Genomic DNA, 55899 nt, shown 5'->3' with positions numbered 1-55899 from the left:
ACCCACCGCGCCACGGGGTGCTGACCAGCTCCCCCACCCCGCGCCGAGCGCGCCGGTCCCGCGGCGGCCGTGGCACGGCGAGCCGGCGGGCGATCTCCCGGGCACGGGCTCGGGTCAGCTGGTCGGCCGCGTCCTCGGTGCTCAGGTCCGACAGCGGGATCAGGCTGGCGGCCTCCTCGGTGGTCCCCGGCGCGGTACCGCCCGCCCGGGACGGACCGGTCCGGCTCCGCCGACGGTCGCCGGAGGAGAGCGCCAGCCCCTGCCCGCCGCGCGACGGCTCGAAGAGCGACGGCTGCTCGGTCAACTGCTTGGGCCGGCGGCGCAGCGGCCGCATCCCCCGGGGCTGCCCGCCTCCGGGACGGTCCCGCCGGGTGACCGGCGAGTCGGCCTCGACGGCTCTTCAACCGGGGGCGGCGGCCGCCGGCTGCAGCAGGAAGTGGTCGGCCCAGATCTCGTGCAGGACCGCCTCGGGGCTGGCCTCCACGGTGTCGTCGAGGAACACCCGCCCGGACAGCGCCACCAGGACGGCGTCCAGGACGACCGCGGTGTACTCCTCCGGCAGCCCGCGCGGCGGATCGACCGCCGGCTCGTCGGGCAGCGGCACCCCACGCAGCGCGGCCAGCTGGGCGGCGACCAACGCGGTGTCGATGGCGCCGCGCACGCTGCTGCCCTGCCGGACGTCGTCCCGGCCCCGGGTCGCCCGGGTCAGCGCCACCGCGTCGGCGACCAGGCGGGGTGACTCGATCCCGGTGCGCCTGCCGACGATCCCCCGCTCGGCCTCGGCGTCCTGGTAGTCGATCGCCAGCCGGCACAGCCGGTCGTGCACGGACGTGGACAGCCGGGTGGTGCCCACGTTGTCGTACGGGTTCATCGAGGCGATCACCCGGAAGCTGGGCAACGCCTCGAGCACCCCGACCCGGGGCACCGCGATCCGCCGTTCGGCCATCGCGGTGAGCAGGGTGTTCAGCGTGTCCTCGGGGGCGCGGTTGAACTCCTCCACGTAGAGGAAACCGCCGGCGCGCATCGCGTCGACCAGCGGGCCGGGGACGAAGTTGTCCGGGGAGTAGTCCTCCCGCAGCACCCGGGCCGGGTCGTGGTGCCCGACCAGCCGGGTGGGCGTCAGGTCGGCGTTGCCCTCGACGAAGAACAGCGGGATGCCCCACTCCGCCGTGATCGCGCGCAGCAGGGTGGACTTCGACGTCCCCGGCGGTCCCTCCAGCAGCACGTCCCGGCCGGCGGCCACCGTGGCCAAGAGCAGGTCCAGCTCGCGGTCGCGGCCGACCAGGTGCCGGGCGACCCGCTCGCGGACCTCGCGGACCGACGCGCCGTCGTCGCCGGTCACCCGGCTGCCGGTCACCACGGATTCCTCGCTGATGTGGACCTCCCTCCCTGCCGGCGTCCGGCACCGGGACCGCGTCGGCCCGGCGCCGGGGCCCGGCAGCGGCTACGTGGTCGTGCAGCCCTCCACCCGGCCGGTCACTTGCCGACCGATCCGGCGTCGACCGGCAGCTGGACACCCGTGATGTAGCGGGCGTCGTCGCTGACCAGGAAGAGGATCGCGTTGCTGATGTCCACCGGCTCGACCCACTCGACCGGCAGCGCGTTCATCGTCCTGAACGACTCGGCGGCCTCCTCGCGGGTCACTTCGGTCTTGGGCTTGTCCGGCCGGAACAGCCCGTAGGTCTCCGGGTTGTGGATCATGTCGGTGTCCACCGAGGTCGGGTGCACCGAGTTGACCCGGATCATGTCCGGCGCCAGCTCGTTGGCGAGGGTCTTCATCATCCCGACGACCCCGTGCTTGGCGGCCACGTAGTGGGCCAGGTTGGCCAGGCCCTTGATGCCGGCGGTGGAGCTGGTCAGGACGATCGCCCCACCCCGCCCGGCGGCCCGGATGTGCGGCACCGCGGCCCGGACGGTCTTGAAGACCCCGGTCAGGTTGACCCCGATCATCTCGTCCCACATCTCGTCGGTCAGCTCCTCGACCGGCGCGAAGCTGGCGATGCCAGCGTTGGCCAGCACGATGTCCAGCCGACCCAGCTGGGCGACGCCGTCGTCGACGGCGGCCCGCATCGCCGCAGTGTCGCGGACGTCGGCCCGGCTGGCGATGATCCGGCGGTCCAGCGCCTCGACCATCCGGACCGTCTCGTCCAGGTCCGCCTGGGTGGCCTGCGGGTAGCCGACCGTGGCCATGTCCTGCAGGTGGTCGACGGCGATGACGTCGGCGCCCTCCTGCGCCAGCCGGACGGCGTGGCTGCGGCCCTGACCGCGCGCCGCACCCGTGATGAAGGCGACCTTCCCCTCGAGCTTTCCCATCGTCCATCTCCTCAGACGTCGTCGTCAGTGGATCCGGTCTCTCGCCGCGAACGGCGGGGGATCGATCCCCGGCCCCGTGCTCGGGGCCGAGCTCGTGGTGCCCGGGGACCGGGCGGCGGTCAGCCCAGCTGCAGGCCGGCGAGCGGGGACTCGTCGCAGATCTTGGCGGGCGGTGCGGGCGTGGGCCGGGCCGGGACGCCCGGCATGCCCAGCAGGGTGGGCTGGCCGCGGACCGGGCCGGTGTGCGAGTGGTCGATGTGGCTCTTCGGCGTGACCAGCTCCAGGTCGCGGGCGGCCAGGGCGGTCTCCCCGTAGCCCTGCACGCACTCCGGGTCGGGGCCGTCCAGCGGGAGCCCGGTGAAGAACTTCGCGGCCATGCAGCCGCCTCGGCAGGCGTCGAAGTGGGCGCACTTGGTGCACGCCCCGCCGGTCTGCGGGCTGCGCAGGTCGGCGAACAGCTCCGAGTGCTGCCACACCCGCTGGAAGCCGCCGGGGGAGCGCACGTTGCCGGCGAGGAACTGCTCGTGGATGGCGAACGGGCAGGCGTAGACGTCGCCCACCGGGTCGATCAGGCACACCACCCGCCCCGCGCCGCACAGGTTGAGCCCGGGCAGGGCCTCCCCGAACGCGGAGAGGTGGAAGAACGAGTCGCCGGTCAGCACGCCCTCGCCGTTGGCCAGCAGCCAGGAGTACAGCTCCCGCTGCTGGGCCTGGGTGGGGTGCAGCTGCTCCCACACGTCCGCGCCGCGACCGGACGGGCGGAAGCGGGTGATCCGCAGCTGCGCACCGTAGGAGTCGGTCAGCGCCTTGAAGTCATCGAGCTGGGAGACGTTCTCCCGGGTGACGACGACGGAGACCTTGAAGTCCTTCATGCCGGCCTCGGCCAGGTTCTCCAGCGCCTTCCTGGCGGTGGCGAACGAGCCGGTGCCGCGGACCCGGTCGTTGACCTCGGCGGTGGCGCCGTCCAGGGAGATCTGCACGTCCACGTAGTCGGTCCGGGCCAGCTGCGCGGCGCGGGCCTTGTCCAGCTTCACGCCGTTGGTGGAGAACTTGACCCCGACGTCGTGGCCGATCGCGTAGTCCAGCAGGTGCCAGAAGTCCGGCCGGACGGTGGGCTCACCGCCGCCGACGTTGACGTAGAAGACCTGCATCCGCTGCAGCTCGTCGATCACCGCCTCGGCCTCGGTCGTGGACAGCTCCCGGGGGTCGCGGCGCCCGGAGGAGGACAGGCAGTGCACGCACGCCAGGTTGCAGGCGTAGGTCAGCTCCCAGGTCAGGCAGATCGGGGCGTCCAGGCCGTACTCGAACTGGTCGACCAGCCGGCCACCGACGGGCCGGTCACGGGAGGGCAGGACGGCGGTCACGCGGGCTCCTCGGGGCGGCGTTCGATCATCTGCGACCGGGCCAGGTCGGCCAGCGCCTTGACGTAGGTGGGCCGCTGGGACTCCGGCACCTCGCAGGCGAGGAGGGCGGCCGTGGCGGTGGGGTGGTCGGCGAGGGTCTCCACCACGCGGACCAGCGTCTTCGACTTCAGGAAGGAGAGCTTCCGGGTGCCGAAGTGGTAGACCAGCGCCCCGAACGGCTCCGGCCGCAGCGCCACCGAACGGGCCCGCTGCCATGGCAGTGCCGGGTCGAAGGCGGCAGGGTGGGACGCGGCAGGGTGAGACGCAGCAGGGTCGGGCCCGGCGGGGCCGGCCACCGCTGCGGCCGGAGCGGTCGAGGTCATGACGGCGTCGGGGTCGGTGAGCGCGGGGCTCAGTAGACGCCGCACATGCCGTCGATGGAGACCTCCTCCACGAGGGACTCCTCGACGAGGGCCTCCTCGGCTGCCGCGGGGGTCTCGACGGTGAGCTCGTCCTGCGTCGTCTCGGGCACGGTGCCTCCGGGGTGAGCTGGGTCACGGATCTGACCCGGCCGACCGTAGGTGACACCCAGTGCCACCGGCAAGGGGCACGGACGACGAGCGCGCCGACCGCCGACCACCCCGCCGCCGAGGGGCAGGATGGGCGCCGTGACCGAGACGGTGGTCGCGGCCGACGCCCGCGAGGAGACCCGCGCCCGGATCGAGCAGGCCGCCCTCGACCTGTTCACCGCCCAGGGGTTCGAGGCGGTGACCATCGACGAGGTGGCCGATGCCGCCGGGATCAGCCGGCGCACCTTCTTCCGCTACTTCGGCACCAAGGCCGACGCGGTCTGGGGCCAGTTCGACGGTCACGTCGTCCGGCTGGAGGCGATGCTCGCCGCCACCGCCGGCGACCAGCCGGTGCTGGCCTCGATCTGTGCGGCCTACGTCGAGGTGAACGACTACGCCGCGGCCGACCTGCCGACGCTGCGCCAGCGGATGCGGCTGATCCTGACCGAGCCGGCGCTGCTCGCGCACTCCCAGGTGCGCTACGGGGACGTCGACCGGGTCGTCGCCGCGCACGTGGCGCGGCGGACCGGGGTGGCGCCGGACGCGCTGGTGCCCCGACTGGTCGCGACGAGCACCCGGGCCGCCGCGACGACGGCCTTCGAGCTGTGGCTGGCCGACGGCCGGATCACCCTCGGCGCCGCGCTGCACCAGGCCTTCGACGAGCTGGCCGCCGGCTTCCCGTCCCTGCGCGTACCGGACTGACCGGAGCAGCCGGGGGCGTGGCCTGCCACGCCCCCGGCCCTGCTCAGACGGTCGCCGGCTTCACCGTCACGCCGCGCAGCACCTCGGACGGGCGCTGCTGCTCCCCGGCGTAGGAGCTGATGACGACGAGCGCCCCGGTGATCGCCGGCACGACCCACTGCAGCTGGTCCAGCCGCTCCTGCGCGGCCGCGATCTCGCCGCGGGCCCGCTTGGAGGGCTTGGTGGCGCGCCGGGACGGCGTGGCGCCGCCCTGGTTGACGACCTGACCGAGCAGCCGGCTGTACGCGGTGACGCCCAGCGCGGCCGCGGTGAGGGCGGTCTTGGCCGCCGACATGGCCTTCACGCCCTGCTGCTGGCCGACCCGCTGCTTGTTCGCCTGCAGCTGGCCGATGCTGCCGATCAGGTGCGCGCCGATGGCGGCGGCGTTGACCGGCGTCCACCGGTTCCAGCCGGCGTTGGCGACGGCACCGGTGGCGCGGGCGCTGCCCGCCTCGGCGGAGGCGGGGTTGAGCGCGACGGCGTTGGCGAGCGTGCCGCCGAACCAGGCGGCCAGGCCGACGTCGTGCAGGGAACGGGACAGGGTGTTGCGGGCCATCGCGGGCTCCTCGGGTCAGTGGTGTGGACGTGCACGGCGACCGAGGAGGTCAGCGGCCTCGATCTGCGTCGTCCCCCGCTACCCGCGCAGCCACGGATGCACCCGTCCATCCGCCCACGGGTCTGCGAGCTGCCCGATCGGGCAGGTCGCCCTGCCCGGGTGGGCGGACCTGCCCCACCGGACGGTCGGTTGACCGGGCGGGAACGCCATCCGGGGCAGGCGCCGGTCCTACCGTCCCGGCACAGCCCCAGCCGCAGGCAGGAAGGACGACGCCATGCAGGTCGAAGAACTCCTCAAGCCGTTCCCGATCAAGGAGTTCCACCCGTTCCCGCGCGCCATGATGGGGCCCGGGGCGCACGAGATGATCGGCCCCGAGGCGCTCAAGCTGGGGTTCAGGAAGACCCTGATCATGACCTCGGGCCTGCGCGGGACCGACATCGTGCACAAGATCGCCGAGTCGATGAAGTACCACGGCCTCGAGGTGGTGGTCTACGACAAGGTGGAGTCCAACCCCAAGGACTACAACGTCATGGACGCCGTGGGGATGTACCAGGAGAACGCCTGCGACAGCTTCGTCTCCATCGGGGGCGGCTCCAGCCACGACGCCTGCAAGGGCGCCCGCATCTCGGTGGCCCACGACGGCCGCAGCGTCAACGAGTTCGAGGGCTTCAACCAGTCGGAGAACCCGAAGAACCCGCCGCACATCGCCGTCTCCACCACCGCCGGCACCGGGTCGGAGACCTCCTGGGCCTACGTCATCACCGACACCACCACCGACCCGGAGAACCCGCACAAGTACGTGGCCTTCGACGACCACTGCCTGGCCACGCTGGCGATCGACGACCCGGTGCTCTACTTCGACTGCCCGGTCGACTACACCGCGCAGTGCGGGTTCGACGTCCTCGCCCACGCCAGCGAGCCCTACGTCTCCCGGCTGGACTTCCCACCCTCGCTGGGCAACGCGCTCTACGCGGTGAAGATGACCGCCGAGCACCTGCGCCAGGCGGTCTGGAACGGCCAGGACCTCGCCGGCCGGCAGGGGATGATGTACGCCCAGTACATCGCCGCGCAGGCCTTCAACTCCGGCGGTCTGGGGATCATCCACTCGATCAGCCACGCGGTGTCGGCCTTCTACGACACCCACCACGGCCTGAACAACGCCATCGCGCTGCCGCGGGTGTGGGCGTTCAACATGCCGACCCAGTACAAGCGGTTCGCCGACATGGCCGCCGCGATGGGCGTGGACACCCACGGGATGACCGACGTCCAGGCCGCCGACGCCGCCCTGGCCGCGGCCATCCGGCTGCTGCGCGACGTCGGCATCCCGGAGAAGTTCACCGACGTCACCCAGGACAGCTACTCCAAGAACCGGCTGGGCCAGGGGCCGACGCCGTTCTACCAGGGCGCCTCGGTGATCACCGGCGACGACAAGGACGTCGACCGGATCACCCACCACGTGCTCGGCGACGCCTGCACCCCGGGCAACCCCAAGGAGTGCACCTTCGAGACGGTGCGCCCGGTGGTCGAGCACTGCATGAACGGCGACCTGGACGACCTGCTCGGCTGAGCCTCCCCCGGGGGCGGGGCAGCCCGCCCCGCCCCCGGTCCGCCCGCCCCGCCCAGTCCCAGGGAGCACCGCGTCCGATGACCGCGACCGACGTCCAGCCCACCCCTGCCCCGTTCGACAGCCCCGACGACGTCGCCGCCGCCTTCGCCGCGCACGGCTACGTCACCGACCGGCGGCTGGCCACCACCACCTTCGTGATGTGCCGGCTGGCCAAGCCGCTGCTGCTGGAGGGCCCGGCCGGGGTGGGCAAGACCGAGCTGGCCAAGACCCTCGCCGCGGCCACCGGCCGGCGGCTGCTCCGGCTGCAGTGCTACGAGGGGCAGGACGAGACCAAGGCGCTGTACGAGTGGGACTACGGCAAGCAGCTGCTCTACACCCAGATCCTGCGGGACAAGGCGGCGGAGCTGCTGGCCGAGACGACGACGATGGCCGAGGCGGTCGACCGGGTCGCCAGCGCCGACAGCGCCTTCTTCAACGAGCGCTTCCTGGCCGCCCGCCCGCTGCTGGAGGCGGTGCGCTCACCGGAGCCGGTGGTGCTGCTCATCGACGAGGTCGACCGGGCCGACGAGGCGCTGGAGGCGGTGCTGCTGGAGATGCTCGCCGAGTACCAGGTGTCGGTGCCGGAGATCGGCACGTTCGTCGCGCAGGACCCGCCGTACGTCGTCCTCACCTCGAACAACACCCGCGACCTGTCGGCGGCCCTGAAGCGGCGCTGCCTGCACCTGTTCCTGGAGTACCCCGACGCCGAGCGCGAGCTGGAGATCCTGCGCTCCAAGGACACCGGTCTGGACGACGCCGCCGCGCAACGACTGGTGCAGATCGTCCGCGGCCTGCGCGGCCTGGACCTGCGCAAGGCACCGAGCATCTCCGAGACCATCGACTGGGCCCGCACCCTCGCGGTGCTGGGCGTCAGCGAGCTGGACGCCGGGGTGCTCGCCGACACCGTCTCGGTGGTGGCCAAGTACGAGCGGGACGTGCAGCGCTCCCGCGAGGCCCTCCCCCGCCTGCTGGACCCCAACGCCACCGTGCCCGCCCACCCGCACGACCACGGCCCGCACAGCCACGGCCCGCACGACCACGCCGGCCACTCCCACTCCCACGACCCCGCCCCCCACCAGAACGGCCGTTCTGGTGGTGGCGAGGACGACGGGAAGCGGGTGCGCGCGGCCAAGGACCGGCCCGGCCGGCACGACGACTCCTACGGCGCCCGCGGCGGCCCGGCGGACGCACCGGCGACGCCGCGGGAGGTGCGCAGCGGCCAGGGCTCCCGGTCGTTCTCCGGCACCCGCGGCGGCAGCGCCCGGCGCCGTCCGGTCTGAGATGGAGGGGGCGCTGCACCGCTTCGTCCGGCTGCTCCGGCTGCGGGGCATGCGGATCTCCACCGCGGAGGCGCTGGACGCCTTCGCGGCGGCCACCGCCGTCGGGCTGCGCGACCGGGCCGCGCTGGAGGCCGCCCTGGGGGCGGCACTGCTCAAGGACCGGCGGGACGCCGAGGTCTTCGCCGACACCTTCGCCCGGTTCTTCACCCTCCGGCCGGTGCTGCCGGCCGAGGAGGAGCACGGCCACAGCCACGACGACCTGGCCGACACCGGGGAGCTGACCCGGATGAGCTGGTCGCCGGACCCGGACGCCGAGGTGGCCGAGGGGCACAGCCACGGCAAGCCGGTGGACATCAAGGAGTTCTTCCGGCCGGAGGACCTGGCCACCCAGTACAACCTGCACCAGGAGGCGAACCGGATCGACCTGGCGTCGCTGACCGAGCAGATCGTGCTCTCCTCCGACAGCGGTGGCGGGGACGCCACCGAGGCGCAGAAGGTCCAGCTGGAGGTCGAGCGGCTGCACGACCCGGGCCTGCCCGGCGAGCTGGTGCGCGGCGGCGGCACCCCGCTGGACGCCCAGCTGACGGTGGCCCAGCAGCAGGCGCTGCGCGACTGGCTGGCCGACCCGACCGGCGACCTGGACCCCGAGGTCGCCGAGCTGCTGCGCCGCCAGCTGGCCGGGGTGATCGAGGACCTCCCCGAGCTGCTGGCCGCGCACCTGCAGAAGCTCGCCGAGATGACCGACCTGGCCGTCGAGGAGCGGGAGCTGGCCCGGGCGCCGGTGGAGAAGGTGACCGAGGCGGAGCGGGCCCGGATCGAGGAGTCGCTGCGCCGGCTGGCCGGCACGCTGCACGGCGGGCTGACCCACAAGAAGCGGCAGTCGCCGCGCGGCCGGATCGACGTGGCCCGCACCATGCGGCGCAACATGCGCTACGACGGCGTCCCGTTCCGGCCGGTCACCACCCGGCTGGCGGAGGACAAGCCGCGGCTGGTCGTGGTCGCCGACGTCAGCCTGTCGGTGCGGGCGACGGCGCGGTTCACCCTGCACGTCGTCCACGCGCTGCAGGACCTGTTCGCCCAGGTGCGCACCTTCGCCTTCGTCGACGACGTCGTGGAGATCACCGACCTGTTCGACGAGCACCCGCTGGAGCACGCGCTGGGCCTGGTCTTCGGGGGCGACGTCATCGACGTGGACGCCGCCAGCGACTACGGGACGGCGTTCGCCACCCTGGCCGCCGACCACTCCGGGGCCTTCACCCGCCGGTCGACGCTGCTGGTGCTCGGGGACGGCCGCGGGAACGGCAACGCCCCGCGGCTGGACGTCTTCGCCGACCTGACCCGCCGGGTGCGGGAGACGATCTGGCTGACCCCGGAGCCGCGGTACAGCTGGGCGCTGGGGGGCTGCGACCTGCCGGCGTACGCGGAGAGCTGCGACCGGGTGGAGGTGGTCCGCGACCACTCGGCGCTGGACAGCTGGGCGACCGACGTGGTCACCCGCGCCTCGTCCCGCTGAGCCGTCCCGCTGAGCCCGCCCCGCCGAGCCCGTCCCGCTGAGCCCCGGTGGCCGGTCGCTGCGAGGATGCCGGGATGGACAGCCTCACCCATGACGGGTCCGTCGTCGTCCGCTCGTCGCCGGAGGCGCTCTACGCACTGGTGTCCGACGTGACCCGGACCGGCGAGTGGAGCCCGATCTGCACCGCCTGCTGGTGGGACGAGGGGGCCTCGGCCGAGGTGGGCGCCTGGTTCACCGGCCGCAACGAGGTGCCGGGGCGCACCTGGGAGACCCGCAGCCAGGTGGTCGCCGCCGAGCCCGGCCGGGAGTTCGCCTTCCTGGTCGGCGGGAAGCTGGTGCGCTGGGGCTTCACGATGGAGCCGGTCGAGGGCGGCACCCGGCTGACCGAGTCCTGGGAGTTCCTCCCCGCCGGCCTGCAGTTCTTCGCCGAGCGGTACGGGGACGAGGCGCAGACGCAGATCGAGGACCGCACCCGCGCGGCGCACGAGAGCATCCCGGCCACCCTCGCCGCGATCAAGGCGATCGCGGAGGCTCCGCCGGCCTGACCCGACCGGACGGCCGCCGGATCGGCCCACCGGGAGCGCTGGACCTGCCGGGTCGCCGCCTGGCGCCCAGGATGGTCACGTGCCCCGCTCCACGCCCCCGTCGCTGATCGACGAGGACACCGTCGAGTCGATCGACTCCGAGGTGCGGCTCTCCGGCAGCTACCTGCTGTTCATGGCCGTGTCCGGGGTGCTCGCCTCGGTGGCGCTGCTGTCCGACTCGGTGCCCATCCTCATCGGCTCGATGATCGTGGCGCCGCTGATGCCGCCGCTGGCCCTGGTGCCGTTCGCGCTGGTCGCCCGGAACCGGACCCAGGCCGCCCGCGGCCTGGGCGTCGCGCTCGCCGGCCTCGTGCTGGCCTTCGGCACCGCCCTGGCCACCACCGCCGTGATGGCCGCGGTCGGGGTCGTCCCCGCGGACATCGCGCTGTCGACCAAGCCCCTCCTGCAGGAACGGGTGCACCCCGGCTGGTGGTCCATGGCCGCCGCGGTGGCCGCCGGCCTGGCCGGCACCACCGCCCAGGCCCACCAGAAGACCGACACCCTCATCGGCACCGTCGCGGCGCTCGCCCTGGTCCCCGCCGTGGGTGCGTCGGCGATCTCGCTGTACACCGGCGCGGCGGAACCGGTCCTCGGCGGGCTGCTGCTCCTCGGCATGAACGTCGGCCTGATCATCGGGATGGGGGTCCTGGCCCTGCTCGTCTCCGCCGGGCGGGGAGGGCTCCGCCCCCTGGCGCTGGTGCCGGTGGCCGTCCTCGTGGTCGTCGGCCTGCTGCTGTCCTGGGCCCAGGCGACCGGGACGGTGTCGCAGACCCCGCCGGAGTCCGGGGTCACCTCCAGCACCGCGCTCCCCGCCGGCCCGGCGGCCGGACCCCGCATGCAGGTCGCCGCTCAGATGAGACCGAGCTTCGACCCGGCGTAGACCGCCTCGGCACGGCGGGACACCGACAGCTTGCGGAGCAGGTTGTGCACGTGGAACTTCGCCGTCGTCGCCGAGATGAACAGCTCCCGGCCGATGGCCTCGTTGGACAGCCCCCGGGCCAGCAGCGCCAGCACCTCCCGCTCCCGGGCGGTCAGGTCGGTGGTCGCGGGCGCCGGAGCGTGCAACGACCGGACGACGACGGCGGCGCTGTGGCTGTCGAAGGCGCTCTCGCCCCGGCGCACCGCCCGGATCGCGGCGACCAGCGCCACCGCGTCGACGTCCTTGAGGACGTAGCCGCGCGCGCCCTGGTGGATCGCCTCCAGCACCAGCCGCTGGTCCAGGAACGTGGTGACCACCAGCACCCCCGGGGCCGGCGCCCGGGCCGTCAGCCGCCCGCACAGGGCCAGGCCCTCGACGTCGGAGCCGGCCGACAGCTTGAGGTCCAGCAGCACGATGTGCGGCCGGGTCGCCGCGACCAGGTCCAGGGCCTCCTCGGCGGTCGCGGCCTCGCCCACGACCTCGATCCCCGGCTCCCGTTCCAGGATCGACCGCAGCCCCTGCCGCACGATGGCGTGGTCGTCGACGATGACCAGCCGGATCTGCTCAGCCACCCCCGGCCTCCAGCGGCAGCCGGACCTCCACCCGCACCCCGCCCAGCCGGGCCCGGCCGAAGCGCAGGGTCGCGCCGACGTCCCGGCAGCGGGAGGCCATGTTGGCCAGGCCGCGGTGCTGGCCCCTGTCCCGGCCGGCGGTGCGCAGCATCCGGCGGAGCACCTCGGGGTCGCCGCGGCCGTCGTCGGCGACGGAGAGCCGCAGCTCCGCGGCCCGGTAGGCCAGCCGCACCGTGCACCGGGTCGCCGCCGCGTGCCGCACCGTGTTGAACAGCGCCTCGGAGGCGATCTGGAACAGCGAGTGCTCGACGTCGGCCGGCAGCGACCGGGGCCGGCCCTCGACACGGACGGCGACCGCGAGCCCGGGCACCGCGTGCACGTCGGGCAACCGGCCGAGGAGCACCGGCAGGCCCTGCCCCGGCTCGTCGTGCGGCTCGGCCGAGAGCGCGTGGATGGCCACCCGCAGCCGCTCGACCGCCTCCCGGGTGAGCGCCTTGGCGTGCCCGAGGCGCGCGTGCACCTCCGCGTGGTGGGCCACCTCCGGCCGGCACCACTCGATGGTCATGCCGGCCGAGAGGACGTGCTGGGCGACGCTGTCGTGCAGCTCCCGGGCGATCCGGTGCCGCTCGGCGTCCACCGCCTCCCGCCGCGCGGCGACGTCCAGCCGCAGCTCGGCCTCGGCCAGCTCCCGGTGCCGGTCGGCGAGGTCCTGCGCCCGCCGCTCGGCCTCGGCGTACAGCTGCTCGGTCTGCCGGCGCAGCGCCTCGGACCCGGCGAGCAGGTGGTCCGACAGCAGCGCGACCGCCGACTGGTTGCCCACGACCCGCAGGATCGCCAGGTCGGCCGGGGAGGCCGGCTGCTGCGGTCCGCCGCAGGCCACCAGCGCGCCGACCGGCTCACCGTCGACCACCAGCGGGACGACGACCGCCCCGTCGCCGGTCTGCCACGGCTCCACCGCGGCGGCGGCGAGCGCCTCGGCCACCGGCCGGCGCACGTCCCCCGGCAGCCCGGGGAGGTCCCCGACCGGCGTGCCGTCCGGCCCGCGGCCGAGCAGCCGCGGCCGGGCCAGCGGCAGGGCGGCCTCGCGCAGCGCCAGCACCACCCACGGCGCGCCCAGGTGCTCGGCGCAGGCGTCGACCACCGCCCGGCACAGCGCACCGGCGCCCTGCCCGGTCGCCGACAGCACGCGGGCGATGTGCTCCAGCGACCCCAGCGCCCGGTGCAGGCTGTCGGCGGTGTGCCGGTACTCGGCGTACCAGCTGGGCTTGGACGAGCGCAGCCCGGTGAGCTCGCTGATCCCCGGCGGGGCGGTGCCCGTGACCGTGCCCGGCATGGCCGATCCGGGTGGGGGCGGCATCAGAGGGCGGCGCGGAACAGCGCGGCGACGTCGGCGTGGTCGGCGTCCCGGGGGTTGGTGGACAGGCAGGCGTCGCCCAGCGTCGTCCTCGCCAGCACGTCGACGTCGGCGTCCCGGACGCCCAGCTCGGCCAGCCCCCGGGGGCAGCCCAGCTCCGCGGCCAGCCGGCCGACCGCGTCGGCGGCCAGCTCCGCCGCCACGTCGGCCGGCAACCCGGCGACGTCCAGGCCCATGGCCCGCGCGATCGGGACGAACCGGTCGGGCACGGTGCGGGCGTTGAACCGGATGACGTGCGGCAGCAGGACGCCGTTGACCACCCCGTGCGGGAGGTCGAGCAGGCCGCCCACCTGGTGGCTCATCGCGTGCGTGGCGCCCAGGATCGCGTTGGTGAAGGCCAGCCCTGCCTCCAGGCTCGCCTGCGCCATCGCGGTCCGCGCCGCCTCGTCGGTGGGGTGGCGCAGCGTGTGGCGCAGCGAGCCGCAGATCAGCTCGATCGCGTGCAGGGCGTGCACGTCGGTGAGCGGGCCGGAGGCGCGCGAGACGTAGGCCTCGACGCCGTGCGTCAGCGCGTCCAGGCCGGTCGCCGCGGCCAGGTCGGCGGGCATGGTGGTCAGCAGCCGGGGGTCGGTGATCGAGATGTCGGGCACCAGGGCCCGCCCGATCAGCGTCGCCTTCAGCCGGCGGGTGGTGTCGGTGATGACGGTGAACTGCGAGACGTCGGCGCCGGTACCGGCGGTGCTCGGGCACATGACCGTCGGCGGGAGCGCGGTGCGCACCCGGTCGACGCCCTCGTAGTCGAGGATCGACCCGCCGTTGCTGGCCACCACGGCGATGGCCTTGGCGGCGTCGATCACCGAGCCGCCGCCCAGGCCCACGATCACGTCGCAGCCGCTCTCCCGGTAGCGCTCCGCACCGGCGGCCACCTCGTGGTCCTTGGGGTTGGGGGTCAGCCCCTGCCACACCGTCGGCCGCAGCCCCGCCTCGGCCAGGTGGCCGGTCAGCTCGTGCCACCAGCCGGCCTCGACCAGCCCGCCGTCGGTGACCACGAACGGCCGCCGGCCGCCGAGCCGGCGGGCGGCGAACCCCGCCTCGGACAGCGCCCCCCAGCCGAACACCACCTCGGGCACCAGGTACTTGGTGGTGCCCGAGGTGCGGGCCGGTGCGGCCGGTCCGGGGCGCAGGACCGTCGTCATGCGGCCCTCTCGGGGGTGCACGCTCGACGCTGAGCGATCACATCGGCCTCCGGACGTCGCGGGCGACGACTCGGCAGCCTACCCGCGCCGTGAGCCCGGTCACAGCCCGCGGGACACCGGACGTCAGGAGGCGAGGAACTCCCGCAGCCCGGCGAGCAGCCGGTCCACGTCGGCGTCGTCGCTGTACGGGGCGAGCCCGACCCGCAGCCCACCGGTGTCACCGAGCCCCAGGTGGCGGCTGGCCTCGAGGGCGTAGAACGAGCCGGCCGGGGCGTTGACCTCGCGCTGCGCGAGGAAGCGGTACGCGTCGGCGGCGTCCCGGCCGGCGAAGGTCAGCAGCAGGGTGGGGGTGCGCCGGGCCGCCCGGGACCACAGCGTCACCCCGGGCAGCGCCCGGACGCCGTCCTCGATCCGCTCCCGCAGCCGGTCCTCGTGCTGCTCGATCGCGGCCATCGCGGCGACCAGCCGGCTGCGCCGGTCGCCCTCGGGGCCGGCCTGCGCGGCGAGCAGGTCGACCGCCGCCGTGGTGCCGGCCAGCAGCTCGTAGGGCAGCGTGCCCAGCTCGAACCGCTCCGGGACGGCGTCGGTCGAGGGCAGCAGCTTGTCCGGGTGCAGCGTCTCCAGCAGCTCGGGTGCGGCGACCAGGCAGCCGCAGTGCGGGCCGAGGAACTTGTACGGCGAGCAGACGAGGAAGTCCGCGCCCAGCGCGGTGACGTCGACCGGCGCGTGCGCGGTCAGGTGCACGCCGTCCACCCAGATCAGCGCCCCGGCCTCGTGCGCCAGCGCGGCGATCGCGGCGACGTCGGGCCGGGTGCCGATCAGGTTCGAGGCGCCGGTGACGGCGACCAGCCGGGTCCGCTCGGACAGCAGCGCCCCGACGACGGCGGGGTCGAGCTCGCCGGTGGCCGGGTCGAAGTCGGCCCAGCGCACGGTGGCGCCGCGGGCCTCGGCGGCCTGCACCCACGGGCGGATGTTGGCGTCGTGGTCCAGCCGGGTCACCACGACCTCGTCACCGGGCCCCCAGCCGGCCGACAGCACCCGGGACAGGTCGTAGGTCAGCGCGGTGGCGCTGCGCCCGAAGACGACGCCGCCGGGGTCCCCGCCGGTCAGGTCGGCGACCGCCTGCCGGGCCTCCCGCACGACCGCGTCGGCGTTCCGCTCGGCCTGGGTCACCGTGCCGCGGTTGGCCATCGGCTGGGTCATCGTGGCCGCGACCGCCTGCGCGACGACGTCCGGCGTCTGCGAGCCGCCCGGGCCGTCGAAGTGCGCGGCGCCGTCGGTCAGCGCGGGGAAGTGTGCCCGGAGGGCGGCGACGTCGAAGCTCATCCGGCCACGCTAGCCGCGGGCGACGGCGGCGACGATCCGGTCGGGCCGCACCAGCACCGACCTGCGGCCGAGCCAGCGGGCCAGCTCCGGCGAGCCCAGCCGGTCCACCCGCAGCACCGGGCCGGGCCAGTCGGCCGGCACCGCTCCGCCGGCCGCGAGCACGGCCCAGCCCGGGCCGAGGAGGTCGTCCAGCCGCTGGGGACCGCCGATCGGCGGCTGCGGCACCAGCCAGCCCACCGGGGAGCCGGGCGGGAGCCGCCGGCGGCGGACCAGCGGCCCGGGGCGCAGCGGCGGCGTCCGGCTCTCCCCGGCGAACCGGGCCACCCCGGGGAGCGCCAGCACCGCCCGGCGCAGCACCGCGGCCGCGCCGCCCCCGCCGGTCATCAGCCGGCCCAGCAGCACCGCGACCCGGATCAGCGCGGTGGCGTGCGGCGCGCGCTCGGCCTGGTGGGTGTCGAGCAGGGCGTCATCCGCGCCGTCGAGCACCGCCGCCAGCTTCCAGGTCAGCTGGTGCACGTCGCGCAGCCCCAGGCCCAGGCCCTGCCCGATGAACGGTGGGGTCAGGTGGGCGGCGTCGCCGCAGAGCAGCACCCGACCGTCCCGCCACCGGTCGGCCACCTGCGCGGCGTAGGTGTACTCCGCGGTGCGGACGACCGTGCACCCTCGCGCACCGAACCGCCCGAGCAGTGCCGGCAGGTCGAGGTCTTCGGCGGACTCCCCGGCGGACAGCCGGAACTCGGCGCGGTAGCGGTCGCCGGCGATCGGCATGAACGTGGCCGGCCGCACCGGGTCGCAGACCTGGTGGACGCCGGGCCAGACGTCCAGCGGGGCCTCGGCGGCCAGGTCGACCACCAGCCAGCGCTCGGAGGGGCCGAGGTCGCGCATCCACGACCCGATCAGCCGGCGCACCGTGCTGTTCGCGCCGTCGCAGCCCAGCACGGCGTCGGCGACCAGCTCCTCCTCGACCCCGGTGGCCCGGTCCCGGACGCCGAGCCGGGCCACCTCGTCACGTTGTTCCACGTGCAACACCTCGACCCCGCCGCGCAGCTCGGCGCGGGGCTCGTCGGCAAGCGCCGTCCGCAGCACCGCCTCCAGGTCGGGCTGGCTGAACATCGACGCCTGCGGCCAGCCGTGCTCGCCGTCCGCGCGCCCGAACTCCGCGAGGGTGCGGTGCCCGCCGTCCAGCAGGCGCAGCCCGGCCATCGGCCGGCTGACCGCGGCGAACGCCTCGGCCACCCCGGCGGCCTGCAGGACCCGCAGCGACTCGTCGTCCAGGTGCACCGCCCGCGGCTGCGGGTAGGCGGCCGGGTGCCGGTCGAGCACCAGGACGTCGACGCCCCGACGGGCCAGGAGCAGCGCCGCCGTCACCCCGACCGGCCCGGCACCCACCACCACGACCGTCACGGCGATCAGTCTGCCCGCGGCCGGGTCCCGGGACAGCCGGCGGGCCGCGGGCCAGGATGCGGGGCATGGACCTGCACCTGACGGCGCCGTTCACCCTCGACACCTGGGACGCGGTGCCCGACCCGGAGCCCGCCGAGCCCGGGGCGCCGGCCACCGGGCGGGTGGTGCTCGCCAAGACCTACGCGGGCGAGGACCTCACCGGCTCGGCCGTCGGCCACGCACTCACCACCCAGGGCGAGCACGGCGCCTCCTACGTGGCGCAGGAGCGGATCACCGGCGCCCTCGCCGGCCGGCGGGGCAGCTTCGTGCTGGAGCACGGCGCCGCCATGGGCGAGGGCGTGGCCATCACCCAGTGGGCCCGGGTGGTCGCCGGTTCGGGCACCGCCGCACTGACCGGGCTGAGCGGCACGGGGACGGTCGCCCACGAACTGCTCACCCTGGACGTCGTCCTGCCCGACTGACACCCCGCCCCGGCGGGGGCGGGGTGTCAGTCGGGTCACGGCTCGCCGGGGGTCCGGTTCGGGTCGGGGACCATGTCGGTGTGCTCCCGGCCGTCGCTGGGCGCCCGGCCGGTCGTGGGGCTGTCCGCAGGCGATCCCGCCGTGTCGACGAGCTCGTTGTTGGGCTTCCCGGGCGACCGCCGCATCGCGACGATCAGCGCGGCGACGCCGATCAGCAGGACGAGGAGCCACAGCGTGCTCAGGTTGGCCCCGAACCCGTAGATCAGCACCAGCGAGATCCCGCCGGCCATCAGGCAGTAGTAGATCGTCGGCAGGACGGTCTTGCGGATCAGGTCGCCCTCCCGCCCGATCAGGCCGACGGTGGCCGACGCCGCCACGATGTTGTGGACCGTGATCATGTTGCCGGCCGCGCCGCCGACCGCCTGGGTGGCGACGACGGTCTCCGGGGTGACCCCGATCTGTTCCGCGGTGGAGAACTGGAAGAGCGAGAACATCAGGTTGCTCACCGTGTTGCTGCCGGCGACGAACGCCCCCAGCGCGCCGATCCACGGGGCGAACGCCGGCCAGGTGTCACCCGCCAGGGACGCGGCCCCCTCGGCCAGGGTGAGCGGCATCGACGCCAGCCCCGAGTCGTTGAAGTCGGCCCCGGAGTTGATGAACACCCGGACCAGCGGCAGCGCGAACAGCAGCGCCACCGCCGCACCGGCCAGCTGGCTGCCGGCCACCTTCCAGGAGGCGGCGATGTCGGCCGGCCGCATCCGGTGAATGGCGTAGGTGACCAGGCAGGTCAGGATGAACAGGAAGCCGGGCAGGTAGACCAGCTGCAGCGCCTGGGCGATGCCGGTGCCGAAGATGTCGTCGACGGTGACGACCCGCCAGCCGGTGGTCAGGAACTCGGTGATCGGGTCGATGGTCCGGCTCATCACCAGCAGGACGGCGACGATCACGTACGGCGTCCAGGCCAGCCAGATGCTCATCTTCTTGCCGGCGACGTCCTTCTCGTCCTCCGGGGAGAGGCTGCCCATCCAGTTGGGCGCCCACCGCTGCCGGGCCGGGAAGTCCCAGATCTCCTTCGGCATCAGGAAGCCACGGCTGGACGCGAACATCACGATGACCAGGCCGATCAGGCCACCGAGCAGGGACGGGAACTCCGGGCCCAGCACCGCGGCGACGGTCACGTAGGGCACGGTCATCGCGAAGGCGGCGAAGAGCGCGAACGGCCAGATCGCCAGGCCGTCGGCGAACCGCTTCCGCTCGCCGAAGAAGCCGCACAGCATGCAGGCGAGGATCAGTGGGATGAGCGTGCCGATGGTGGCGTGGATGGCGGCCACCTGGAAGCCGATCCGCTCCAGGAACTCCGGGAACTGGATGCCGAGGAACTCCGTCCGCGCCTCGACGGCGTCCGCCCCGGTCAGCCCACCGCTGACGCCGACCAGGATCGGCGTGCCGACGGCGCCGAAGCTCACCGGCGTGCTCTGGATGATCAGGCCCACCATGACCGCGGCCATGGCCGGGAAGCCCAGCGCCAGCAGCAGCGGGGCGACGACGGCGGCGGGGGTGCCGAAGCCGGACGCGCCCTCGATGAAGCTGCCGAACAACCAGCCGATGATGATCGCCTGCACCCGGCGGTCGGGGCTGATGCTGGTGAAGCCGGCGCGGATGGTCGCCATCGCACCGCTCTTGGTGAGGGTCTCGAGCAGCAGCAGCGCACCGAAGACGATGTAGAGCAGCGTCAGGGCCAGCAGCAGGCCCTGCACCGCCGATGCGGCGATCGCGGTGGGGCTCATCTCCCAGACGAACAGGGCGATCAGGACCACGACCACGAACCCGATCGGCATCGCCCGCTTGGCGGGCCACCGCAACCCGGCCAGCAGGACGCCGACCACCAGGATCGGCAGCAGGGCCAGCAGGCTGAGCACAGCGAGGTTGTCCACGTTGACGCCTCTCGTCGGCAGATTCCGCACCAACGGGTGCCGTGCGGATGCTGGTGCACTGTGACGCACAGCATGGTCGCCCGCCACCCCTGCGTTCCGCGGTCCCGACGCCCCCACCTCGACGGGCGGCGGCGTGGAGACCACCCAGCGGGCCCGGGTGGTCGCCGGTCCGGGCACCGCCGCGCTGGCCGGGCCGAGCGGCTCGGGCACCGTCGCCCACGAGCTGCTCACCCTCGAGGGGACCGTTGCACGTACGACCGGCAACGTTGCACCGGTCTTCCGCCGGCTGTGACCTGTGCCATAACGTGCGATCGGGCTGCGCAGCTGCGCACGCCACCGAGGCCCTCAACGTCGAGGGCGACGAGGAGGACCCTGTGCCTGTCAACACCCGCGGCGCGATCATGCGTTCCGCCCCCGGCAAGTGGGAGGTCACCGACCTGGTCGTCGACGACCCGCAGGCCGGCGAGCTCCAGGTCAAGCTGGCCGCCTCCGGGCTGTGCCACTCCGACGACCACATCGCCACCGGCGACATGCAGGTCGGCAAGTACCCCTTCCTCGGCGGCCACGAGGGCGCCGGCGTGGTCACCAAGGTCGGCCCGGGCGTGAAGGACTTCGAGGAGGGCGACCACGTCGTCTTCTCGTTCCTGCCCGGCTGCGGCCGGTGCCGCTACTGCGCCAACGGCCAGCAGTACATCTGCGACTCCGGCGCCAACCTGCTCATCGGCTCGCGGTGGGACGACGCGTCGAGCTTCCGGGTCACGACCTCCGACGGCGAGGACGTCGGGCAGATGTGCGGGCTGGGCACCTTCGCCGAGATCACCACGGTGGACATCCGATCGACCGTCAAGATCGACAAGAGCATCCCGCTCGACGTCGCCTGCCTCGTCGGGTGCGGCGTCGGCACCGGCTGGGGCACCGCCGTCCAGGCCGGCGAGGTCCGGGCCGGCGACACGGTCATCGTGATGGGCGTCGGCGGGATCGGCATCAACGCCGTCCAGGGCGCAGCACACGCCGGGGCCAGTCACGTCATCGCCGTCGACCCGGTGCCCTTCAAGCTGGAGAAGGCCCGCGAGCTCGGCGCGACCGAGACGTTCGCGAGCATCGAGGAGGCCGCTGACTTCGCGCGCAGCGTCACCAACGGGCAGGGCGCGGACAAGGCGCTGGTCACCGTCGGCGTGCTGAAGGGCGAGCACATCGCCCAGGCGTTCGAGGCGATCGGCAAGGGCGGGCGGGTCGTCGTGACCGGACTCGGCGACCTCACCGACGTCGGCATCCCGATCAACCCCAGCATGCTGGCGCTGTTCACCAAGGAGATCCGCGGCGCCCTGTTCGGGGACCAGAACCCCAGCTCCGACATGCAGAAGATGTTGCGGCTCTACCAGGAGGGCAACATCAAGCTCGACGAGCTGATCACCAAGCGGTACAAGCTGGACGACATCAACCAGGGCTACGAGGACCTGCACGAGGGCAAGAACATCCGCGGCGTCATCGTCTACGACTCCTGACGCCTCGCTGCCCGGCCCCGGGGACCGTCTGGTCCCCGGGGCATCCCCCGCGCTCGACGAGGAGCCCGTCATCACCGCGCCTGCCCGACACGACGCTGCCCGGCTGGACGCGGTGGGGATGGTCCGCACCGCCCAGGAGCGGGTCGTCGCCCGGGTCCGGGAGGCGGAGGTGGTCGCCGCGGCGCTGTCGGCCGGGCGGAACGTCGTCCTCGAGGGCCCACCGGGCACGGGGAAGACGACGCTGTTGCGCGCGCTGGCCGACGGCACCGGCGTGCCGCTCGTCCTGGTCGAGGGCAACGCCGAGCTGACCCCGACCCGGCTGGTCGGCCACCACGACGCCTCCCGGGTGCTCAGCGAGGACTACCGCCCGGAGAACTTCGTGCCCGGCCCGCTCACCCGGGCGATGACCGAGGGCGCGCTCCTCTACGTCGAGGAGTTCAACCGGGTGCCCGAGGAGACGATGAACGTGCTGCTCGGCGTGCTCTCCGAGCGCGAGATGCACGTGCCTCGGTTCGGCCGGGTGCCGGCCCGCCCGACCTTCCGGCTGGTCGCGGCCATGAACCCGTTCGACGCCGTCGGCACCGCACGCATCACCCCGGCGCTGTACGACCGGTCCTGCCGGGTGGCGATGGGCTACCAGGACGAGGACGCCGAGCGCGCCGTCGTCGCCGCGGCCACCGGCAGCCCTGACGCGCTGATGAGCCGCGCCGTGCGGGCCGTCCGGATCACCCGCGACCACCCCGAACTGCGCATCGGGTCCTCGGTGCGCGGCGCGATCGACACCGTGCTGATCGCCACGGAGCTCGCCGTCGTCCGCGGCAGCACCGAGGTGGACGAGCGCACCGGCGCGGACGCCGCCCTGGCCGCGCTCACCGGCAAGGTCACCGTCTCGGACGGGCTGACCCGGCCGGTCGAGGACGTCGTCTCCGACATCTGGCGACAGGCCGGTGAGGAGCTGGGAAAACCCTGACCCCGGAGGCGGACGAGCCCCGGGGAGACGAGCCGGGGCCGGGGTCGCCGCCACCGCCCGGCGCTGCACCCCCGGGCGCGCGCCCGGGGCCGCCGTCGGTGGTGGAGGACCCCGACCAGGTCGCCGAGCTGCTCCGTCGGCAGGGCGCCCGGGGCGCCAGCCGCGACCAGCTGGCCCGCACGCATGCCGAGTTCACCCAGGTCAGCCCGGAGGCCGGCCAGCTGGACGAGGAGGCGCTGGCCGACCTGGCCGGCCGGGACCCCGACGCGGCGGCCCGGCTGGTGGCCGCCCTGGGCCGGGCCTTCGACCCCCGGTTGCGCGCCGCCGCCCGCACGCTGGCCGCGCGGCTGCCGGTCACGGTCCCGCGCACCGGCGTGCCCGACCGGGCAGGCAGCCGGCGGGTGGTCACCCGCCGCGACCCGACCGGCGCCGACATCGACCTGGACGCCACCCTCGCCGCCCGAGGCGCGGAGCCGCACTGGCGGGCCGAGCACCTGCACACCCGCAGCTGGCGGGCGACCGGCCGGGCCTGCGTGCTCGTCGTCGACGCGTCGGGGTCCGTCGCCGGTGACGAGCTGGCGGCCGCCGTCCTGACGGCCGCGGCGCTGGCCCAGCGGATGCGGCCGGGCGACGAGCTGGCGGTGGTGGCGTTCTGGTCCACCGTGGTGGTGCTCCAGCCGCTGACGGCGGCAGCGCGCCCGGAGGTCGTGGTCGACCGGCTGTTCGACCTGCGCGGCGGCGGGACGACGGACCTGGACCTGGCGCTCCGGACGGCCGGTCAGCAGCTGGCCCGGACCCGCACCGCCGCCCGTGACGTGCTGCTGCTGTCCGACGGGATGCCCACCGACAGCCCCGACCCGGTCCCGGCAGCGGCGGCCCTGGCCCGCGCCGGGGCTCGGCTGCACGTGCTCGCGCTGTCCGCTGAGCCGGGCTCGGCGGAGGCGTGCGCGGCGCTGGCTGCGGCCGGTGGCGGCCGGTCGGCGGAGCTGCACCGCCCCTCCCAGGCACCGGCGGCGGTGCGCTCCCTGCTCGACTGACGAAGGACCTCGATGCCCCCCCACGACTCGCGAGCTCGCGGCAGGCCCCTGCATCGAGGCCATGCTCCGAGTGGCCACCTCCCCCCGCATCGCCCACCGCCGCCCGGCCGGCCGCCTGCGACCGGGTCATCGACCTCAGCGGTCCCTCGCCGTCCGGTTGATCGGGCGAACCGCGACCCCGGCGCGGGCCCGGTCGAGCGGGACGGCGGAGCGCAACACCGCCGGGCCGAGCACCAGGACGCCGTCGCCGCGGGCCGCGCAGCGGATCCCGGCGCGGCCCCGCAGGCCGCGGTGCGCGCCCGGGGCCAGCGCCAGGTCCAGCCACGCGCACGGGTTCGCCGGGCGGCCGCCGGCGAGCAGGACGCCGTCCAGGCTGAACGGCTGCCCGCGCAGCGCCTCGACCTCCGCGCCGCGCAGCACCACGTTGCGCCGGGTGGCGAGCGGGTCCAGCGGGCCGCTGCCCAGCTCGCCGGCCAGCGCCTCCAGGGCCTCGATGGCGATCACGGTGACCGCGGCGTCCCGGTGCGCGAGCCGGCCGGCGTAGCGGTCCCCCACGATCCCGTGCCCGGCGCGCACCTCCAGCCGGTCCCGCCGGTCGACCGCGCCGTCGGCCAGGGCCGCGTCGGGTCGGCCGTCCCAGCGGTGCGCTGGCGAGGCGAGCAGGCCGACCACCTCGACGTCGTACCGGTACCCCAGCTCCTCGCCCACGCGGCGATCCTGCCGTGGGCTTGCCGTGCGGCCGCCCGGGACACACGGTGGAGGGCGTGGACCGCCAGACCGCCCTCGACGCCGCGACCGCCTCCTTCGACTCCGGCGCCTTTCTCGAGCCCCTGGCCCGCCGGGTCGCGTTCCCCACGGAGAGCGCCGACCCCGCCCGCGAACCGGTGCTGCGGGAGTACCTGACCGCCGAGATGATCCCGCTGGTCGAGCGGCTCGGCTTCACCGCCCGGGTCGTGGAGAACCCGGTGTCACCGCGGCACCCGTTCCTGGTCGCCCGGCGGGTCGAGGACCCCGACCTGCCCACCGTGCTCACCTACGGCCACGGCGACGTGCAGCCGGCCCACCCGGAGCAGTGGCGGGCCGGGCTGGACCCGTGGCGGCTGGTGGTCGAGGGCGACCGCTGGTACGGCCGCGGCGTCGCCGACAACAAGGGCCAGCACAGCGTCAACCTGGTCGCCCTGGAGCAGGTGCTCGCCGTGCGCGGCGGCCGGCTGGGCTACAACGTCGCGCTGCTGCTGGACATGGGCGAGGAGTTCGGCTCCCCCGGCCTGGACGAGGTCTGCGACCAGTTGCGCGAGGAACTGGCCGCCGACCTGCTGATCGGCTCGGACGGCCCGCGGATCGCCGCCGACCGGCCCACCGTCTTCCTGGGCACCCGGGGCGCGGTGAACCTGACGCTGTCGGTGCGGGCCCGGGCCGCGGCGCACCACTCCGGCAACTGGGGCGGGGCGCTCAGCAACCCGGCCACGGTGCTGGCCAACGCGCTGGCCAGCCTGGTCGACGGCCGCGGCCGGCTGCTGGTGGAGGCGCTGCGCCCGGACGGCGTCCCCGAGCCGGTGCGGCGGGCGCTCGCGGACGTGCCGGTCGACCAGGGGCCGGACGCCCCGGCCCTCGACCCGGAGTGGGGCGAGCCTGGGCTGACGCCGAGCGAGCGGTTGTTCGGCTGGAACACCCTCGAGGTGCTGGCGATGACCGCCGGCGACCCGGACGCCCCGGTCGGGGCGATCCCCCCGTCGGCCCGGGCGCACTGCCAGCTGCGGTTCGTCGTCGGCACCGACGGCGGCTCGGTGGCCGACGAGGTGCGCACCCACCTGGCCGAGCACGGCTTCGGCTCGGTGGAGGTCGAGCAGGACCTGGCGATGGCCGCGACCCGCCTCGACCCCGAGGACCCCTGGGTGACCTGGACCCTGGCCTCGCTGCGGCGCACCACCGGCGTCGAACCGGCGCTGCTGCCCAACCTGGGCGGCTCGCTGCCCAACGGCGCCTTCGCCGACGTGCTCGGGCTGCCGACGCTGTGGGTGCCGCACTCCTACCCCGGCTGCGCCCAGCACGCCCCGGACGAGCACCTGCCGATCGGGCTGGTCCGCGAGTCGCTGCAGGTCATGGCCGGCCTGTGGTGGGACCTCGCCGAGCTCGCCCCCGACTGGCCCCCGTCCCACCCCTGACCCGCCGTCCCGACCACCAAAATGGCCATTTTGGTGGTCCGGGGAGGGGACGTCGCAAGGACGGCACTCCTCAGCGGTCGGCGGTGCGGTGGATGGGGCCGGCGACCTCGGCCAGCCGCTCGCCGGTGCCGCCCCACCGGCCGGCGATGATCTCCGCGGCGATCGAGACGGCGGTCTCCTCCGGGGTGCGGGCGCCCAGGTCCAGCCCGATCGGTGAGGCGAGACGGACCAGTTCGTCCTCACCCAAGCCGGCCTCGCGCAGCCGCGCCAGCCGCTTGTCGTGGGTGCGCCGGGAGCCCATCGCACCCACGTAGGCGACCGGCAGCCGAAGCGCGACCTCCAGCAGCGGGACGTCGAACTTCGGGTCGTGGGTGAGCACGCACAGCACCGTGCGCTCGTCGATCGCCCCGGCGTCCACCTGTGACTGCAGGTACTTGTGCGGCCACTCGACGACCACCTCGTCGGCGTCGGGGAAGCGGCGGGCGGTGGCGAACACCGGCCGGGCGTCGCAGACGGTGACCCGGTAGCCGAGGAAGGACCCCACCCGGGCGACGGCGGCGGCGAAGTCGATGGCGCCGAACACCACCATCCGGGCCGGCGGGGCGAACGAGGAGACGAAGAGGGTCAGCTCGTCGCCGCGCCGCTCGCCGTCGTGGCCGTAGGTGAGGGTCGCCGTCCGGCCGGCGGCGAGCATGCCGCGGGCGTCGTCGGCGACGGCGTCGTCCAGCCGCTGGAGGCCGAGGGTGCCCGAGGCGCGGTCCGGCCAGAGCACCAGCCGCTTGCCCAGCCGGTCGGCGGGGCCCCGGACGCAGGTGACGACGGCGACCGGCTCGTGCGCACCGACCGACGCGGCCACGTCACCGAGCTCGGGGAAGGACTCCCGGGAGATCGCCTCCACGTAGACGTCGAGGATCCCTCCGCAGGTCAGGCCCACGGCGAAGGCGTCGTCGTCGCTGACCCCGTACCGCTCCAGGGTCGGTGCGCCGCTGGCGACGACGTCCTGCGCCTCCGCGTAGACCGCGCCCTCGACGCAGCCGCCGGAGACGCTGCCCACCGCCGTCCCGTCCGGGCCGACCAGCATCGAGGCGCCGGCCGGGCGCGGCGCGGACCGCCAGGTGCCCACCACGGTGCCCACGCCGACGGTCTCCCCCGCCTGCCACCACCCGACCAGGTCGTCAAGCACATCACGCATCCGCGTACTCCTGTCGTCCGGCCCCGTCCAGAGGCTCGTCCCGAGCGTGCGAGGGATGAGGAGGACGGGGTCCTTCCTCAGGCACGAGTGATCACCCCGGCCAGTTCCTCGAAGGCGGCCAGGCTGTGCCCGGCGACGAAGCAGTCGATCGAGGGCAGCGCCGCCACCATCCCACCGGTCAGCGGCTCGTAGCCGGCCCGGCCCTTGTGCGGGTTCACCCAGACGACGGCGTGCGCGAGCCGGGCCAGCCGGGCCATCTGCTCGCCCAGCAGCTCCGGGCCGCCGCGCTCCCAGCCGTCGCTGCAGACCACCACGACCGCGCCGCGGGCGGTGCCGCGCTGGCCCCAGCGGTCCAGGAAGGCCTTGAGCACCTCGCCGATCCGGGTGCCGCCGGACCAGTCGGGGATCGCCGAGCCGCTGGCGGCCAGTGCCTTGTCCGGGTCGCGCAGCCGCAGCTCGCGGGTGACCCGGGTCAGCCGGGTGCCGATGGTGAACACCTCGGTGGACGCCGGCCGGGCCCGGACGGCGGCGTGCGCGAACCGCAGCAGCGCGTCGGCGTAGGGGCTCATCGAGCCGGAGACGTCGATGAGCAGCACCACCCGGCGCGGGCGCGGCCGGGCCCGGTGGTGCACCAGCCGGGTGATCTCCCCGCCGTCGCGCAGCGCCCGCCGCACGGTGCGGGCCTGGTGGATCGAGCCGTGCGCCGAGGGGCTGCGGCGCCGGGAGGCGCGCATCGGGGAGGCCGGGACCAGCAGCGCGAACAGCCGGCGAAGCTGGTCGCGCTCGGCGACGGTCAGCTCGGCGACGTCCCGGTGCCGGAGCACCTCCTCGCCGCTGGCCTGGGTGGCGAGCTCGGTGGGCTCCCCGCCCTCCTGGCTGCCCTCGCCGGTCTGCAGCGGCGCGGACTGCGCGACCCGCTGCTCCTCGGCCCCCGACGGGCGCCGGGCCCGCGGGGCCTCGCCGCCGAAGTACGCGGCGAAGCCGGCGTCGTAGCGGTCGAGGTCGTCGGGGCTGGCGCAGAGGGTCAGCCGGCCGGACCAGTAGACGGCGGTGGCGTCGAGGACGTCGAGGTGCGCCACCGCGGCCAGCATCGCCTCGACCCGGTCGGGGGAGGCGTCGACGCCGGCGTGCCGCAGCGTCCGGGCGAACCCCAGCACGGTGGTGACGACGTCCCTGCGCTGTCCCTCCTCAGCCGCCACCGAACAGCGCTCCCCGGGCCAGGGCGTGCACGCGGTCGGTGTCCTCCCGGTACTTCAGCACCGCCCCCAGCGTGCGGGCCGCGGTGTCCGGGTCGAGCTCGCGGGCGCCGAGGGCGTGCAGCGCGGTCGCCCAGTCCATCGCCTCGGCGACGCCGGGCGGCTTGAGCAGGTCGAGCTCCCGGAGCCGGGCGGTGGCCCGGGCGACCTGGCGGGCCAGCTCCTCGGTGACGTCGGGGAGCCGGCGGCGCAGGATCGCCACCTCCCGCTCGAAGTCCGGGTGCTCCAGCCAGTGGTACAGGCAGCGGCGCTTGAGCGCGTCGTGCACCTCACGGGTGCGGTTGGAGGTGAGGACGACGAGCGGCGGCGTCTGGGCGCGGACGGTGCCGAGCTCGGGGATGGAGATGGTGAAGTCGCTGAGCACCTCGAGCAGGAACGCCTCGAACTCGTCGTCGGCCCGGTCGACCTCGTCGATGAGCAGCACGGACGGCGAGTCCTCGAGCGCCTGCAGCAGCGGGCGGGCCAGGAGGAACCGGCGGTCGTAGAGCGAGGCCTCCAGCTCCTCGGCGCGCTCGGCGGCGCCGGCGGCCTCAGCGGCGCGCAGGTGCAGGAGCTGGCGGCCGAAGTCCCAGTCGTAGAGGGCGTGGCTGGCCTCGAGGCCCTCGTAGCACTGCAGCCGGTAGATCGGCCGCTTCGTCACCTCGGCGAGCGCGCGGGCCAGCGCGGTCTTGCCGACCCCGGCCTCGCCCTCGAGGAACAGCGGCCGGTGCATGACCAGCGCCAGGTAGGCCGCCGTCGCGAGGCCCTCGTCGGGCAGGTAGCCGGTGCTCTCCAGCGCGGCGGCCAGCGCCGCGGGGTCGGCGGGCAGCGTGGGCTCGGTCACAGGTCGCAGCATCCCACCTGCGCCCCGGTCGTGATCAGTCCGCCGTCATCACCGCCAGGTAGTCGTCGTAGCTGGCGATGACGTCCTCCAGGTCCAGGGTCTCCGGGAAGTCCGCGACGTCCTGGTGCCTGCGCAGGAACTGCACGGTGCGCAGCACCACGTCCTCCTCGTCGTCGGAGCCCAGCTGGTCCATCACCTCGGGCGTCACCGTGAACCAGGTGCGCACGTCCTCCAGCTCGCTGAGCTGGGTCACGAGGTAGCCGTGCTCACCCTGGGCATCGATCTCGATGTCGTCGGCCATGCACCCCGACCTACCCGCGCGCGGCCCGGCAAACGCGAACCCACCAGGTGGGCCGGCTGCGCTCCGGTTCCCAGCGCGGTCGCGCCGTCGTCCCGGTACGCCGGGCAGCCCGGCCGTGGAACGCAGCGCCGCCCCGCCGACCGTGGAGCCGGGTCACGGCGCGGCTCCACGGTCGGTCCGGCGGCTCAGGCCCGCCGATCCAGCGCCGGTCGAGACGGTCGGTCGCACGAGTTCAGGCGGCCCCGCCGTGGCGGTCGAGCAAGATGGGGGTCATGCCGGACCTCTCCCTCGGTGACGACCTGCGGGCCTTCGTCGACGCCTCCCCGTCCCCCTCGCACGCCGTCGCGGAGCTGGCCCGGCGGCTGCGCGCGGCCGGGTTCACCGAGCTGGCCGAGGCCGACCGGTGGGAGCTGCGGCCCGGCGGGCAGCACTTCGTCGCCCGGCACGGCAGCCTGATCGCGTTCCGGGTCGGCAGCGCCTCGCCGGCCGAGGCGGGGCTGCGGCTGGTCGGCGCGCACACCGACTCCCCCACGTTCAAGGTGCGGCCGCGCAACGACGTCCGGCAGGCCGGGTACCGGCTGGTGGGCGTCGAGCCCTACGGCGGCGGGCTGTGGCACACCTGGCTGGACCGGGAGCTCACCGTCGCCGGCCGGGTCGCGCTGCGCGGCGGCGCCACCGCCCTGGTCCGGCTGCCGGGGGCGCCCCTGCGGCTGCCCTCCCTGGCGATCCACCTGGACCGCGGCGTCCGCGACGGCCTGAAGCTGGACCCGCAGCGCGAGCTGGTGCCGGTGTGGTCCCAGGACCTGGGCACCGAGCCGGGCCTGCGCGAGGCGCTGGCCGCCGAGGTGGGGGCGGCCGTGCCGGACGTCGTCGGGCACGACCTGGTGCTCGCCGACACCCAGCCGGCCGGCCGCACCGGTGCCGACGGCAGCTGGGTCGCCGCGCCGCGGCTGGACAACCTGGCCAGCTGCCACGCCGGGGTGACCGCGCTGGTCGCGGCCGCGGCCACCCGGCGCACCCAGCTGCTGGTCGCCAACGACCACGAGGAGGTGGGCAGCGGCTCGATGTCCGGGGCCCGCGGCAGCTTCCTGGAGGACGTCGTCCGCCGGCTGGTGGGGGTGCTGGACGCCGACGACCCGCAGGCCCTGCCCCGCGCGCTGGCGCAGTCGAGGCTGGTGTCGGCGGACATGGCGCACGCTGTCCACCCGACCCGCTCCGACCGGCACGAGCCGGGCCACCAGCCGCAGCTGGGCGGCGGCCCGGTGCTCAAGGTGAACGCCAACCAGGCCTACGCCACCGACGCGGTGACCAGCGGCTGGTTCGCCGAGCGCTGCGCGGAGGCCTCGGTGCCGGTGCAGTGGTTCGTCACCCGGGCCGACCTGCCCTGCGGGAGCACGATCGGCCCGCTGACGGCGACCCGGCTGGGCGTCGCGACGGTCGACGTCGGCGCCCCCATGCTGGCCATGCACTCGGCCCGCGAGCTCGCCTCGGCGCTCGACGTCCCGCTGATGGTCGGCGCGCTGACCGCCTGCTTCACCGACTGACCGAGCCGGGGAGGGTCAGGCGTCCACGCGACGGCGACCCGGGGCCCGGCCGAGCCCGACGGCGACGAGCAGCGAGCCGAGGAACAGGCCCACGGCGATGAGCAGGGCACCCACCAGGAAGAGCCCGGTGTCGTCCTGGAGCGCGGCGTCGACCGTCCAGCAGAGGGTGAACGGCACGGTCACCACGACCGCCGCGGGGAGCGGCCGCCGCACCCACCCGACGAGCACCGCCGCGGCCAGCAGCGTCAGCACGCAGCCGACGACCTGCCACTCCTCGTAGGGGCCGGAGGCGGTGTTGGTGGCCGGGTCGAACTGGTACTCCCGGTCCCAGCCGAGCCAGGCGGCCCAGGCAAGCACGCTGAGCACCGCCGCGGCGGCCGTCCATGCGGTTCGGCGTCCGGCCATGCGGCGGAGGATAGGGCTCCGAGCGGGCGGACCGGGTCAGGCGCGAGCCGCGATCGCACGGAGGTCCAGACCCGGGTCGAGCGCGCCGTACTCGAGGCTGCGGTCGGCCCCGAGGCGGGCGGAGACGAAGGCGTCGGCGACGGCGGCCGGCGCCTCGCGGATCAGGACGGCGCCCTGCAGCGCCAGCGCCAGCGCCTCCACGACCCGGCGGGCCTGCTGCGGGGCGCTCCCCGGGTCCGCCTGCACCCGGCCGATGAGCGCCCGGGTCGCCTGCACGTGGGCGTCGAAGGCGCGGTGCTGCCCCAGCGCCGAGGCGACCTCCCGGTCGACGGCGGCCACCGTCTCCGGCTCGCGGGCCATCGCCCGGAGGACGTCGAGGGCGATCACGTTGCCCGAGCCCTCCCAGACCGCCATCACCGGCTGCTCCCGGTAGCGGCGGGCCAGCGGGAAGGCCTCGGTGTAGCCGTTGCCGCCCAGGCACTCCAGCGCCTCGTAGGCGTGGTGCGGCCCGCGCTTGCAGACCCAGTACTTGGCCACGGGCGTGGCGAGCCGGCGGAACGCCACCGACTCGGCGTCCTCGCTGTCGTAGGCCGCGGCCACCCGCAGCGCGGTCCAGGTGGCGGCCTCGGCCTCCAGCTGCAGGTCGGCGACGACGGCGGTCATCGCCGGCTGGTCGATCAGGGGAGCCCCGAAGGCGCTGCGGTGCCGGGTGTGCCAGGCCGCCTCGGCGACGGCCTGCCGCATGCCGGCGGCGCTGCCCAGCACGCAGTCGAGCCGGGTCTGGCCGACCATCTCGATGATGGCGCGGACTCCGCGCCCCTCCTCCCCGACCAGCCGGCCGACGGTGTCCGCCAGCTCGATCTCCGACGAGGCGTTCGACCGGTTCCCCAGCTTGTCCTTGAGCCGCTGGATGCGGAACACGTTGCGGTCACCGCCCGGCAGCACGCGGGGCACCAGGAAGCAGGAGAGCCCGGCGGCGGTCTGGGCGAGCACCAGGAACGCGTCGGACTGCGGGGCCGAACAGAACCACTTGTGCCCGGTCAGCCGCCAGGTGCCGTCGCCGGCGTCGACCGCCCGGGTGGTGTTGGCCCGCACGTCCGAGCCGCCCTGCTTCTCGGTCATCGCCATGCCGAAGACCGCCGAGGACTTGGTGGCCGGGTCGCGCAGCTCCGGGTCGTAGTCCCGGGAGAGGACCCGGGGCAGCCACTCGTCGGCCAGCTCCGGCGTCGCCCGCAGCGACGGGACGACGGCGTGGGTCATGCTCACCGGGCAGGCGTGCCCCGGCTCGACCTGGGCGAAGAGCATGAACACGGCCGCCCGGGCGACGTGCGCGCCGGGCCGCGGCTCGGACCAGCAGCTGGTGTGCGCCCCGTGCGCGACCGCCGCGGCGCTGATCCGGTGGTAGGCGGGGTGGAAGTCGACCGCGTCGACCCGGTTGCCCCAGCGGTCGTGGCCGGCGAACACCGGCGGGTGGGTGTTGGCCAGCTCGGCGTCCCGCTGGAAGTCGGCCTGCCCGACCAGCGACCCGACCTCGGCGAGGTGTCCGGCGGCCCAGCCGGCGCCGTGCCGCGCGACCGCCTCGGTCAGGGCCGGGTTGGTCGAGTACTCGTCCAGGTCGACCCGTGGGGGCGCCTGGTTGAGGACCTCGTGCGTGCTGCTCACTGCGCCTCCTGGCGACGTGTCCCCGGTTCCCCCCGCAGTGGACCACGCCCCGGGGACGCCGGACGGCCTCCCGGCGCCGGTCCGGCGTCCCCGGGGTTCAGTCCCTCGCGCCCTGGGCAGGGCGCGAGGGGGCCCGCGTCGGGTGGGCCGGTGCGACGACGGAGAGGACGACGATGCAGGCGACCTTCGTGGTGCTCGGCGGCACGGGCGACCTCACCGGCCGCCTGCTGCTCCCGGGGCTGGCCCAGCTGTTGCAGGCGGACGCGCTCGACGCGGACGTCGGCGTGCTGGCGGTCGGCCGAGAGGACTGGTCGGAGCAGGAGTACCGGGAGTGGGCGCGGACCCGGCTCGCCGACCACGCTCCGCAGGTGCCCGAGGAGGCCCGGGACCGCCTGGTCGACCGGCTCGGCTACCAGCGCGGCGACGTCACCGCCGCCGACGACCTGCGGCAGGTGCTGGCCCGGGTGTCGGGCCGCCCGGTGGTCTACCTGGCCCTGCCGAACACCGTCTTCCTCCCCACCCTGGAGGCGCTGACCGGGGTCGAGCTCCCCGAGGGCACGACGATCGCGGTGGAGAAGCCCTTCGGCCGGGACGAGGCCGACGCCCGCGAGCTCAACGCCGTCCTGCACCGGCTGGTCCCCGAGGAGCGGGCGTTCCGCACCGACCACTTCCTGGCCAAGCAGACCGTGCTCAACGTCCTCGGGCTGCGCTTCGCCAACCGGCTGTTCGAGCCGGTGTGGAACGCCGCGCACGTCGACCGGGTCGAGATCGTCTTCGACGAGACGCTCGGCCTGGAGGGGCGCGCCGGCTACTACGACAAGGCGGGCGCGCTGCGGGACATGCTGCAGAACCACCTGCTCCAGCAGCTGGCCCTCGTGGCGATGGAACCGCCCACCGCCGTGGACGGCGCCAGCCTGGCCGCCCGCAAGGCCGACGTCCTGCGCGCGGTCCGGCCCCCGGCCGACCTGATCCGGGACACCGTGCGCGGCCGGTACACCGCCGGGACGGTCCAGGGCCGGGAGCTGCCCGACTACACCAGCGAGGACGGCGTCGACCCGGCCCGGGAGACCGAGACCCACGCCGAGTTGACGCTGACGATCGACAACTGGCGCTGGGCGGGCGTGCCGTTCCGGCTGCGCAGCGGCAAGGCGCTGGGCGCGAGCCGCCGGGAGATCGCCGTGTGGTTCAAGCCGGTGCCGCACCTGGCCTTCGGCGACCAGCAGCTGGAGCCCGACGTGCTCCGGCTCGGCCTGGACCCCGACCACGTGACGGTGGAGCTGAACCTGAACGGGCCCGGTGAGCCGTTCGACCTCGAGCGCCGGGCCCTGGACATCGAGCTGCCCCCCAACGACCTGTCGGCCTACGGGCTGCTGCTCCGAGAGATGCTGGCCGGGGACACCACCCTGTCCATCAGCGACGTGGAGGCCGAGCAGTCCTGGCGCATCGTCGAGCCGGTGCTGGCCGCCTGGGCGGCGGGTGAGGTGCCGCTGCGGGAGTACCCGGCCGGGTCGGCCGGCCCGGCACCCGGCTGAGCCGCCCCTAGGTCGGGGGCTCCAGCAGGAACAGCCGGTGGACGACCTCCGACCAGGCGGCGCGGACCTCCGCGGGCCGGTCGGCGACGAGGTCCCGGACGCAGGCGAGGACCTCGCGCCCCTCGCCGACCACGCCCTGGAAGGCCAGGCCGAAGACCAGCGACCGGATCTCCTCGAGCGGCAGGCCGGCGTCGAGCAACGGCTGGACGACCCACTGGTGTTCGTCCCGGGCGAGCGACTCCACACCAGACGTTCGCCGTGAGCGGCTGCATCGGATGCAGACACGGCGGGACCGGCGGCAGATCCCCGGTGCAGCGCACGTAGCGTGAAGGGCATGAGCCGATCTCGTCGCGACCCTGGCACGCCTCCCGCACTGGCCCCCGCGGGCTTGCGGGTCGTGGCCCTCGGTGGCCTGGGCGAGATCGGCCGCAACATGACCGTCTTCGAGCACGCCGGCAAGCTGCTGATCGTCGACTGCGGCGTGCTGTTCCCCGAGGAGCACCAGCCCGGGATCGACGTGATCCTCCCGGACTTCACCTCCATCCGGGACCGGCTGGACGACGTCGTGGCGATCGTGCTGACCCACGGGCACGAGGACCACATCGGCGGCGTCCCCTACCTGCTCCGGGAGCGGCGGGACATCCCGGTCGTCGGCTCGAAGCTGACGCTGGCCTTCATCGAGGCCAAGCTCAAGGAGCACAAGATCACCCCGGTGACCGAGCAGGTCAAGGAGGGCGACGAGCTGCGGCTGGGCCCCTTCGACCTGGAGTTCCTCGCGGTCAACCACTCCATCCCCGACGCGCTGGCGGTGGCGATCCGCACCGCGGCCGGGCTGGTGCTGCACACCGGCGACTTCAAGATGGACCAGTTCCCGCTGGACCAGCGGATCACCGACCTGCGCGGCTTCGCCCGGCTCGGCGAGGAGGGGGTCGACCTCTTCCTCACCGACTCCACCAACGCCGACGTGCCCGGCTTCACCACGTCGGAGGGCGAGCTCACCCCGGCGATCGACACGGTGTTCCGCACCGCGCCCAAGCGGGTGATCGTCTCCAGCTTCGCCAGCCACGTGCACCGCATCCAGCAGGTCCTCGACGCCGCCCACGAGCACGGCCGCAAGGTCGCCTTCGTCGGCCGGTCGATGGTCCGCAACATGGGGATCGCCCGCGACCTGGGCTACCTGCAGGTGCCCAAGGGCCTGGTCGTCGACCTCAAGGTGCTGGAGAAGCTGCCCGCCGACCAGGTCTGCCTGGTCTGCACCGGCTCCCAGGGCGAGCCGATGGCGGCGCTGTCCCGGATGGCCAACCGGGACCACGTCATCCGGATCTCCGAGGGCGACACCGTGCTGCTGGCCAGCTCGCTCATCCCGGGCAACGAGAACGCGATCTACCGGATCATCAACGAGTTCACCCGGATCGGCGCCAACGTCGTCCACAAGGGCAACGCGAAGGTGCACGTCTCCGGGCACGCCAGCGCCGGCGAGCTCGTGTACTGCTACAACATCGTCAAGCCGCGCAACGTCATGCCGGTGCACGGGGAGTCCCGCCACCTGCGGGCCAACGCCGACCTGGCCATCCGCACCGGCGTCCACCCGCGCGGGGTGGTCATCGCCGAGGACGGCTCCGTGGTCGACCTGGTGGACGGCCGGGTCTCGATCACCGGCAAGGTCTCCGCCGGCAACGTCTACGTCGACGGCTCGACCGTCGGCGGGGCGACGGAGGCCTCGCTGAAGGACCGGCGCACCCTCGCCGAGGAGGGCGTGATCACCGTCGTGGCGATCGTCGACGCCAACACCGGGCAGCTCGTCGAGGCCCCGGACTTCCTGGCCCGCGGCTTCGTCCACGAGGCCGAGTCCTTCGACGCCGCGGTGCCGCTGATCGAGCGGGAGCTGGCCCGCGCGGCGGCCGACGGCGTCAAGGACGCCGCCCAGCTGGAGTCGCTGATCGCCAAGGCCGTGAGCAACTGGGCGAACCGCTCGCACCGCCGCACCCCGATGATCATCCCGGTGGTCATCGACGCCTGAGCCGTCGCCGGCCCGGCGCGGCCCGGGCCCGTCGCGACGTCAGCAGGTGGAGGCGCGCACTCCGGACAGTGGTCCGCGGTGGCTCTCGATGCGGTTCCGGCCGCGGGCCTTGGCCCGGTAGAGCGCGCGGTCGGCCTGGTCGAGGAGGGCCTCGGCGTCGTCGTGCTGCGCGGTGGCCACGCCGAGGGAGACGGTGAGCCGGTCGTCGGTGGACGCGGCCACGAGCCGCCGGATCCGGTCGGCGATCAGCAGGCTGCTGGCGTGATCGGCCTCCAGGACGACGGCGAACTCCTCGCCCCCGATCCGGTGGACGCCGTCCCCGCTCCGGCAGGCCAGCTGCAGCGCCCGGGCGACGCGGGCGAGGGCGCGGTCCCCGGCGGGATGACCGTGCCGGTCGTTGTAGGACTTGAAGTGGTCGATGTCGGCCAGCACCAGGGTGACCCCGACCGGGTCGCCGTGACGCCGGCGGCCGGCGATCCCCTGCAGGCGGCCACGCAGGTCGTCGTCGAAGGCACCCCGGTTGCCCACCCCGGTCAGTGCGTCGGTGCGACAGCGCTGCTCGAGCTCCGCGATGACCCTCCGGGAGCGCCGCGTGTGCCGGGAGAGGAGCACCAGGGCCGCCGTCCCGGGCAGCACGGCGGCCAGCCGGCCAGCTCCCCGGCCCGTGGGGCGGGGCGGGGCGAGCATCGGGAGCGCGGTCAGCGCCACGATCTGCCAGCCGGTTCGCACCGCCCCGCGGGCGCGGTCGCTCACCGGGGCTGATCGACCGGCGACGAGGTGCCGAGCGGCCGGCCCAGCGCGACGGCCCGGCCGATGGCCGTGCCGCGCGCGAGGGCGCTGCCGTCGGGCTCGGGCCCCATCGGCGGCGGCGTGCGGGCGATGAGCAGCACTCCCGCCGCGTCGGCGATGGCCCGGGCGTCGCGCTGCGGGGTCCGGCTGACGTCGACGACCAGGCAGAGGTCCTCGAGGTGCTGGGGGTCCGGGGTGGTCTCGTCGTCGACGCCCGACCGCGCGGGCCAGCGGCCGGTGAGCGGGGTGAGCGTCCGGCAGGGGGTGGGTGCCAGCAGGGTGCGCAGGCGGCTCGCCGCCAGTCGGCTCGTGCGGCCGAAGGGGCGGTAGACGCCGACGACGGCGTCCTCGGGCGCCCGGGGCAGGTCACGCAGGTGGGCCGCGGCGCGTTCGGCGAGGTCGGCGAGGTCGGGGCCCGGCGACGGGGCCGACGTGGTCGTGTCGATGTCGGGGTGGAGGGAGATGGTCGTGCTCCGGTCTGGTCGGGCGGGTTCGGTCAGGTGCGGGGTCAGCCGCCGACGGGCAGGTCGGGAAGGTGCGGCCAGATCTCCCGGGGGCTGCTGTACTGCCGGTCCGGCAGGGCGTCGAGCAGGAACAGCACGTCCGGATCGGCACCGGTCGCCAGCGCTGCCTCGCGCATCTCGTCGCTGGTGACCGGGCCGTGGCCGAACGCGGCCTCGATGTGGTCGAGGAGCTGGGTGCGGGTCGTCGTCATGGCGTTTCCCTCGGTGTGCAGGAGTGGGTTCAGGTGCGGGACGGCGGGCGGACCGCGCGAGGGCGGTACTCCGCCGGCAGCGGCGCGTTGGCGCGCTCGGACCGCAGCAGCGCCTCGGCGTCGCACGCGGTGCAGCAGTGCGTCTCGGTCCAGCCGACGACGGACAGCTGGGTCCCGCGGGAGAACTGGGTGAGCACCTGGGGCCGGAGCACCAGGTCGGTGCCGGCGCAGGACGCGCACCCCAGCCGCCGGTCACGCAGGAACCGGGCGCCGCAGGTGCCGCAGGTGATGCCGATGCCCTCCACACCGCGGTCGCCGACGAGGTCGTCGGTCTCGCCGCAGTCCGGGCACTCGATGTGCAGGGGCATGGACGTCCTCCTCCGTCGAGGGCTGCGCGTCGGCGCTCTGCTCACGACTCTAACCTGACGTTAGGGTCGAGTCCATGTCGGTCGGATCCGCGCGCCGGCCCGTGCAACCGGGGAGGCGGCCGGATCGGTCGCTCCTCGACCTCCGCGGGCAGCGAGACGACAGGCCGGTGAGCGACCCCACTGCACACTTCCCTCACGTGAGGGTTATGTTGTTCCGGACGACGACGGGCACAGCGGCCCGTCGACTCCGGACCACCGACGTTCCGGGCCCCGCCCCCGGCGGCTGCACCCCCGATGTCGGACCGATGACGCGCACGTCCCCGGACGCCGCGCGACCCAGCTCTCCTGGCGCCCTGCGGCGCCTCTCCCTCAGCGCCTGCGGGCGCACGACCCGAAGACGGTGGCATGTCCTCTGCCCTGCTGTCGCGGCCTCAGCCGCGCCTGACCCGACCCTCCTGGCTGTCGCCGCGCGTCGCGCGCACCGAGGTCCTCGCCGGCATCGTCGTGGCCCTGGCCCTGATCCCCGAGGCGATCAGCTTCTCCATCCTGGCCGGGGTCGACCCCCGCGTCGGCCTCTTCTCCTCCTTCGTGATGGCCGTGGTGATCGCCTTCACCGGCGGCCGTCCGGCGATGATCACCGCCGCCACCGGGGCCATCGCCCTCGTGGTCGCCCCCCTGGCGCTCCAGTACGGGGTCTAGTACCTGCTCGCGGCCGTCGTCCTGGGCGGCGTCTTCCAGGTGCTGCTGGGCCTGGCCGGGTTCGCCCGGCTCATGCGGTTCATCCCGCGCAGCGTCATGGTGGGCTTCGTCAACGCGCTGGCCATCCTGATCTTCACCGCGCAACTGCCGTACCTGGTCGACGTCTCCTGGCTGGTCTACCCGATGGTCGCCGCCGGCCTGGCGATCATCTTCCTGCTCCCGCGGTTCACCACCGCGATCCCGGCCCCACTGGTGTCGATCGTGGTCCTGACGGGGCTCACCGTCGCCGCCGCCCTCACCGTGCCCAACGTGGGCGACCAGGGCGAGCTGCCCGACAGCCTGCCGTTCTTCGGCATCCCCGACCTGCCGCTCACCTGGGAGACGCTGACGATCATCGCCCCCTACGCCCTCGGCGTGGCGTTCGTCGGGCTGATGGAGTCGCTCATGACGGCGAAGCTCGTCGACGACCTCACCGACACCCCGTCGAACAAGACCCGCGAGTCCTGGGGCCAGGGCGTCGCCAACGTCGCCTCCGGCCTCTTCGGTGGCATGGGCGGCTGCGCCATGATCGGCCAGACGATGATCAACGTGAAGTCCGGCGCCCGCACCCGGCTGTCGACCTTCCTGTCCGGGGTCTTCCTGCTGATCATGGTCGTCGCCCTCGGCGACATCGTCGCGCTCATCCCGATGGCCGCCCTCGTCGCCGTGATGATCTTCGTGGCGATCGCGACCTTCGACTGGCACAGCCTGCGGACCATCCACACGATGCCCCGCAGCGAGACGATCGTGATGGTGTCCACCGTCGCGGTCACCCTGATCACCCACAACCTCGCCATCGGTGTCGGCGTCGGCGTGCTGGTCGCCTGCGTGCTCTTCGCCCGCCGGGTCGCCCACCTGGTCGAGGTCACCAGCGTCACCGACCCCGACGGCGGCACCCGGGTGTACTCGGTCCACGGCGCGCTCTTCTTCGCCTCCAGCAACGACCTGTACACCCAGTTCGACTACGCAGGCGATCCGGAGAACGTCGTGATCGACCTCTCCGGGGCCCACGTCTGGGACGCCTCCACGGTCGCCGCGCTGGACGCGATCACCCACAAGTACGCGACCCGCGGCAAGACCGTGGACGTCGTCGGCCTCAACGGGCACTCCGCCTCCCGCTACGAGCGGCACAGCGGGCAGCTGGCCGGCGCGCACTGACACCCCGTCCGGCCGCGCGCGGCCGGACGACCCGACCTCCGGGGCGGTCGGCTGCTGGCCGCCCGGCCGTCCCGGAGCCCCACACCCCTGCTGGCACCCTCCTTTCACGTTAGAGTTGGGTGCGGTCGGGCCGCCGGCGCGGCGCCACCTGGATCGGAGGCACCCCATGGGTGAGCGACACATGCAGATCGGCGAGGTCGCCGAGCGCACCGGGCTCAGCGTCCGCACCATCCGCTTCTACGAGGAGAGCGGCCTGGCCACTCCCACGGCACGCAGCAGCGGCGGTTTCCGGCTCTACACCGACGGCGACGTCGAGCGCCTGATGGTGATCCGCCGGATGAAGCCGCTGGACTTCACCATCGACGAGATCCGCGACGTGCTGCAGCTCCTCGACCGCCTGCGCTCCCGCGAGCCCGGGACGACGGCACCGCCGGACCCGGAGCTCGTCGAGCGGCTCGCCATGTACCGGGAGCTGGCCGACCAGCGGGTCGCCACGCTGCACACCCAGTGGTCCTCCGCCGCGGCGTTCGCGACGAGCCTGCGCCTCGAGGTCGAGCAGGTGCACGCCCCCCGGGGCAGGCGGCGATGACCACCACGGCCACCCGCGCCACGACACCCGCTCCTGCGGCCGACCCCGCACCGGGGGGCAACGCCGCCGGTGCGGTGCTCGCGGAGGCGGCCCGGCGGCGGACGTTCGCGGTGATCAGCCACCCCGACGCGGGGAAGTCGACGCTCACCGAGGCCCTGGCGCTGCACGCGCGGGTGATCGGGCAGGCCGGTGCGGTGCACGGCAAGGCCGGGCGGCGGGGCACGGTGTCGGACTGGATGGACATGGAGAAGGCCCGCGGCATCTCCATCACCTCCGCAGCACTGCAGTTCCAGTACCGCGACGCGGTGGTCAACCTGCTGGACACCCCCGGGCACGCGGACTTCTCCGAGGACACCTACCGGGTGCTCACCGCCGTGGACGCCGCGGTGATGCTCATCGACGCCGCCAAGGGCCTGGAAGCCCAGACGATGAAGCTGTTCGCCGTCTGCCGGCACCGCGGCATCCCGGTGATCACCGTGGTCAACAAGTGGGACCGGCCGGGCAAGGACGCCCTCGAGCTGATGGACGAGGTCGCCGAGCGCACCGGGCTGACCCCCACCCCGCTGACCTGGCCGGTCGGCATCTCCGGGGACTTCCGCGGCGTGCTGGACCGCCGCGACGGCACCTACCGCCGCTTCACCCGCACCGCCGGCGGCGCCACCATCGCCCCCGAGGAGACACTCACCCCCGAGGCCGCCGAGGCCCGCGAGGGCATCGACTGGACCCGTGCCCAGGAGGAGGTCGAGCTGCTGGCCGCCAGCGGCGCCGACCACGACCAGGAGACGTTCCTCGCCGGGTACAGCACCCCGGTGCTGTTCGCCTCCGCCGTCTCCAACTTCGGCGTCGCGGCCCTGCTGGACACGCTCGTCGACCTCGCCCCCGCGCCGGCGGACCGGCCCGATGCCGACGGCGGGTCGCGCGCGCTGGCCGACCCGTTCAGCGCCTTCGTCTTCAAGGTCCAGTCCGGCATGGACGCCGCGCACCGCGACCGGCTGGCCTACGTCCGGATCTGCTCCGGGGTGTTCGAGCGCGGCATGGTCGTGACCAACAGCTCCACGGGCCGGCCGTTCGCCACCAAGTACGCCCAGCACGTGTTCGGCCGGGAACGGGAGAGCATCGACACCGCCTGGCCCGGCGACGTGGTCGGCCTGGTCAACGCCGCCGCGCTGGGGGTCGGGGACACGCTGTTCACCGGCTCCCCGGTCAGCTACCCGCCGTTGTCGACGTTCGCCCCGGAGCACTTCGCCGTGGCCCGGGCGATGGACACCGGCCGGCACAAGCAGTTCCGGCGGGGCATCGACCAGCTGGAGTCCGAGGGGGTCGTGCAGGTGCTGCGCTCGGACCGCCGCGGCGACCAGGCCCCCGTGCTCGCCGTCGTCGGCCCCATGCAGTTCGAGGTCGCCACCCACCGCATGGAGCACGAGTTCCACTCCCCCGTCGCCCTGGAACCGCTGCCCTACACGGTCGCCGTGCGCACCGACGCCACGTCCGCCGCTGCCGTCGCGGCGTCGCGCGGCACGGAGGTGCTGGCGCGCGGCAACGGTGAACTGCTGGCACTGTTCCGGGACAAGTGGGACCTGCGCTCGCTCCGGCAGCGCAGCCCCGAACTGACCCTCGAGCCGATGGTGGCCGCACAGCTCGACTGAGCCCCACCACCGCGACACCCGCCCACGAGCAGCCGACGACGCCTGCCCCCGTCTGCACCGCAGACCCACCAGGAGAGGCACTCCCACGTCCCGCTCGGCTGCCGACCGCACCCCGCCCACGACGCGCCCCCGAGGTGGCCCGCGCGGGCCCGAGGGGTTCTACGGCTGGCACATGGTGGGCGTCTCGGCGCTGGCCCTGGCGGCCACCGCGCCCGGCCAGACCGCGGCGATCTCCGCGTTCATCGACCCGATGACCGAGGACCTGGGCATCAGCCGGTCGGCGATCTCCACCGCCTACCTCATCGGCACGCTGGTCGGCGCGGCGGCGATGCCCCTGGTCGGGCGGGCGCTGGACCGGTTCGGCACCCGGGTCACCATGGCCGTGATCGGCGGGGTCTTCGGCACCGTGCTGCTCGGTCTGGCCGCGGTCTCCGGCCTGGTCGGCCTGACCGCGGGCTTCGTCGGTGTCCGGATGGCCGGCCAGGGCGCCCTCGGGCTCACCGCGACGACCGCGGTCGCCGTCTGGTTCACCCGCCGCCGGGGGCTGGCGCTCGGCCTCGTCTCCGCGATCGGCGCCGCGTGCATCTCCCTGGCGCCGATCGGCCTGGAGGCACTGATCTCGGCCACCAGCTGGCGGACCGCATGGGTGGTGGAGGGCGTGGCCGTGTGGCTGATCGTCGTCCCGCTGGCGCTGTTCGGCGTGCGCGACGACCCGGCGTCCCTCGGCCAGCGACCGGACGGCGAGCAGGTCACCGACGAGGCACCGCCGGACGCACCGGTGGGCCGGACGCTCGGCGAGGCGGTCCGGACGCCGTTCTTCTGGGTGGTCGTCTCCGGCGTCGCCGTCTCGGGGATGCTGTCCACCGCCGTCGCCTTCCACCAGATCGACCTGCTCGGGGAGCGGGGGCTGAGCGCCGGTGCGGCGGCGGCCAACTTCCTGCCGCAGACGGTGGCGTCCCTGCTGGCCACGCTGGCCGTCGGCGCGCTCGTCGACCGGATCAACAGCCGCTGGCTCACCAGCGGCTGCATGCTCGCCCTCACCGCCGGCCTGCTGTGGGGGACGACGGTCGACCCGGGCTGGTCGGCGATCGCGTTCGGCGTCCTCATCGGCGCCTCCGGGGGCGCCATCCGCACCCTGGAGGCGGGCGCCTTCCCGCGCTACTACGGCACCACCCACCTCGGCACCATCCGCGGCGTCGTCGCGGCGGTGAGCGTGGGCTCGACGGCGTTCGGGCCGGTGGCCTTCGCCGTGGTGCACGACCTCACCGGCGGGTACGGCGCGGCACTCCTCGGGGGCGCGGCGCTGCCGTTGCTGGTGGCCCTGGCGGCCCTGCTGCTCCCCACGCCGTCGCTGCCGGCGCCGCCCGACGGCACGCCCGACGGTGACGGGCCCCCGCCACCGGTGGACGCCGCGCCGACGGTGGACCCCCTCCTCCCCCTGGACGACGCGCCCCCGGTGGACGACTCGCCCGCGGCCACCGGGACGGCGCGCGCCGGAGCGGGCCGACCCCAGGCCGAGCCGGGCTGAGGGTCGGACGCCGACCCGGCTCCGGTGGCCGCTGTGACCAATTCCCCGGCGCAGTCACGGAACAACTACCTCACGTCAGGGTTAGATTGTCCCGGGCGTCCACGTGGAGGAGCCCGCCGCCCGGGTCGTCGCCGACCTGCGGCCACGCCCTCCCGCCGGCCGCCCCCGGTGCACCGCCGCACCACCTCTCGCAGGCACGCGCTCGCGCGGACCCCCGCGCCGATGGCGCACGACCCGAAGACGGTGGCATGTCCTCCACGACCACACTCCGCACACCCGGACGCCCCGCCTGGCTGGCGCCGAAGGTGGCCCGCACCGAGGTGCTCGCCGGCCTGGTGGTGGCGCTCGCGCTGATCCCCGAGGCGATCAGCTTCTCGATCATCGCCGGCGTCGACCCCCGGGTGGGGCTCTTCGCCTCGTTCACGATGGCGGTCGTCATCGCCTTCACGGGTGGCCGGCCGGCCATGATCAGCGCCGCCACCGGCGCGATCGCGCTGGTCGTCGCCCCGCTGGTGCGCGACCACGGGCTGGAGTACCTGCTGGCCGCCGTCGTCCTCGGCGGGGTGTTCCAGGTGCTCCTGGGCCTGGCCGGCTTCGCCCGGTTGATGCGGTTCGTCCCGCGCAGCGTGATGGTGGGCTTCGTCAACGCGCTGGCCATCCTGATCTTCACCGCGCAGCTGCCGTACCTGGTCGACGTGTCGTGGCTGGTCTACCCGATGGTGGCCGCCGGCCTGGCGATCATCTTCCTGCTCCCGCGGCTGAGCTCCGCCGTCCCCGCACCGCTCGTGTCGATCGTGGTGCTCACCGGGATCACCGTGGCGGTCGGGCTGACCGTGCCGAACGTGGGCGACCAGGGCGAGCTGCCCGACAACCTGCCGCTGTTCGGCATCCCCGACCTGCCGTTCACCTGGGAGACGCTGAGCATCATCGCGCCGTACGCGCTGGGCGTGGCGTTCGTCGGGTTGATGGAGTCGCTGCTGACGGCCAAGCTGGTCGACGACCTGACCGACACCCACTCGGACAAGACCCGCGAGTCCTGGGGCCAGGGGGTGGCCAACATCGTCACCGGGTTCTTCGGCGGGATGGGCGGCTGCGCGATGATCGGCCAGACGATGATCAACATCCGGTCCGGCGCCCGCACCCGGCTGTCGACCTTCCTGTCCGGGGTCTTCCTGCTGATCCTGGTGGTCGTGCTCGGCGACATCGTCGCGATCATCCCGATGGCCGCCCTCGTCGCCGTGATGATCTTCGTGTCCATCGCGACCTTCGACTGGCACAGCCTGCGGACCATCCACCGGATGCCGCGCAGCGAGACGCTGGTGATGCTCTCCACCGTCGCGGTCACGCTGTGGACCCACAACCTCGCCATCGGCGTCGGCACCGGCGTGCTGGTCGCCTGCGTGCTCTTCGCCCGCCGGGTCGCGCACCTCGTCGAGGTCACCAGCACGACCAGCCCGGACGGGACGACGCGGCGCTACGCCGTGCAGGGCGCGCTGTTCTTCGCCTCCAGCAACGACCTGTACCAGCAGTTCGACTACGCCGACGACCCCCAGCACGTCGTCATCGACCTCTCCGGGGCCCAGGTCTGGGACGCCTCCACCGTCGCGACCCTGGACGCGATCACCCACAAGTACGAGACGCGCGGCAAGGACGTGCAGATCGTCGGGCTGAGCGAGCACTCGGCCGACCGGTTCGCGCGGCACACCGGCCAGCTCGCCGGGGGGCACTGAGGTGGCCGGTCGCGGCGAGCTGATGCAGATCGGCCAGGTGGCCGAGCGGATCGGGTTGAGCCTGCGCACCATCCGGTTCTACGAGGAGAACGGGCTGGTCGTCCCCACGAGCCGGACCGAGGGGGGTTTCCGGCTCTACAGCGAGGCCGACGTCGCCCGCTTCGAGGTGATCAAGCGGATGAAGCCGCTGGGCTTCTCGCTGGAGGAGATGCAGGAGCTGCTCACCCTGCTGCAGGACCTGGAGCAGGCCTCCGGCGACCGCGAGCAGCTGCTGGCCCGGCTGCGGGAGTTCCACGAGGCGGCCGTGGCCCGGGTCGCCGCACTGCGCGACCAGCTGGCCGTCGCGGAGGGGTTCGCCGGCACCCTGGCCGGGCACCTGGAGGCACACCGCTAGGACGGCGCAGGTCGGCGGGACCCGGTTTTGCATGGTCATACAGTGCGATGCATACTTGTGTCCATGTCCAAGGTGCTCACCTCCCTGCCCGTCGGCGAGCGCGTCGGCATCGCCTTCTCCGGAGGGCTCGACACCTCGGTGGCGGTCGCCTGGATGCGCGACAAGGGCGCGGTGCCCTGCACCTACACCGCCGACATCGGCCAGGCCGACGAGCCCGACATCGGTTCGGTGCCCGGCCGCGCCAGTGCCTACGGGGCCGAGCTGGCCCGGCTGGTCGACTGCCGGGCCGCCCTGGTCGAGGAGGGGCTCGCCGCCCTGACCTGCGGCGCCTTCCACATCCGCTCCGGCGGCCGCAGCTACTTCAACACCACCCCGCTGGGCCGGGCGGTCACCGGCACCCTGCTCGTGCGGGCGATGCTGGCCGACGGCGTCCAGATCTGGGGCGACGGCTCGACCTACAAGGGCAACGACATCGAGCGGTTCTACCGCTACGGCCTGCTGGCCAACCCCGGGCTGCGGATCTACAAGCCGTGGCTGGACGCCGACTTCGTCACCGAGCTCGGCGGCCGCAAGGAGATGTCGGAGTGGCTGGTCGCCCACGGCCTGCCCTACCGGGACAGCGCGGAGAAGGCCTACTCCACCGACGCCAACATCTGGGGCGCGACGCACGAGGCCAAGACCCTCGAGCACCTCGACACCGGCATCGAGACCGTCGAGCCGATCATGGGCGTGAAGTTCTGGGACCCGGCGGTCGAGATCGCCCCCGAGGACGTCACGATCGGCTTCGAGTACGGCCGGCCGGTGACGATCAACGGCAAGGAGTTCGCCACCCCGGTCGACCTGGTCCTGGAGGCGAACGCGATCGGCGGGCGGCACGGCCTGGGCATGTCCGACCAGATCGAGAACCGGATCATCGAGGCCAAGAGCCGGGGCATCTACGAGGCACCGGGGATGGCCCTGCTGCACGCGGCCTACGAGCGGCTGGTCAACGCCATCCACAACGAGGACACCCTGGCCACGTACCACAGCGAGGGCCGCCGGCTGGGCCGGCTGATGTACGAGGGTCGGTGGCTGGACCCGCAGGCGATGATGCTGCGCGAGTCGCTGCAGCGCTGGGTCGGCATGGCCGTCAGCGGCGAGGTCACGCTGCGGCTGCGGCGCGGCGAGGACTACTCGGTGCTGGACACCTCCGGCCCGGCGTTCAGCTACCACCCGGACAAGCTGTCCATGGAGCGCACGCAGGACTCCGCCTTCGGGCCGGTCGACCGGATCGGCCAGCTGACCATGCGGAACCTGGACATCGCCGACTCGCGGTCCAAGCTGGAGCAGTACGCCCGGATGGGCATGGTCGGCGGCGCCACCCCGACGTCCATCGGTGCGGCCCAGGCCGCGTCGACCGGGCTGATCGACGCGACCCAGCAGGGCGGCGCCGAGGCGATCGCCTCGCGCGGCCAGGTCTCCGAGCACGACGAGCTGCTGGACCGCGCCGCGATGGAGGCCGGCACCGACTGACCGCCGCGCCGCTGCCGTTCGGGGAACCGGACGTCAGGAGCAGCGGTGCCCGAGACCGAGTCCACCGAGGGCGAGCACGTGGAACGCCACCGCGACGGGTCGGTGCGCGCCCGCGGGCCGGTCGTCGACGGCCGGCCGCACGGGTACTGGGAGTGGTTCCGCACCGACGGGACGCTGCTGCGCTCCGGGCACTTCGCCGCGGGCGAGAACGTCGGCGAGTGGACGACGTACGACCGGTCCGGCGCCCCGTACAAGGTGACCGACCGGGGCTGAGTCACCGACGGGGCTGGGCGGGACGGCGTCAGCGGCGCCGACCGCCCCGCCGTGCCGGGCGGGGCGCCGACCACTCGACCACCCAGGTCTCCCCCACCGGCAGGGCCGCCCACCGACGCCCGGTGGCCGCGAGCTCGGTCGCGGCGGCCGCCAGCTCGGCCCGCGGCAGGCCCTGGGCCGCCAGCTCGGTGGCCAGCACCTCCTCGCCGCGGGACGACCGGCCGACCAGGCCGGCCAGCGCCTCGGCGCGCTGGACCTGCACCGCCCGGTCGCGTTTCAGCTGCGCGGAGCGGTCGGCGGCGTGCGGTGGCTGGCGGCCGGAGACGTGTCGCATGCTGAGCCAGACCACGCCGTCGGCGACGCAGCCCCAGATCCCGTCCCGGACCTGCAGCTGGGTCTCGACGACTGCGTGCACCAGGTCGTGGGGCAGGTCCGCGCCACCCCCGGCCCCACGCATGGCGAAGACCACGCCGTCGTCCCGTTCGACCAGGGTCTCCACCGGCCGCCGGTCGGCCATCCGGGTGAACGTCAGTCGCACCCTCCCAGGCTGACCCGGTGGTCAACCGGATTCGGCCGGCACAGCAGCGCCGCTGCCCTGAGCTGGGAGGATGAGCGCGTGACGCCCCGACGCTGCCCCTGCGGCACCGGCCTGCCCTACGACGGGTGCTGCGGCCGGCTGCACGACGGGACGGCGACCGCGGCCACCGCCGAGCAGCTGATGCGCTCCCGGTACAGCGCCTACGCCGTCGGGGACGCCGGGTACCTGCTGCGCACCTGGCACTCCACCACCCGCCCCCGCACCCTCGACCTCGAGCCCGCGGTGCGCTGGACCGGGCTGGAGGTCCTCGCGACCAGCGGCGGCACCCTGCTGGCACCGGAGGGCACGGTGGAGTTCCGGGCCCACCACCGCGCCGGCGGCGTCCGCGGGGCCCAGCACGAGCGCAGCCGGTTCACCCGCGAGGACGGCCAGTGGCGGTACGTCGACGGGGTCTCCCTGGACTGAGCGCGGATGCTCCACGTGGAACATCCGCCCCGATCGGCGTCCCGGCGGCGGGCACTGCTTGGGTGGGGGCCCAGCGACCTGCCCACCCCCAGCCCCGGGAGGCCCCGATGCCGCACCTGCTGCACCTCGACTCGTCCGCCGATCCGCGCAGGTCCGCCTCCCGCGAGGTGACCGCCGCCTTCGTCCGGGGCTGGCAGGACCGGGGCCCGGACTTCACCGTCACCTCCCGCGACCTGCAGGTCGAGCCGCCGCCGCACCTGCCCGACGCCGCCCTGCACTGGGCCCCCCGGCTGCGCAGGCCCGAGGAAGTCGTCGACCCGGCCGCCGAGGCGCAGCAGCACGTCTACCTCGACGAGCTGCTGGCCGCCGACGTCCTGCTGGTCGGCGCGCCGATGTACAACTGGTCGCTGCCCTCGACGCTCAGGGCCTGGCTGGACCACGTCCACGTGCTGGGCACCACCGTGCCGTTCGGCGACTTCGAGGCCCGGCCGCTGGCCGGGCGGAACGCCGTCGTCGTCTCCAGCCGGGGGGCCAGCTACGACGCCGGCGGGGAGCAGGCCAGCTGGGACCACACGGTGCCACCGCTGGAGCTGGTGCTCGGCCGGTCCTTCGGCATGACCGTCTCGGTCATCACGCTGCAGCTGACCCTGGCCGACCGGGTGCCGGCGATGGCCGACCTGCGCGACCGCGCCGCCGCCGAGGCCGACGCCGCCCGCAGCTTCGCCGAGGAGCTCGCCGAGCGCATCACCCCCTGACCGGTCACCCGATCGGCGGACACCCGGGGCGGGATTCGCCCGACCGCCGGGGACACGCCAGTCCACGGCAACCCGGTGGACACCTCGGCCGCTGAGCCTGGGAGCGTCCGGGCCCCGCCCAGAGGCCTCCCGACACCCGAGGTGTCGCCGTGACCGCAGCCGTGACCACAGCGCCGAGCCCCGTCCCGCAGGTCCCCCGCCGCAGCTACACGACCGCCCTGGCCACCCACCCCGACGAGGTCGCCGACGCGCAACGGCTCCGCTGGACCGTCTTCGCCCAGGAGCGCGGCGCCCTGCTCGCCCCGCCGGCCGCCGGCCCCGGGCGGGACGCCGACGAGTGGGACGCGCTCTGCGACCACCTGCTGGTGCGCGACCAGGCGACCGGCGAGGTCGTCGGCACCTACCGGCTGCTGCCGCCCGAGCGGGCCGCCGCCGCCGGCCGCAGCTACGGGGACGGCGAGTTCGACCTCTCCCGCCACGCGGCCCTGCGCCCCGGGCTGGTCGAGGCCGGCCGTGGCTGCGTGCACCCCGACCACCGCACCGGCACCGTGATCACCGCGCTGTGGGCCGGCGTCCTCCGCTACGTCCTCGAGCGCGGCGCCACCCACCTCGCCGGCTGCGCCTCGGTCCCGCTGACCGACGGCGGCGCCACCGTCGCCGGGGTCTGGGCGGCGGTGCGCACCCACCACCTTGCCCCGGCGCCTCTCCGGGTGGTGCCGCACCTGCCCTTCGACGTCGAGGCGCCGCCACAGCCGGAACGCCTGGTGATGCCCCCACTGCTCCGGGGCTACCTGAAGCTGGGCGCCCGGGTGTGCGGCCGGCCGGCGTACGACCCGGCGTTCGGGACCGCCGACCTGTACGTGCTCCTGGCCGTCGCCGACATCCCCGACCGGGTGCGCGGCCGGCTGCTCGGCGGCGACCGATGAGCTGGCTGCCGGCCTCCGCCTGCACCACCGCCTGCACCGCCGACCCCGCGCCGACCGTGGACGCCGCGACGCGACGGCGCCGCTGGCTCCGCCTGACCGCCGCACTGGCCGGCACCGGGGTCGCCGCGCTGCGGGCGCCCGTCACCGGCGCCCGGGGCCGCCGGCGGCTGGTCGTGTGCGCCGCGGCCAGGGTGCTCACCGCCGCCGGTGTGCGGGTCGAGGTCACCGCCCCGGCCGTGGCCTGGCCGCGCGCGGGTGCCGGCCGCGGCCCCGGACCCCTCGTGGTCAGCAACCACGTCTCCTGGGTCGACGACCTGGCGATGCTCACCGTGGTGCCGGGTGTACCCGTGGCGAAGCGCGAGGTGGGCGACTGGCCGGTCCTCGGGGGCCTGGCCCGCCGCGCCGGCGTGGTCCTGCTCGACCGGGCGCGGATCCGGACCCTCCCGGGCTCGGTCGCCCAGGCCGCGGACCTGCTCCGGTCCGGCACGGCGGTGACCGTCCACCCCGAGGGGACGACGGCGTGCGGCGTCGAGCTCGGCCGCTTCCGCCCGGCCTTCTTCCAGGCCGCGGTGGACGCCGCGGCCCCGGTCTGCCCGGTCGCCGTCCGGTACCGGGTGCACGGTGGCGCGTCCACCGCGGTCGCCGGCTTCCTGGCCGACGAGTCGCTGTGGCGCAGCATCGCCCGGGTGGTGCGCGTCCGCGGCCTGGTGGTGGAGGTGCACCTGCTGCCGGCGCTCGACCCGGCCGGCGCCGACCGCCGGGAGCTGGCCGCGCTCGCCGAGTACGCCGTCGCCGCGGTCACCGAGGCCCGGTCACCGGTCGTCGCGGCCCACCCGCGCCGGCCGCGGGTGCCGGCCCGCCGGATGCCGGTCCGCCGGCCCACCGTCATCCCGACCCACCCGGGTTCCGCGCGTGCTGCGTGAGGGCCTCGACGCGGCACCGGCGGACGTCGTCGTCGCCGGGCACCTGGGCACCGCCCGGCCGGCTCCGGCCGCGGCCGCACCGCCGTCCGGCGGGGTGGGCATGCGGGTCGCCGTGGTCGCCGAGACGTTCCTGCCCGCGGTCAACGGGGTGGTCAACTCCGTGCTGCGGCTGGTCGACCACCTCGCCGTCCGTGGCCACGACCCGGTGGTGGTCGCCCCGTCCGGCGCGGGCTACGAGTCCCGCTGCGGCGCCTGGGTGGACGTCGCGACCGTGCCGTCGATGCGCCTGCCCGGCTACCGGCAGCTCTCCGTGGCCCGCCCCGCCGGCGACCTGACCCGGGTGCTCGGCCGGCTCGCCCCCGACGTCGTCCACCTCGCCTCCCCCGCCGTCCTCGGCCTGGCAGCGGCCCGAGCGGCCCGCACGCTCGGGGTGCCGTCGATCGCCGTCTTCCAGACCGACCTGGCCGCCTACGCCGAGCACTACCGGCTGCCCGGCGGACCCGCCGCGGCCTGGCGGTACCTGCGTGCGGTGCACGAGACCGCGGCCCTCACCCTGGCCCCCTCGACGACGACGCAGGCGATGCTGGCCCGGCACGGGATCGGCCCGGTCACGCTGTGGCCGCGGGGCGTCGACCTCGACCAGTTCGCCCCGGAGCACCGCGACCCCGCCCTCCACCACCGGCTCGCCCCGGGCGGGGAGCTGCTGGTGGGCGTGGTCGCCCGGCTGGCGGTGGAGAAGCGACTGGCGCTGCTGGCCCCGCTCAGCGAGCTGCCCGGGGTGCGGCTGGTCGTCGTCGGCGACGGCCCCCAGCGGCGGCAGCTGGCCCGCCGGATGCCGCGCGCCCACTTCCTCGGCCAGCTCGGCGGGGCCGAGCTGGGCGCCGTCGTCGCCTCGCTGGACCTCTTCGTGCACCCCGGCGCCGACGAGACCTTCTGCCAGGCCGTGCAGGAGGCGCTGGCCGCGGGCGTGCCGGCGGTCGTCGCTGCCTCGGGTGGCCCGCTGGACCTCGTCCGGCACGGGCAGAACGGCTGGCTCTGGGCCGGGGACGACCCGCATCTGCTGGCCGCGATGGTCGCCGGGCTGCGCGACGACCCGGTCGCGCTCGGCACCGCCGCCGACCGGGCCCGGCCGTCGGTGGAGGAGCGGACCTGGGGCCGGATCGGTGACGAGCTCATCGGCCACCTCCAGCGGCTGCGCGCACACCGCAGCGCACCCTGAGCACCGCGCGCTGGGCAGGACGCCGTGCCGCCGGGCAGGATCGGGGCGAGCACCTGCACCTCGCACCTCGCACCTGCACCTGCACCCGGAGACCGGAGACGACGTGACCCAGCAGATGCGTGACCGTGCCCCGGAGGGCACGCCGTCACCCGTCCTCGACCTGTCCCGGTGGCGGCTCAACGCCCTGCCGGACACGCACTCCGACGAGGACTGGGACGACGACCGCGAGCTCTTCGACCCCGAGGGCAACCGGGTCGACACCTGGCGCGAGGGCTACCCGTACAGCGAGCGCCTGGAGCGGCGGGAGTACGAGATCGTCAAGCGGCAGCTGCAGATCGAGCTGCTCAAGCTGCAGGGCTGGGTGAAGGACACCGGGCAGAAGATGGTCCTGGTGTTCGAGGGCCGGGACGCCGCCGGCAAGGGCGGCACGATCAAGCGGTTCACCGAGCACCTCAACCCGCGCGGGTCGACGGTGATCGCCCTGGACAAGCCGTCGGAGCGCGAGAAGACGCAGTGGTACTTCCAGCGGTACGTGCAGCACCTGCCGGCCGCCGGCGAGATCGTCATGTTCGACCGCTCCTGGTACAACCGCGCCGGCGTCGAGCGGGTGATGGGCTACTGCACCGCCGAGGAGTACCTGCGCTTCATGCGCCAGGCCCCGGAGTTCGAGCAGATGCTCGTCGAGAGCGGCATCCACCTGGTCAAGTTCTGGTTCTCGGTGACCCGGGGCGAGCAGCGCAGCCGGTTCATCGTGCGGCAGATCGACCCGGTGCGGCAGTGGAAGCTCTCCCCCACCGACCTGGCCTCGCTGGACAAGTGGGAGGCCTACACCGAGGCCAAGGAGGCCATGTTCCTGCACACCGACACCGGCCACGCCCCGTGGACGGTGATCAAGAGCAACGACAAGAAGCGCGCCCGGCTGGAGGCGATGCGTCACGTGCTGGCCCGCTTCGACTACTCCCGCAAGGACCCTGCCGCCGTCGGCACACCCGACCCGCTCATCGTGGGCTCCGCGGCCGAGGTGCTCGAGGAGGAGGCCGGCGCGCCGGTCATGCCCCGCCCCGGGGAGCCCCTGCCGCCCCAGCACGACTGACCGCGGAGCCGGCCCGGGTCCCCGGGAGCCGGTCACCCGGACCCGGACAGCACAGCGCCCGCCCCGGCGGACCGGGGCGGGCGCTGTGCGGAACGGGGTTGCTCAGCGACGGTTGGTGTCGGTGATCCCGTCGGTGTCGACCTGCTCCTTGCGGACGGTCTCGCTCACCTGCTGCTGCTCGGTGACGGTCTCGGTGTCCAGGCGCACGCGCTCGACCGGGACGGCCTCCTTCTCCACGACGGGACGCTCGGCGTGCAGCGTCACCTCGTGCTCCTCCTCGGAGATGGCCGGCCCGTCCAGGGCGTTGCCGCGGTTGGCGTCGGTGATCGGCTCGCGCTCGATCCGGACCTCCTCGTGGGACACGGGGACGGTCTCGGTGACGTTCTCGGTCACGACGTACTTGCGCAGCCGTGCGCGGCCGGTCTCGACGTTCTGGGTGCCGACGTTGACGCGCTCCTCGGAGAGGGTCATGGCGTCGTCGGTCGTCGGACCGGAGGTGTCGTGACCCACGGTGCCGTGCCGGTTGGTGTCCGTCGTCGTGGTGTCGGCCGTGGTGGTGGTCTCGGCCGTCGTCGTCGTCTCGGCGACCGGCGCCGCGACGGCGTTCTCGGTCATGTTGTAGTGCCGGTACAGCTCGGTCTCCTCGGCCGGGGAGAGGTGGCCGTCGGAGTCGATGCGCGGGGCGTCCTTCACCGCGCTCTTGGTCACGGGGACACGCAGGCCGTCGCCGGTCAGGTCCGCGTCCCGGATCGGGACGAACGACTCCTTGGTGCCGAACATGCCGGTCTTGACGGTGACCCACTCAGGGGCGCCCGACTGGTCGTCGAGGAACACCTCGGAGGCCGTACCGATCTTGTTGCCGTCGGCGTCGATGACGTCTGCGCCGATGACGCGGTCGAGGGTCTCGGTGCCGATCATGTGTTCCGCTCCTCTGCTCGGGGGTCGTGCTGTCTCGCTCTCTGCACTGCCCGGCAGGGCCCGGTGCAAAACGGCGATCACGGGATCGATCCGGCGTTGTGGTAGTGCGTGTCGCCAGGCCGGGACCGGCGCCGACCCGCGTCCTCGCAGGTCGGTGCGGGGTCCGGGGGGCCTGCGCACCACCGTCCCGACACGCCGTGGACCTGCGGGAACCTGTCGCGCCGGGCGTGTCGGACCCCTCTCGGGTGGCGACCGCGCCGAGCATGGACGGGTGCCTCCTCGTTCGCCCTACGACAACCTGGTCCACCCACGCACCCAGAAGAAGCCCTCACCGCAGGTCGAGGCGCTCAAGGACGTCGTCGTCGAGGACCCCTCCAGCGGGTTCGTCGGTGCCGTCGTGCGGTGCGAGAAGGACGTCGTCCACCTCGAGGACCGGTTCGGGAAGGTGCGGGCCTACCCCCTGGGGCCGGGCTTCTGGGTCGACGGCCGGCCGGTGGTGCTGGTGCGGCCGAAGCAGAACGCGCCCTCGGGCCCGCAGCGCAGCGCCTCCGGCTCGACCTACGTCGTCGGCGCCCGTGCGCGCGTCGCCCGCGAGGGGCGCATCTACGTGGAGGGCAAGCACGACGCCGAGCTGGTGGAGAAGGTCTGGGGGCACGACCTGCGGATCGAGGGCGTCGTCGTCGAGCCGCTGCACGGCGTCGACGACCTGCCGGGGATCGTCAAGGACTTCCGTCCGTCGTCGGGACGGCGCCTGGGCGTGCTGGTCGACCACCTGGTGACCGGTTCCAAGGAGTCCCGGATCGCCGCCCAGATCACCGGTGACCACGCCCTGGTCGTCGGGCACCCCTTCATCGACATCTGGCAGGCGGTCAAGCCCTCCGTCGTCGGGATCCAGGCCTGGCCGACGGTGCCCAAGGGGGAGGACTGGAAGACCGGCGTCTGCCGGCGGCTGGGCTGGGAGGACGACACCGGTTACGTCTGGGCGCAGCGCATCCTGGCCCGGGTGAAGGTGTGGACCGACCTGGAACCGACCCTGATCGGCCGGGTCGAGGAGCTCATCGACTTCGTCACCACCGACTGACCCGCCGTCCCGACCGGGCCAGCACTGTGCAGCCAGTGCCCGACCCGGTCGCGGAACGGCAGCTGGGCGCACAGTGCCCGGGCGCGGCCCCGGCGATGGGTGCTTGCGCCACGGCCCTCGGCGGGTCATTGTGTCAATCACTTGATCCAATGACTCATGGGGGACGTCGTGGCACTGGTGCCGCTGCTCGCCGTGCTGGTGCTGGCCGGCGCCGTCGCCCTCGTCGTGGGCGTCGTCCGCCGGTCGCCGCCCAGCCGGGAGGCCTCGGTCGTGGCCGCCCGCCGGCACGCCCGGCTGGCCTCCGTGGCGGCGATGGGGCTCGGGGCTGCCGCCGCCCTGGCCACCGCGGCCCGCGAGGTGGGCAACTCCGGCCCCGGCGGCCTGGGGGTCACGGCGCTGCTGGTGCCGATCGTCTTCGGGGTGGTGCACACCGCCGTCCTCACTGCCGGGGAGCTCAC

At 74.5% G+C, this 55899-nt stretch carries 58 protein-coding genes and 1 pseudogene (2 of these 59 running past the window's edge); 32 read left to right on the top strand and 27 right to left on the bottom strand.

The window, feature by feature from the left end:
* The 6 genes from FB380_RS07540 to mftA all read right to left on the bottom strand — a co-directional run.
* A protein-coding gene (locus tag FB380_RS07540) for a vWA domain-containing protein (protein WP_166754531.1) crosses the window boundary here: on the bottom strand, positions 1-334 show its 5' end (the start). Its footprint begins 599 nt before the window's first position; the window shows 334 of its 933 coding nt (coding positions 1-334); the start codon lies at positions 332-334; its stop codon lies beyond the left edge, outside the window.
* Between the two features lie 66 nt (positions 335-400).
* The gene (locus tag FB380_RS07535) at positions 401-1357 is read right to left on the bottom strand and encodes an AAA family ATPase (RefSeq protein ID WP_229681796.1); all 957 of its coding nucleotides are present in this window, start codon (positions 1355-1357) and stop codon (positions 401-403) included.
* A gap of 119 nt (positions 1358-1476) precedes the next feature.
* Entirely contained in the window at positions 1477-2313 is an 837-nt protein-coding gene (locus FB380_RS07530; protein ID WP_166754530.1) for a mycofactocin-coupled SDR family oxidoreductase, read from the bottom strand.
* A 119-nt stretch (positions 2314-2432) separates the two neighbouring features.
* Entirely contained in the window at positions 2433-3677 is a 1245-nt protein-coding gene (gene mftC / locus FB380_RS07525; RefSeq protein ID WP_166754529.1) for a mycofactocin radical SAM maturase, read from the bottom strand.
* Positions 3674-4012, bottom strand: a complete 339-nt coding sequence (gene mftB / locus FB380_RS24575) for a mycofactocin biosynthesis chaperone MftB (protein WP_268237707.1) — start codon at positions 4010-4012, stop codon at positions 3674-3676. Before mftB ends, mftC begins: the two co-directional genes overlap by 4 nt.
* Positions 4013-4068: 56 nt before the next feature.
* Entirely contained in the window at positions 4069-4188 is a 120-nt protein-coding gene (gene mftA / locus FB380_RS25890; RefSeq protein ID WP_166754527.1) for a mycofactocin precursor MftA, read from the bottom strand.
* 136 nt (positions 4189-4324) lie between these two features.
* Here mftA and mftR point away from each other — a divergent pair, with 136 nt between their 5' ends.
* Positions 4325-4927, top strand: a complete 603-nt coding sequence (gene mftR, locus FB380_RS07510; RefSeq protein WP_229681794.1) for a mycofactocin system transcriptional regulator — start codon at positions 4325-4327, stop codon at positions 4925-4927.
* Between the two features lie 43 nt (positions 4928-4970).
* Here the strand turns inward: mftR and FB380_RS07505 are convergent, their stop codons facing one another.
* Positions 4971-5522, bottom strand: coding sequence for a hypothetical protein (locus FB380_RS07505; protein WP_166754525.1), 552 nt, complete (start codon positions 5520-5522; stop codon positions 4971-4973).
* Between the two features lie 274 nt (positions 5523-5796).
* Between FB380_RS07505 and mdo the strand changes: the two genes are divergently transcribed.
* The 5 genes from mdo to FB380_RS07480 all read left to right on the top strand — a co-directional run bounded on the left by mdo (position 5797) and on the right by FB380_RS07480 (position 11385).
* On the top strand, positions 5797-7089 hold the full coding sequence (gene mdo, locus FB380_RS07500) for an NDMA-dependent methanol dehydrogenase (RefSeq protein WP_166754524.1): 1293 nt from the start codon (positions 5797-5799) through the stop codon (positions 7087-7089).
* Between the two features lie 77 nt (positions 7090-7166).
* The gene (locus FB380_RS07495; protein WP_166754523.1) at positions 7167-8408 is read left to right on the top strand and encodes an AAA family ATPase; all 1242 of its coding nucleotides are present in this window, start codon (positions 7167-7169) and stop codon (positions 8406-8408) included.
* A gap of 1 nt (position 8409) precedes the next feature.
* Entirely contained in the window at positions 8410-9921 is a 1512-nt protein-coding gene (locus FB380_RS07490) for a VWA domain-containing protein (RefSeq protein WP_166754522.1), read from the top strand.
* 74 nt (positions 9922-9995) lie between these two features.
* The gene (locus FB380_RS07485; RefSeq protein WP_166754521.1) at positions 9996-10466 is read left to right on the top strand and encodes an SRPBCC family protein; all 471 of its coding nucleotides are present in this window, start codon (positions 9996-9998) and stop codon (positions 10464-10466) included.
* A 79-nt stretch (positions 10467-10545) separates the two neighbouring features.
* Complete coding sequence (locus FB380_RS07480) at positions 10546-11385, top strand: DUF389 domain-containing protein (RefSeq protein WP_166754520.1); 840 nt, start codon at positions 10546-10548, stop codon at positions 11383-11385.
* Here FB380_RS07480 and FB380_RS07475 read toward each other — a convergent pair.
* From FB380_RS07475 to FB380_RS07455, 5 genes are all read right to left on the bottom strand, one after another.
* Complete coding sequence (locus tag FB380_RS07475; protein WP_166754519.1) at positions 11355-11996, bottom strand: MadR family response regulator transcription factor; 642 nt, start codon at positions 11994-11996, stop codon at positions 11355-11357. The genes FB380_RS07480 and FB380_RS07475 overlap by 31 nt on opposite strands.
* Entirely contained in the window at positions 11989-13329 is a 1341-nt protein-coding gene (locus FB380_RS07470; RefSeq protein ID WP_166754518.1) for a histidine kinase, read from the bottom strand. The genes FB380_RS07475 and FB380_RS07470 overlap by 8 nt, the downstream gene beginning before the upstream one ends.
* A gap of 23 nt (positions 13330-13352) precedes the next feature.
* The gene (locus FB380_RS07465; protein WP_166754517.1) at positions 13353-14546 is read right to left on the bottom strand and encodes an iron-containing alcohol dehydrogenase; all 1194 of its coding nucleotides are present in this window, start codon (positions 14544-14546) and stop codon (positions 13353-13355) included.
* A 123-nt stretch (positions 14547-14669) separates the two neighbouring features.
* Positions 14670-15872, bottom strand: coding sequence for a cysteine desulfurase-like protein (locus FB380_RS07460; protein ID WP_166754516.1), 1203 nt, complete (start codon positions 15870-15872; stop codon positions 14670-14672).
* A 9-nt stretch (positions 15873-15881) separates the two neighbouring features.
* Entirely contained in the window at positions 15882-17276 is a 1395-nt protein-coding gene (locus FB380_RS07455) for a bifunctional 3-(3-hydroxy-phenyl)propionate/3-hydroxycinnamic acid hydroxylase (protein WP_166754515.1), read from the bottom strand.
* A 65-nt stretch (positions 17277-17341) separates the two neighbouring features.
* Here FB380_RS07455 and FB380_RS07450 point away from each other — a divergent pair, with 65 nt between their 5' ends.
* A complete protein-coding gene (locus FB380_RS07450; RefSeq protein WP_208382786.1) occupies positions 17342-17737 on the top strand; it encodes a DUF3224 domain-containing protein in 396 nt (131 codons plus the stop codon).
* Between the two features lie 35 nt (positions 17738-17772).
* Here the strand turns inward: FB380_RS07450 and FB380_RS07445 are convergent, their stop codons facing one another.
* Positions 17773-19671, bottom strand: a complete 1899-nt coding sequence (locus FB380_RS07445) for an L-lactate permease (RefSeq protein ID WP_166754513.1) — start codon at positions 19669-19671, stop codon at positions 17773-17775.
* Positions 19672-19804: 133 nt separating this feature from the next.
* Here FB380_RS07445 and FB380_RS25885 point away from each other — a divergent pair, with 133 nt between their 5' ends.
* The 4 genes from FB380_RS25885 (at position 19805) to FB380_RS07425 (ending at position 23183) form a co-directional block, all read left to right on the top strand.
* Positions 19805-19963 carry a hypothetical protein gene (locus tag FB380_RS25885; protein ID WP_166754512.1) on the top strand — a complete coding sequence of 53 codons (159 nt, stop codon included), beginning with the start codon at positions 19805-19807 and terminating at the stop codon, positions 19961-19963.
* Positions 19964-20045: 82 nt separating this feature from the next.
* Positions 20046-21176 (top strand): NDMA-dependent alcohol dehydrogenase, encoded by a 1131-nt coding sequence (locus FB380_RS07435; protein ID WP_166754511.1) that lies wholly within the window; start codon positions 20046-20048, stop codon positions 21174-21176.
* A gap of 118 nt (positions 21177-21294) precedes the next feature.
* A complete protein-coding gene (locus FB380_RS07430) occupies positions 21295-22146 on the top strand; it encodes an AAA family ATPase (protein WP_166754510.1) in 852 nt (283 codons plus the stop codon).
* 98 nt (positions 22147-22244) lie between these two features.
* A complete protein-coding gene (locus FB380_RS07425; RefSeq protein WP_229681793.1) occupies positions 22245-23183 on the top strand; it encodes a vWA domain-containing protein in 939 nt (312 codons plus the stop codon).
* 135 nt (positions 23184-23318) lie between these two features.
* Here the strand turns inward: FB380_RS07425 and FB380_RS07420 are convergent, their stop codons facing one another.
* On the bottom strand, positions 23319-23891 hold the full coding sequence (locus tag FB380_RS07420; RefSeq protein ID WP_188959491.1) for an MOSC domain-containing protein: 573 nt from the start codon (positions 23889-23891) through the stop codon (positions 23319-23321).
* A gap of 56 nt (positions 23892-23947) precedes the next feature.
* Here FB380_RS07420 and FB380_RS07415 point away from each other — a divergent pair, with 56 nt between their 5' ends.
* The gene (locus tag FB380_RS07415; protein ID WP_166754509.1) at positions 23948-25348 is read left to right on the top strand and encodes a M20 family metallopeptidase; all 1401 of its coding nucleotides are present in this window, start codon (positions 23948-23950) and stop codon (positions 25346-25348) included.
* A 70-nt stretch (positions 25349-25418) separates the two neighbouring features.
* On the opposite strand, the gene FB380_RS07410 is transcribed toward FB380_RS07415, so the two are convergent.
* From FB380_RS07410 to FB380_RS07395, 4 genes are all read right to left on the bottom strand, one after another.
* Positions 25419-26540, bottom strand: a complete 1122-nt coding sequence (locus FB380_RS07410) for an XdhC family protein (protein ID WP_166754508.1) — start codon at positions 26538-26540, stop codon at positions 25419-25421.
* A gap of 77 nt (positions 26541-26617) precedes the next feature.
* Complete coding sequence (locus FB380_RS07405; protein ID WP_188959490.1) at positions 26618-27739, bottom strand: vWA domain-containing protein; 1122 nt, start codon at positions 27737-27739, stop codon at positions 26618-26620.
* Complete coding sequence (locus tag FB380_RS07400) at positions 27729-28619, bottom strand: AAA family ATPase (protein WP_229681792.1); 891 nt, start codon at positions 28617-28619, stop codon at positions 27729-27731. Before FB380_RS07400 ends, FB380_RS07405 begins: the two co-directional genes overlap by 11 nt.
* A 34-nt stretch (positions 28620-28653) precedes the next feature.
* Positions 28654-28920: a hypothetical protein gene (locus FB380_RS07395; protein WP_166754506.1), complete on the bottom strand. Its 267-nt coding sequence runs from the start codon at positions 28918-28920 to the stop codon at positions 28654-28656.
* Positions 28921-29192: 272 nt separating this feature from the next.
* Between FB380_RS07395 and FB380_RS07390 the strand changes: the two genes are divergently transcribed.
* Positions 29193-30464: a M18 family aminopeptidase gene (locus tag FB380_RS07390; RefSeq protein WP_229681791.1), complete on the top strand. Its 1272-nt coding sequence runs from the start codon at positions 29193-29195 to the stop codon at positions 30462-30464.
* A gap of 15 nt (positions 30465-30479) precedes the next feature.
* Here FB380_RS07390 and FB380_RS07385 read toward each other — a convergent pair whose 3' ends face one another.
* Together FB380_RS07385 and FB380_RS07380 are read right to left on the bottom strand one after the other, a co-directional pair.
* Positions 30480-30869, bottom strand: coding sequence for a hypothetical protein (locus tag FB380_RS07385; protein ID WP_166754504.1), 390 nt, complete (start codon positions 30867-30869; stop codon positions 30480-30482).
* Positions 30870-30905: 36 nt separating this feature from the next.
* Positions 30906-32531, bottom strand: coding sequence for an acyl-CoA dehydrogenase family protein (locus FB380_RS07380; protein WP_166754503.1), 1626 nt, complete (start codon positions 32529-32531; stop codon positions 30906-30908).
* 173 nt (positions 32532-32704) lie between these two features.
* Between FB380_RS07380 and FB380_RS07375 the strand changes: the two genes are divergently transcribed.
* On the top strand, positions 32705-34063 hold the full coding sequence (locus FB380_RS07375; RefSeq protein ID WP_166754502.1) for a glucose-6-phosphate dehydrogenase: 1359 nt from the start codon (positions 32705-32707) through the stop codon (positions 34061-34063).
* A gap of 7 nt (positions 34064-34070) precedes the next feature.
* Here FB380_RS07375 and FB380_RS07370 read toward each other — a convergent pair whose 3' ends face one another.
* The gene (locus FB380_RS07370; RefSeq protein ID WP_166754501.1) at positions 34071-34307 is read right to left on the bottom strand and encodes a hypothetical protein; all 237 of its coding nucleotides are present in this window, start codon (positions 34305-34307) and stop codon (positions 34071-34073) included.
* 90 nt (positions 34308-34397) lie between these two features.
* Between FB380_RS07370 and FB380_RS07365 the strand changes: the two genes are divergently transcribed.
* A complete protein-coding gene (locus FB380_RS07365) occupies positions 34398-36083 on the top strand; it encodes a ribonuclease J (RefSeq protein ID WP_166754500.1) in 1686 nt (561 codons plus the stop codon).
* A 39-nt stretch (positions 36084-36122) separates the two neighbouring features.
* Here the strand turns inward: FB380_RS07365 and FB380_RS07360 are convergent, their stop codons facing one another.
* The 4 genes from FB380_RS07360 to FB380_RS07345 all read right to left on the bottom strand — a co-directional run bounded on the left by FB380_RS07360 (position 36123) and on the right by FB380_RS07345 (position 37955).
* Positions 36123-36836: a GGDEF domain-containing protein gene (locus tag FB380_RS07360; protein ID WP_166754499.1), complete on the bottom strand. Its 714-nt coding sequence runs from the start codon at positions 36834-36836 to the stop codon at positions 36123-36125.
* Positions 36833-36973, bottom strand: coding sequence for a hypothetical protein (locus FB380_RS07355; protein WP_166754498.1), 141 nt, complete (start codon positions 36971-36973; stop codon positions 36833-36835). Before FB380_RS07355 ends, FB380_RS07360 begins: the two co-directional genes overlap by 4 nt.
* Before the next feature lie 407 nt (positions 36974-37380).
* A complete protein-coding gene (locus FB380_RS07350; protein WP_166754497.1) occupies positions 37381-37587 on the bottom strand; it encodes a DUF2795 domain-containing protein in 207 nt (68 codons plus the stop codon).
* Between the two features lie 29 nt (positions 37588-37616).
* The gene (locus tag FB380_RS07345) at positions 37617-37955 is read right to left on the bottom strand and encodes a hypothetical protein (RefSeq protein ID WP_166754496.1); all 339 of its coding nucleotides are present in this window, start codon (positions 37953-37955) and stop codon (positions 37617-37619) included.
* Between the two features lie 405 nt (positions 37956-38360).
* Between FB380_RS07345 and FB380_RS25365 the strand changes: the two are divergent.
* The 9 genes and pseudogenes from FB380_RS25365 to FB380_RS07305 form a co-directional block, all read left to right on the top strand.
* Positions 38361-39443: pseudogene (locus FB380_RS25365) on the top strand (SulP family inorganic anion transporter); the annotation flags it as partial.
* Positions 39420-39851: an STAS domain-containing protein gene (locus FB380_RS26320; RefSeq protein ID WP_308423006.1), complete on the top strand. Its 432-nt coding sequence runs from the start codon at positions 39420-39422 to the stop codon at positions 39849-39851. The pseudogene FB380_RS25365 and the gene FB380_RS26320, both read left to right, overlap by 24 nt.
* Before the next feature lie 166 nt (positions 39852-40017).
* Positions 40018-40440 (top strand): MerR family transcriptional regulator, encoded by a 423-nt coding sequence (locus FB380_RS07335; protein ID WP_166754495.1) that lies wholly within the window; start codon positions 40018-40020, stop codon positions 40438-40440.
* Complete coding sequence (locus tag FB380_RS07330) at positions 40437-42086, top strand: peptide chain release factor 3 (RefSeq protein WP_166754494.1); 1650 nt, start codon at positions 40437-40439, stop codon at positions 42084-42086. Before FB380_RS07335 ends, FB380_RS07330 begins: the two co-directional genes overlap by 4 nt.
* A gap of 172 nt (positions 42087-42258) precedes the next feature.
* Positions 42259-43614, top strand: a complete 1356-nt coding sequence (locus FB380_RS07325; protein ID WP_166754493.1) for an MFS transporter — start codon at positions 42259-42261, stop codon at positions 43612-43614.
* A gap of 248 nt (positions 43615-43862) precedes the next feature.
* Positions 43863-45344: a SulP family inorganic anion transporter gene (locus tag FB380_RS07320; RefSeq protein ID WP_166754492.1), complete on the top strand. Its 1482-nt coding sequence runs from the start codon at positions 43863-43865 to the stop codon at positions 45342-45344.
* A gap of 1 nt (position 45345) precedes the next feature.
* A complete protein-coding gene (locus FB380_RS07315) occupies positions 45346-45738 on the top strand; it encodes a MerR family transcriptional regulator (RefSeq protein ID WP_229681790.1) in 393 nt (130 codons plus the stop codon).
* 63 nt (positions 45739-45801) lie between these two features.
* Entirely contained in the window at positions 45802-47250 is a 1449-nt protein-coding gene (gene argG, locus FB380_RS07310; protein ID WP_166754491.1) for an argininosuccinate synthase, read from the top strand.
* Positions 47251-47295: 45 nt separating this feature from the next.
* On the top strand, positions 47296-47523 hold the full coding sequence (locus FB380_RS07305; protein ID WP_166754490.1) for a toxin-antitoxin system YwqK family antitoxin: 228 nt from the start codon (positions 47296-47298) through the stop codon (positions 47521-47523).
* Between the two features lie 28 nt (positions 47524-47551).
* Here FB380_RS07305 and FB380_RS07300 read toward each other — a convergent pair whose 3' ends face one another.
* Positions 47552-48061, bottom strand: a complete 510-nt coding sequence (locus FB380_RS07300; RefSeq protein ID WP_166754489.1) for a hypothetical protein — start codon at positions 48059-48061, stop codon at positions 47552-47554.
* Between the two features lie 78 nt (positions 48062-48139).
* On the opposite strand from FB380_RS07300, the gene FB380_RS07295 reads away from it, so the two are divergent.
* The 6 genes from FB380_RS07295 to ppk2 all read left to right on the top strand — a co-directional run bounded on the left by FB380_RS07295 (position 48140) and on the right by ppk2 (position 53442).
* Positions 48140-48526, top strand: coding sequence for a YchJ family protein (locus tag FB380_RS07295; protein ID WP_229681789.1), 387 nt, complete (start codon positions 48140-48142; stop codon positions 48524-48526).
* Between the two features lie 107 nt (positions 48527-48633).
* Positions 48634-49281 carry an FMN-dependent NADH-azoreductase gene (locus FB380_RS07290; protein WP_166754488.1) on the top strand — a complete coding sequence of 216 codons (648 nt, stop codon included), beginning with the start codon at positions 48634-48636 and terminating at the stop codon, positions 49279-49281.
* A 149-nt stretch (positions 49282-49430) separates the two neighbouring features.
* On the top strand, positions 49431-50207 hold the full coding sequence (locus tag FB380_RS07285) for a GNAT family N-acetyltransferase (RefSeq protein ID WP_166754487.1): 777 nt from the start codon (positions 49431-49433) through the stop codon (positions 50205-50207).
* Positions 50204-51130, top strand: a complete 927-nt coding sequence (locus tag FB380_RS07280) for a lysophospholipid acyltransferase family protein (RefSeq protein WP_166754486.1) — start codon at positions 50204-50206, stop codon at positions 51128-51130. Before FB380_RS07285 ends, FB380_RS07280 begins: the two co-directional genes overlap by 4 nt.
* Positions 51120-52349: a glycosyltransferase family 4 protein gene (locus tag FB380_RS07275; RefSeq protein WP_208382785.1), complete on the top strand. Its 1230-nt coding sequence runs from the start codon at positions 51120-51122 to the stop codon at positions 52347-52349. The genes FB380_RS07280 and FB380_RS07275 overlap by 11 nt, the downstream gene beginning before the upstream one ends.
* Before the next feature lie 103 nt (positions 52350-52452).
* A complete protein-coding gene (ppk2, locus tag FB380_RS07270; RefSeq protein ID WP_229681788.1) occupies positions 52453-53442 on the top strand; it encodes a polyphosphate kinase 2 in 990 nt (329 codons plus the stop codon).
* 102 nt (positions 53443-53544) lie between these two features.
* Here the strand turns inward: ppk2 and FB380_RS07265 are convergent, their stop codons facing one another.
* A complete protein-coding gene (locus FB380_RS07265) occupies positions 53545-54360 on the bottom strand; it encodes a DUF2382 domain-containing protein (RefSeq protein ID WP_166754485.1) in 816 nt (271 codons plus the stop codon).
* Between the two features lie 271 nt (positions 54361-54631).
* On the opposite strand from FB380_RS07265, the gene FB380_RS07260 reads away from it, so the two are divergent.
* Together FB380_RS07260 and FB380_RS07255 are read left to right on the top strand one after the other, a co-directional pair.
* Complete coding sequence (locus FB380_RS07260; protein WP_166754484.1) at positions 54632-55441, top strand: DUF3097 domain-containing protein; 810 nt, start codon at positions 54632-54634, stop codon at positions 55439-55441.
* Between the two features lie 156 nt (positions 55442-55597).
* Positions 55598-55899, top strand: the 5' portion of a protein-coding gene (locus FB380_RS07255; protein WP_166754483.1) for a hypothetical protein. It continues 577 nt past the right edge of the window; 302 of the gene's 879 nt are visible here — the first part of the coding sequence; its start codon is at positions 55598-55600; its stop codon lies off the right edge, out of view.

Origin of the sequence: Modestobacter marinus (assembly GCF_011758655.1) — a bacterium.
Taxonomy (GTDB): domain Bacteria; phylum Actinomycetota; class Actinomycetes; order Mycobacteriales; family Geodermatophilaceae; genus Modestobacter; species Modestobacter marinus.
This window is presented reverse-complemented; position numbering and strand designations above follow the sequence as displayed.

Excerpts from the sequence above, each read along its gene's own strand:
- FB380_RS07530 (WP_166754530.1), bottom strand. The coding sequence starts at position 2,313 with ATGGGAAAGCTCGAGGGGAAGGTCGCCTTCATCACGGGTGCGGCGCGC.
- FB380_RS07505 (WP_166754525.1), bottom strand. The coding sequence starts at position 5,522 with ATGGCCCGCAACACCCTGTCCCGTTCCCTGCACGACGTCGGCCTGGCC.
- mdo (WP_166754524.1), top strand. The coding sequence starts at position 5,797 with ATGCAGGTCGAAGAACTCCTCAAGCCGTTCCCGATCAAGGAGTTCCAC.
- FB380_RS07495 (WP_166754523.1), top strand. The coding sequence starts at position 7,167 with ATGACCGCGACCGACGTCCAGCCCACCCCTGCCCCGTTCGACAGCCCC.
- FB380_RS07490 (WP_166754522.1), top strand. The coding sequence starts at position 8,410 with ATGGAGGGGGCGCTGCACCGCTTCGTCCGGCTGCTCCGGCTGCGGGGC.
- FB380_RS07485 (WP_166754521.1), top strand. The coding sequence starts at position 9,996 with ATGGACAGCCTCACCCATGACGGGTCCGTCGTCGTCCGCTCGTCGCCG.
- FB380_RS07470 (WP_166754518.1), bottom strand. The coding sequence starts at position 13,329 with ATGCCGGGCACGGTCACGGGCACCGCCCCGCCGGGGATCAGCGAGCTC.
- FB380_RS07465 (WP_166754517.1), bottom strand. The coding sequence starts at position 14,546 with ATGACGACGGTCCTGCGCCCCGGACCGGCCGCACCGGCCCGCACCTCG.
- FB380_RS07460 (WP_166754516.1), bottom strand. The coding sequence starts at position 15,872 with ATGAGCTTCGACGTCGCCGCCCTCCGGGCACACTTCCCCGCGCTGACC.
- FB380_RS07450 (WP_208382786.1), top strand. The coding sequence starts at position 17,342 with ATGGACCTGCACCTGACGGCGCCGTTCACCCTCGACACCTGGGACGCG.
- FB380_RS07430 (WP_166754510.1), top strand. The coding sequence starts at position 21,295 with ATGGTCCGCACCGCCCAGGAGCGGGTCGTCGCCCGGGTCCGGGAGGCG.
- FB380_RS07410 (WP_166754508.1), bottom strand. The coding sequence starts at position 26,540 with ATGCGTGATGTGCTTGACGACCTGGTCGGGTGGTGGCAGGCGGGGGAG.
- FB380_RS07395 (WP_166754506.1), bottom strand. The coding sequence starts at position 28,920 with ATGGCCGACGACATCGAGATCGATGCCCAGGGTGAGCACGGCTACCTC.
- FB380_RS07390 (WP_229681791.1), top strand. The coding sequence starts at position 29,193 with ATGCCGGACCTCTCCCTCGGTGACGACCTGCGGGCCTTCGTCGACGCC.
- FB380_RS07385 (WP_166754504.1), bottom strand. The coding sequence starts at position 30,869 with ATGGCCGGACGCCGAACCGCATGGACGGCCGCCGCGGCGGTGCTCAGC.
- FB380_RS07375 (WP_166754502.1), top strand. The coding sequence starts at position 32,705 with ATGCAGGCGACCTTCGTGGTGCTCGGCGGCACGGGCGACCTCACCGGC.
- FB380_RS07365 (WP_166754500.1), top strand. The coding sequence starts at position 34,398 with ATGAGCCGATCTCGTCGCGACCCTGGCACGCCTCCCGCACTGGCCCCC.
- FB380_RS07350 (WP_166754497.1), bottom strand. The coding sequence starts at position 37,587 with ATGACGACGACCCGCACCCAGCTCCTCGACCACATCGAGGCCGCGTTC.
- FB380_RS07345 (WP_166754496.1), bottom strand. The coding sequence starts at position 37,955 with ATGCCCCTGCACATCGAGTGCCCGGACTGCGGCGAGACCGACGACCTC.
- FB380_RS26320 (WP_308423006.1), top strand. The coding sequence starts at position 39,420 with ATGCCCCGCAGCGAGACGATCGTGATGGTGTCCACCGTCGCGGTCACC.
- FB380_RS07335 (WP_166754495.1), top strand. The coding sequence starts at position 40,018 with ATGGGTGAGCGACACATGCAGATCGGCGAGGTCGCCGAGCGCACCGGG.
- FB380_RS07330 (WP_166754494.1), top strand. The coding sequence starts at position 40,437 with ATGACCACCACGGCCACCCGCGCCACGACACCCGCTCCTGCGGCCGAC.
- FB380_RS07325 (WP_166754493.1), top strand. The coding sequence starts at position 42,259 with ATGGTGGGCGTCTCGGCGCTGGCCCTGGCGGCCACCGCGCCCGGCCAG.
- FB380_RS07320 (WP_166754492.1), top strand. The coding sequence starts at position 43,863 with ATGTCCTCCACGACCACACTCCGCACACCCGGACGCCCCGCCTGGCTG.
- argG (WP_166754491.1), top strand. The coding sequence starts at position 45,802 with ATGTCCAAGGTGCTCACCTCCCTGCCCGTCGGCGAGCGCGTCGGCATC.
- FB380_RS07290 (WP_166754488.1), top strand. The coding sequence starts at position 48,634 with ATGCCGCACCTGCTGCACCTCGACTCGTCCGCCGATCCGCGCAGGTCC.
- FB380_RS07280 (WP_166754486.1), top strand. The coding sequence starts at position 50,204 with ATGAGCTGGCTGCCGGCCTCCGCCTGCACCACCGCCTGCACCGCCGAC.
- FB380_RS07265 (WP_166754485.1), bottom strand. The coding sequence starts at position 54,360 with ATGATCGGCACCGAGACCCTCGACCGCGTCATCGGCGCAGACGTCATC.